Here is a 57,671-nt window from a genome sequence, read left to right as displayed (position 1 = left end):
GCGGTATGGACCATACAGGCTTTAGATCCTATTGCAATGATTATAGGGCTTAATGGAGTCATACTTTTGGCTTATGTATTGGCTATTCCAGCAAATGAGATTGTAATTCCTACCATATTGATGTTAACAGCGATGACATTGGGTGATCCCAATCTCGGGTCAGGTGCAGGTGTGATGTTTGAAGTCTCAGATGCGGAAATCGGAACTATACTACACAATGCCGGTTGGACTACACTGACAGGGATCAATTTGATGCTTTTTAGTTTACTACACAATCCGTGTAGTACGACTATTTATACCATTTACAAAGAAACAAAAAGCGCCAAATGGACTTTTGTTGCTTCGGTACTTCCTATAGTTTATGGAGTAATTGTATGTTTTACGATTACCCAAATCTGGAAGTTTCTATAATATTTTATCACAGTTTTTTTATCGTTTGAACGATAAATTGCGATAAAATATCGCTTCCTTGAACTGATCAAGTGCACCGACAGGCGTTTTCTTTGACGACGCTCTAGTAGAATGTATTGAACAATTTGGAGCATCGATACAGGAAATTCTTTGGATATATCTTGAGAATCTTTGCTATGTCAATAGTAGATAAATGGTGATTTATAATATTCTCATGGTTTTTTCGGAAGCTTGTTTTAGGGCAAAGGAAGGTCGGAACTTTTGTATATTTGTGTAAAAGTAATAAAATGTCAATAAAGAAAATACTGTTGCTCGTTGTCGTTGTTGCGGCATTAATTATAGGTGTGCTTCAAATCAGAAAAACTTATTTTTATAATGCTGATAAAACAGTAGGACAGGCCATTGATAGCTTAAATGGGGTAGTTGTTTATTATAATGGAGGAGTTGGTCATATAGGAAAACGAAATCTGACTGTTGATGACTATAATCTTGGATTAGAATATCAATGTGTAGAATTTGTAAAAAGATATTACTACGAGCGTTTTCAACATAAAATGCCGGATAGTTATGGCAATGCAAAAGATTTTTTTGACAACACTTTGGCAGATGGCATTGTAAATAAAAAACGTGATTTACTTCAATTTACCAATCCCAGTAGTTCAAAACCACAAGCAGAAGATTTACTAATTTATAGCCCGACTATTTGGAACCGATTTGGGCATGTGGCGATCATTGCGGAAGTCAGTACAGATTCCATTAAAATAGTCCAACAAAACCCTGGACCAAACGGTGCTTCTAGAGAAAAATATGCTTTAAAACAGTTTGATGGAAAGTGGCAAATAGATAATTCGAGAATTTATGGTTGGTTGCGTTTAAAACCAATGAAAGAGGAAATAGCTGATGCACTTTAAGGATTACATATAAAATAATCAACCGAAGTTTAATCCATTTAATAGGATGTGTTTACAAAATGATATAAAAAAAACGTTGGTTAATACCAACGTTTTTTATTTTCTTTTGAGCTTGCAGACTTTCTTGATTTGGTGCTGCTTTTAGCTGCTGGTTTTTTCTCTGCTTTTGCTTCTGTAGGTGCTGAGCTAGCTCTGCTTCCACTGCGATTTGCAGGTTTTTTCTTAGCATTCGCGGAGGTATGTGCCTCTTCTTTTAGTTCTTCATCCGTATAGGGGAAAGGATGGTTGTCTACCGTTTTTACGTGAACGTTAGTCAGTTTTAAAATATCTTTCCAATATGGTTTTTCATCAGCACTGCAAAAAGAAATAGCGATTCCTTCATGTCCAGCTCGACCAGTACGTCCTATTCGGTGTACATAAGTTTCCGGTACGTTTGGTAAGTCAAAATTGATCACATAAGGCAATTGATCAATATCAATTCCACGTGCCGCAATATCTGTTGCTACCAATACGGTAGTTTCTTTTGCTTTAAAACTTTCCAATACTCTTTGTCTAGCCGATTGAGATTTATCACCGTGTATTGCTTCTGCTTTTACACCATTTTTCTTCAAGGCTTTTACCACATTATCCGCACCGTGCTTCGTTCTACTGAAAACTAAAACACCCGATAGTTTTTCTTCACTAATTAAGTGATATAACAGCTTACGTTTGTTCAGTTTGCTAACAAAGTATATTTTTTGTTTAACCGTTTCTGCCGTAGAAGAAACGGGTGAAACCGTAACGTATTTTGGTGATTTTAAAAGCGTGTCTGCCAATTCTCTGATAGCCATTGGCATGGTAGCAGAAAAAAGTAAAGTTTGTCTGTTGTCAGGCGTTAATTTGACGATTTTTTTAACATCGTTGATAAAGCCCATGTCCAACATTTGATCTGCCTCATCTAAAACTAAAAAATGCAGGTTATCCAAGTCGATAAATCCTTGTTTGTTTAAGTCTAAAAGACGACCAGGTGTAGCAATTAGAATGTCAACTCCTTTTTTAAGTTGGTCGACTTGGTTTAATTGAGAAACTCCACCAAAAATAGTCAACTGAACCAGATTGGTGTATTTGCCATAGGCATCGAAGTTTTCTCCAATTTGAATGGCTAACTCACGAGTAGGGGTTACGATCAGAGCGCGAATTTTCTTTGCCTTTTTTGTCGAACCCACCATATGGTGTAAGTGGTTTAGAATCGGAATGGCAAATGCAGCCGTCTTTCCTGTTCCGGTTTGTGCACAACCAACCAAGTCTTCTCCATTTAAAATAATTGGAATAGCTTTTTCTTGTATAGGAGTAGGTGTGCTGTATCCTTGATCGATCAAGGCGCGTTGTAAACTTTTATTTAGAGATAATTCTTCGAATGTCATAAATATAATTGTAGGCTTTTTTATTAAAAGCATCATTGAATCTTGCAAAGATAGTTTATTTAGATTACAGCTGGGTTATCATCAGTAGTCTAATCAAGTAAAATCACTGTTTTAGTTGGAAACCGGGAAACGAAATAGGTTATACTATAATCGCCATTTTGAAATGTACGCAAATTTGAAATCAGATGTACATTTTTTCGTACTTATGCAATAACAATAAACCCTGTTTAAAAAGTCTTTAAACAGGGTTTATTGTTATTATGTGTTTAAATTAAAATTAGGTCTATCTCCTGCTAACAAGAGTCTGGTATTATCGATATTGTTTTCATATATATGAACATTCCCTAACATCAACGTAATTGACTTCAAAGGAAGCGATATTTGCCTACTTATTAAGTACAAGTGATAAGTATCCGCAGGCAGCCCCAAAGAAGCGTCAGAACTCCTCTGATAAGCTGAAAGCACAAGTTTACCATTATCTATCTGAAATTGTATTAGCGATAAACAAGGATGTTGATTACTTTCAATGTCATTTTTTCCTAAAAACAGCACATAATTTTTACTGTTCCTCTTTTCTTTATTTATCTTTTTAATCAAATCAGGCAACTGCTCAAAGTATGTAGGGTAACTATTTACTAGAATTGGACCACAGTAATCCCACCAAGCAATTCCAGCCTCTCTATATCTTTCTGTCATCCTTTCTCCTGATTGAAATAGGTCTAATTCTGTTTTTAACTTATTTCTGGCAATACCATGTCCCTCAAATATCTCTAATAGATCAATTGCTTTTAATTCTAACTTCTGATTAACTAAATATTTTATATTCCCTTTTTTATTTTCTTGAACCTTCCCTTTAGAAAGAACTTTTTGTAACATTACATGGTATTTATTCATTGCTTTATAATATTTATTGTTTGTATCTTTGTATTTCTCATGGATTATTTAAATAGCAAAGCCAGCATTAGAAGACTTATGTCCTCCAACGCTGGCTTTGGTGCTAAATTTAAAATCCGTGAGAAAGTTTTTAATTTGTTGGAGGACTTTTTAATCTTACTCCAAAAGATTTTATTATAGGGCTACAATGATTCCATTATTCACCCATATTTGTTTGTTTCCTGCAATAAAAGAACAGGATACACCAGTTTAACCATTATAGAAACTCCACCATTAGCGATATTCAGATTGGTCTTATTTCTAGGTTTTTAATTTTAAGTAACCCTCTGAATCCATATACATTGTACCTAAATCTATATCCTCGTTTCTAATAATATCTATTTCTTTTAAAACTTCTTGGAAGTTTATAGCAGGTCGAGCTACACCATTAACTTGAAATGCCCGAAAGTCGATTGCACCTGCAACCGGAATATCAGGACTATCTATACCAATTGATAGTCCATTTCTACTAGTATCAAGATACGCCACAACATTCTCGCCTGTTGAAACTTGAAAAGATTCTGTGATGATTCTAATTCTGTCAGCAATTACATCTATAAGCCGAATACCTGTAAATACGCCTTTCTTACAGTAAATACTTCCTTCTTTCCCATCTAAAATTAGGTTAGGATTTGTAGGGCTTGGATTTTGCGAAACCAAACGATTTTCTTTAAAGATGAATCCCGCCAAATTAGCCTCTTCAGCAACAATTAACTGAACAGCAAGTTGCTCTAGCGAATTGAGCTGAACATATTGGCTGGTTGGATTGATTTGTGCCACAACGTTATCATAACTGTCTTTTAATCTCCACCAAGTCTTAGTTAGACGGTGGTAGATATAATCGATTACATCATGATTATTTCTGTGCGTTTCTCCAGTTTTCCATTCCCGTTGAATAGGAATAGCTCCTGGTCTACCTTGAGTCCCTGATAAAACCTTCGTAATGGAAATAGATTCTTCATAAACGTTCCCATCAGTTGCCGTGACGACAACTCTAAAAGTTTCGACTTGATCAACCTGATTGTTTGCAACAATAAAGCTTTGATTTGTCCCACCTAAGGCTGCTCCTCTATACCATTGGTACGAACTGGCAACGATTCCATAATGTTGCGCAAGCAAAGTAATTGTTGCAGGGCTCGCTCCTTGAAACTGATTACCATTACTTTGTATTTTTACAAATTTCGCCAATTGGCGAAGTTTTATGCTCCTTTTTCCTCTTACCATTTTTCTTTTTTGTTTTATACTTCAGTAGCTTCAAAAAGTAGATCTATTTCACCACCGGCATCTGCAACTTGAGTTCCAGTGACTACATAACTTGCTCCGGTACCTTTAGGGCCTAACAGCGTACCATCAATTTTTATCTTCTGATAAGCATAGGACCAGTTGCCACTTGCTGGTGTAGTAGTTCCCCTAAACACTACCTTGGGAGAATATTTTATTTGCCCAGTCACTTCTAAATCGTCTTCGTGTCCAACGACACCATATTGCAATTCCAAAGTATCAGTTTCGTCTCTCACCGATATTATTGCAGTTTTAACTTTTAAAGCATTTTCAAAAATGTCGACAGAATAAGTATCATAAGTTGCAATATCATCCGCAGTTAATATAATTGTTTTTTGTGTTTTCCCTGGCAATAGCATTCTATTATCAGCTGTAGGATCATTGGCTAAATCTAATAACGGATCTAAAGTTGTTTTAAACCACTGATAAGTGATTCCTGCAGTCTGCGGAATTCCTCCTTTTTCCAAGATAGCTTCCAAAGTTACAGTTGGATATAATGCCGTTATTGCTGCACCACGACCATTTTGATCAACAATATAAGCAGTGTAGGTGTTAGCACTTATATTCTCTTTACTTATTGCAATAACCGCACTTACAGCCGTCGTATAACCACCAGTATAGGCATTCGCCGTAAATTCTATTGAGCTCGTTGTAAGTAAGGCAGACATGACATCTGCCTTTATTTTTAATGCAGGTACGGAGGTAGAACCAATACTATAAATGGTTTTTTCAAATCGATTGTCGGAATCTGAAATTTCAAGCCCATTAAACTTCCACTTAACCAAAGTCAATCCTGTATTCCCAACGGGAGTATTGCTCAAACTGGTCAATATTTGAGCATAAACAGTACGGTAGTTAGCAGGCTGTGCCCAACTACCTATTACGACATCATCTTGGTATTTTGCCACAAGGGGCTTATCTGCTATTAGCCCAGTGGTTAAACTATCGCCTTTTTTAGATAAAGAAATAGTTCTTTTTCCTCTTACTAATTCCATGAATCAATTTTTTTTAAAGCCAAAGCCGTTGTTATTTCTTTATATTCAGTTGTTTTCTTACCCGTATTCTGCTGCCAAATAGTTAGCAGATCACGTTTAAAAATGACAGTTCCATCATTTTTCTTGTAAGGGTGGTTTTGGGTAATTATCCCCAAGTCAACCGCTAATTTTTCATTCATGATTATACACATCATATTTTATAATTTTTGAGATAAATCTTCGAAGACCTCGTAGTCGAGCTCCTTATTTTGTGAATTGAGTTCTAAAAGTTTTGCCATCGGAATTTTTACTTTAAATCCTTTGTATAAGAAAGTTCCGTTTGTCTGCTTTAGCCAACCCACAGAAAAATGATCTGGTGCATTTTTTAAAATACCATCTGAGGTATTTAATACAATTTCATATTCTATCTCTGTTAGATCGGGATTGATAGATTCTGGCCCGATTAGTTGGGGTTCATAAATGGGATATTTTTTTAAAAGCAAATAGTCCCCCTTGTAGAGTATTGTCGGTTTGTCTGACGGACGATAATTAATTGGCAATTTTATGATTGTCTCGCTTTCTTGTTTTTTCTGATTAATCAATTTTTGAAGATCTGTTTTCGATGGAGACCACAATGGGGATAATACATTTCTAAAAGTTAATTTTTCAATAGTAGAGTATCCTGTTCTATCCATTGGATAAATAGAGAAGAACGCCCCCTTTAACATATCCAATTGAGGAGAAAAGAAAGCAGTAAAACTATTTTCTTTTTGAACGAAAGCAGTAATGTAATTAGATGCCCCATTATAATACAAAGCGAAATGACTTCCATTTAATATGCCTTTAAAATTACAATAACATAGAGTGCCTTTGGGTATGGTCTCGTCTAAATAATAATAAGCAGTAGGATAATTTTCATTATAGACTTTACGATAAGTATCGTTCAGTAGATTTCTAGGATTCTCGTTATATAATTTTCTAAATTCAATTACTTCAGGTTGTTCTTCGACCCAGGTATCTTGTAATTGATTTAAATACATAGAACAATCAGCAACTTCCACCTTAATGATATCACCAGTTTTTGAAATCGCGGAAGCTGGTACAAAAAGCTTATCCGTTTTACTGTTTAAGTATCCGTTTGAATCTGTAATCTCAACGTTGTTTTTCGACCAATAATAAGCAGCAGCTAGCTTTTCAGGGCCTCGAAATAAATCTGCCTGACAGATTAGTCCCTGATTATTGATTGTAGGGTATAGATTGTAGCCATAGGGCGCGCTCGTATTGAGTAAAGTCGCTGCAGTGGCAATAGGATTGGTAACCAAGACAAAACTATCTTGAAAGCTCGCTATTCGTTTACTAGTCGGCTCTAAGTATTTTGCAGTGAATGTTACCGTTACATTTTCCAAGTCGGAAATATTTTTAAACATCTTTAATTGGCCTTTCTCAATACCTTTTCCGATTTGAAACTCTCGGTTATTTTCCAAAACATCAATAAAGATGCCCCCCGATGAAATCCTCCACACAACATTGGTCAGATCAGCATTTACCAATCCATTTTTATAATTATGTGGATCATTGACACCGCATTCAACGAGAATGACAAGTGGATCAATTCGCCTATCCGGTTCGAAAAACAGATTATTGGTGTCATAGTTTTGGCGTACGGAACCGGCTAAAATCTTTGTGTTTTTATACGTGTTCAGTGGTTTGTAAACGATCTTTATTTTTTTTGTTCCCGTTCTCATATCTCAATTTTTACGGTTATAGTTTCATTATTAACGGTTGCTTGACAAGTAAAAGCCACGCTACCTAAATGTATATTTTGCGTAAAATCCTCTGCATTTAGCTCTAGAACTGCAGTGTTTTTATCAATTGCCCAAATTTCATCTGCGTCCTTATCTTCTTGAGTTGTACCTGATTCTCGATACCACTGCCATTTAACAACATCGTTTGTAAAATCTTTAAAATAACGCATTACAGTTGGCGTTAAGGATGTATTTAGGTTATCTGCATCTAATAATTCCCCTGCAGATGATTCAACAAAAAGACTTAAAGAATCAGTTCCCAAGACATCGGTTATTCTAGCAGGTATGTTATTAACTTTTTGAGTTGTTATAGCTAATTTATCAACCAGATGACCCATAACATATGTATCCTTCAAATACATCAGTTCTTTAATTACAAACCAATTTGGGAAACGCGAATCATCAGCAATTTCGAATGAAACATCGTGTTTGTTTTGCAAATTTTGTGTAAGGCCAATAATCCGCATTCGCCTATTAATACCTAACTCACTATCAATGATTCTAACGGAAACACCCACATCCAGCGTAATACCTTCACGCTCAAAATGTATTGGATCAGCAATAAGATTATATTGAACTTGTTCGGTTGCTCCTCGGTCTATTTCTGATTGGGCTTTCATTTTGAGTTTTTGTTCTGCTTCTAGGACATAACTTGCAGGCATTTGAATATCAGTTAAAACATATTTATCGAATACCGCTGGACTTAAATCTCCTGAAAGCAAAGGAAGGTTATTATCATCCGTATTGTTTTTAAGGACAAAGCGTTTGCTAGTCGAATCAAAAGATTTTAAATCAAATGTGTAACCTGCAAGTTGCCCTGTGTTGAATGTTACTTTTGCGCTTATTCCGGGTATTAGTATCGTTGTATTACCATCTTGATCTACTTCATTAATATCAAAATCGATATGACTATCCCAAAAAGAATCAGGAAACTCGTGATGAGTTCCAGTTACATAACCAACTCTAGTTGGATAAATGTCTTCGTAAACAACAGAATGTTCGATTAATCCAAATTTACTCGTGTTTTTTTCTAAATAAGGTACAGACATTTTTAGCCTACTTGATCCATAGTCAATAGGAAGGTTAGTGTTTCCTCCCGTAGCATATAATCTAGTATATATATTTGTTTCATCCTTTTTTTGACGAGTGATACTTCTTAGACCCTTGTTTCTCCCATATTGAAAAGTGAGATTAGTATTTTGATCTTTTTTACCAAAGTTGATTGTTTGTCCAACAATCCAATATTCTTTTTCAAACACCTCTGCCAACATACCTAGGGCCATTAAAAGATTTGTGGAAGAAAAGGTAAACAATTTCATCTCTGTCGAAACAACATCCCCTATATTCCAAAGTTGACCTACTCGTTGTGCATTTGCAATTACATGCTCAATAATCTCTTTGGCATTTGCATAAATAGAGTAGTCCGATTGAGTATATTTATTGTGTTCATCTAAGAACAACAACTGTGTTTTAGCAAGTTCGTACTTTATTGATTCAAAAACGCAAGTGTATCTATATTCAATAGTTGATATCTTTTCCACTGTCGGTGTTTGGTTTAATCTATAATTATTCTCATTAACAATTACATTGTCCCCAATTTCTAACAATTGATAGTATTGCAATGAAAAAGACATATTGACCAAGTCTTCTTGCATTAATTTAGTAACGACACTGCCTTCAGCTTGAATCGATACAACATGCGTTCCCCCTCGTTTTATAGTATAGATCATCTTACTTGAAGTGTTAAATCAAATTTCACAAATAGTTTTGGGACGTTTTTAAGTCTTTTTAAAGTTTTTTGAAATGAGTCAGATTTTTTATAAAACACTTCGTAAGTTCGATCATGGTCAAATATAAAAAGACGTTGCCATTCGGGTTTAGTTAATTCTTGGAAAAAAGCATTGTATTTTGCCCAAAAATCAGTAGGGCTCGAAGCAAGAATAGCACATTTTAGAGTAACTTCTTTATCTTTAAAGAATACTTGCCTTAAAGAATATTCCGTGCCGTTCTCTTCCGCCCAATCCCATTTCAAGCCTTCTTTCCGTTCAGGATAATTTAAAAGGGATGCTGTACCAGTTTGGATTATGAGCCCAAAATCGTTTTTTAAATTCTTAAAGTTTAAGGTATCCATGCGCCTGTTGCTCTTTGTAAAATAATATCGCGGGGTTGCCCGTCCAGTTTATCGTTTATTTTCTTCAACTGTGTAATTGCCATAGCTGTGTTTGAGGAAATTTCTCTTGTATTGTATTCTATTTTAATTTGCAGTTCGATTTGTTTACTTGCTGCTTCGAGCTGTTTTGCACCCGATGATTTTAAAATGGAATTCGTATCTATTTGTGTTAGTCTTAAGCCTCCAAACTGACCCGCAAGTAAATCGGCTTGTTTTTCTGTCATCCCTTTAATAGCTCCTTTTAAGGAATTTCCCTGATTCATAGAGCCAATGTCAATACCTGCTTGATTCAATATTTCAAGCTGTTCTTTAGATGAATTCACAATATTCATATACATGTCTTGAAAACGTTTTTTATCTTCTTCAGACAATATCCCATCCTTCATCATTTCGTTTAACTCATCTTGTAACTTTTGAATTTGTTCTGCCATAAGTTGTGTGGACAAACCAGAAAGAATTGCATTTCTTAAAAAGCCTTCTATGTCATCTGCAAAGTCTGCAAAGGTTTTTTTTCCAGATGCTAGACCTTGCTTTATTGAGTTTGCTAGTTCTGCTGGCGTTGTGCCAGTAATCAAATTTTTCATTTCAATTTCTAAAGCGCGCATAGCTTCTTCAATTGAGCCATATTCATCTTTTAACTTTTTTAGTTGTTCAAAAGCTTCTTTCAAACCTCCTTCAAAAGGATAAATATTATTGATTTTCATTAGTTTATCAAATATTTCATCCGTTAACATAGGCATTTCACTTAGATTATTGAAATCAAAGCCTAATAGTTCCCCTATATATGCACCACCTCCGACCTTTGCCAAATCACCCAGAACTGAATCTTGTAAGCTTCCAGTCAAAATAGGAGCAAAAAACACCTTTAAATAAGTATTATTTAGATCCTTAAGTACTCCTTGAGCATTTTGCTTCATCAGATTTAACTGTTCTTCTATTTGTCCTGTTCTGGATTGATAGAGGTCATTTATACTAGCTTCAATCAAGAGTTGATCTCTAAGTAGTTTATTATACTCTAATTGATTAGCATAAGCTTGTCTGGCTTGTCTAGCTCGTCTCTCTTGTTCTTTTTGTGATTGACGACCGATATCAGCTATCATTTTACCAACCATTGCTATTGCTGAGACAATGGCACCTACATAGTCACCACTCGCAATTTTGGAGAGAATGTTAGCAAAAGCAGATGCTAATTCCGCTGCCTGTACAATTGCCTCTCCTAATTCCGAATTAACATCTATAAGATTGTTTCCTAACCCTGCAGCGGAATTTGAAACTTCAATTATGTTATCAACTAATTTTGACGATTTTTCATCTGCTAATAAATCTGTTTTAGAATTAGCAATCTCTAAAAGCCTTAATAATTCAACAACCGCTTCATTACTTAACACTTTAGATTTTAGAATTTCTTTCTCTAGTCCTTTTTTTTCTTGTAACAGCGCTTTTTCCTTAATTCCTAAATCAGAGCTAGACTGTATTGCTTTTGCCTTCTGAATTTCATTTTCAATAAAAAGTTTTTGTTCCGCTGTAAGTAAATCCGCAGATAATCGATAATATTCTTCTAGAGATTCTATACGTACTTTCAGTTCTTTCTTAGTAACACCAATTAAGTCCTGCGTTAAATTTTTGAAAACTCGATTTTTTTGATAAGCCTCGTCTTTTAGTTGATTAATCGCACTGTTTTTTAAATATTCTAATTCTGCTAATTTGTTAGTTCTTACTTCTGCATCCTCAATTTTATTTAACTGCTTTTTATCAATTAGGTATTGCCTTTCAATTGCTTGTTTCTTTTCTTCAAATGTAATTGTCGCTTGATATGTATCTAGGTATTTTGAATCGTTATCTTTAGAGATTTCTAATTCTTGCTTTACGAGCATTTCTTTTAAAGCTTTAAGACGAGCTTCTTGTTCTGGAAAAGCAATTTCGTTAGTACTTGAATTTTCTATTTTTTCAATTTCAGACTTTAGTCGTGTTTTATAATCTTTAAAACCCTTCAAATCATTATCATATCGTTTCAATAATTCATCAGAACCAATTTGTGTTTTTAATTCTTCATAAGCTTTAAATAGCTCCTTTTCTAAATCTAGTTGCTTTAATAATTTATCCGTTCCATTATTATATAGTAAACTACTTTTTTCTTCGACTTCTAATTTTCCAATTCTTTCGATTTCTTTAGCATCTAATTTTGCTTTTACAGCTTGTTCTCGGAGTTTTTTAAAGCGATCTTCAATATCTGCTACTTCTTTGTCTATAGCAGTCATTCGTCCCTTTGAATATTCTCGCTCCGCTTGTGATATGGCTTCTAAAGCTTTTATTCTTTCTTGAAAAAGTTTATCTGCAGTTTTATCTTTTTTATCGTCTATTTTAATTTTAAGGCTATCAGCTAGTTTTGCAGCTTTTTCACTTATATCATTTGAGACTAGTAATAACTTGTCATTTTTCGCTTGCTCTGCTCGAAATTTCTTTACATTTTCTGTCACAATTGAAGAATATCCTTTTAAAGCATTGTCAACCTCTTGGTCGTTAGGTAATCCAATAATGCGAAGAACATCCTCTTGTGTTATTTCATAATTTGGATTTAAGTCCTTACCGAACATACCCCACATTCCGTCAAACATTTTATCGGAAAAATTCTGTAGGCTTTCGTACCATTTTATGTCGCCAGTGGAAAGAGCCATAATTTGCTCCAATAATTTTTTTTGCTTTTCTAGAGATAATATATAAGCTGCTTCTGCCTGAGATTTTAGTTGTAAATATTCTATGTATTTTGGAGCATTTTGAATTATCTTTTTCTCAAGTTCCGCATAATCCTTCATCGTCCCCAGAGTGTCAGAAAACTCTTTATTGAAGTCCTTTACAGCCTTTTTCTTTTGTTCTTCGGTCAGGGTTACATCTTTATTCTGCTTGACTAAAAGCTGAAGCTTTGCAATTTTTTCACCATACATTTCATTAGCTTTTTTGACTATGGATCTATTACGATCTAATTCATCACTAGTTAAACCAATGGCTTTTTTTACTGCATCCCAGTTAGCTATTAATTGACCTAACAGAACCAGTACGACACCAATACCGGTTGCTAATAAGGCTATTCTAAATGTTTTTAAAGCTCCTGTACTCTGTCCAACAGCAAGCGTATATATTTTATGAGCACCCGCTAACATTAGTGTGGCGATACTATCTTTTCGCTTCAGCTCCGTAGAAATCACTTGCAAAGATTGAAGCAAACTCATCGCAGAGGTGACTTTTAAGATTGTCTTTTCGATTTCTTTGTTTTCAGAGCCAAACAAAACGGCCGTACTTTTGGCTAAAGCATAACCCGCCGCAACTCCATTAGTTGCACGAATTAATGTGTCCAGGGAACTTGTTGCAGAAGCAGATGCTCCAATTTCACTATTTACCGTAGCAACTGCTGAGCGCAATATGGAAGCTTCTTGAGACATTGCTCGATACTGCTCGGTATTATCCTTTCCTTCCATTTTTAAGCGGGCCATCTGCTGAACAAGACCGTACAATTCAGCTTTCAATGCTTTGGACTTATCGCTTGTGTCTTGAAGCTTATTACCGAACTCATCAAACCCAGCTTTACCGGCTTGTGACAATTGACGAATACTCTGGTCTAAATTTTCAATGTTTTTATTTAGAATATTGATCTTCTCAACATCTGTTTCAGTGGCTAACTCACTTTTAAATCGAAATAAAGCATCTTTCATCTGATCGATACTATTACCAGTAGTGTCGTAGATTTTAGCTGTACGACCTAGTATCTCATTTGCTATAGAAATGTCTGTCTGTAAATTTTTAAAATCTTCAGATGCCTTATCCATGCCGGCCAATTTGGCTTCGACGAAATCAATCACTACTCCAAGTTGTTTCATCTCATCCGTAGCTTCATTTATGGTTGTTGACAATAATTCAAGTTCACCGTTACTTGCAAAGGTTGGTTTGAAAGTTTTATCAGAAATAGCATCGAGTATTTTTCCCGCTTCTTCTAGTTTTTGAACATCGAATACTTCAACCTTGTTTTTTGCCGAATCTATTAAATTGGCCATTTTAAGTTGAGCTTGTTCAAGACTATATGATAGTACACCTATTGAAGTAGGGTCTGTCGCTTCAGTCAACATTCCTTTTAAACCTGCAACTTCATTTGAATAGCTATTAAATGCCCTTTGTTGCGCTTTGGTTAAGTTAACCCCCTCCAACATGGCTTTATTGGCTTCCAATTGCTCGGTAACGTAGTTTTTAAAAGCGATCTCGCTGTTTTTTACAGCAGAATCCACGCCTTTCAATGAACCTTCAACGCGAGTAGCATCTTCTATTACTTGAGGAGAGTTGATAAGAAACTTAATTTCAATAGGATCTAAATCTGACATATTCTATTCGATATCGGACAACCAAGCTTCGAGCTCATCGTCGGAGTTAAATTTTGATTTTTTCTTTTCGGATAACTTAGGCGCATCTGCTAACATAAAGGTGAGGGTAGCAAATGGCATTTTAAGAATTGCATTTTTACTCCAGCCAGTTTTCTCGGCAATTGCATAAATGAATCCATAGACGCTATGGAAGCTTTCGCTTGTTAACTCGTCTTGTTTTGACTCAGGTTCATCGGCATCGTTATCCTTGTCGCCCCTGCTAACCTGATAGTATTTATAAAATCCTCAACCCCTCCATACACAATGATAAGTTGAAAAATGTAACTCATCTCTTGGGATGTAATTTCATTCCTTAAAAACCGAGCAACTAGCCCAACAAGCCACATTTTATACGATTTACTTAAAATAGCTATAGCAACAACGCGGCTCACCCCTTTACTGTGGTCCCTTACAAGCTCAAAGGATTCACTTAAAGTAAAATCTTTGTTATCTTTTATTTCCAATTTTAAATAAGCCAATGCAACTCTGAGTAGGGTATCCAAACTCAAAGCATGAATTCTAAAATGAATTTGTTTTTTTCCGAATATGCGTAAAAAAAGAGGTGCCGTGACAGACACTATTACACCTCTTTCTAACAATATATTCGCAGCTTTACTTTCTACTGCTTCTTTCATCCTATGGCGTTTTGTCACCGATTAACACGGCAGGTTTACCTGGACCAGGGCTCATTGGTTTGATGGTAACTTCAATTAACGAGAGACCATTTTTAACAAACTTAGAATTGAATTTAGCTAAAATCCTCGCTTTAGGAAATGAGAAATTCATACCCGTAGCAGTTGTGATTTCTACTGCTTGTATAATCTCTGGTGTATTGGTAGGCTCAGCCCATTTACCTTCTACTATAGTACCGCCTTTCAGTTTCTTTAAGGTTTCTGGAGAATAGTCAAAAGTGGAGAATTTCACTGATTTTGAGCCTTTTTGAGAAAAAGTTTCAATGGGATCATCTTCTTGATCACAGAACTCCTCAGTAATTTGTGCATCATCCTCAGTGAATTCACAAGAATCTTTATAGGTTCTGCAAAGTTCTGTTAGCGCAGTAGGCATAGTTCCATCAACTGATGGGTCTGCGGTCTTAACGGATTTAAGTCCGTATGTTCTTTTTTCTGACATTTTAAATAGTTTTTAAAAGATCTTTAATCTTCGTTTAAATTTTCAGTTTGTTCATCTGTCCCAGTTCCTACAGTAACCTCTTCTAGTAAGATTGTAGCTTCAACTTCAGTGTTTTTATCTTCTTTTTCTTTCTCTTGGATTTGCAGTTGAAGTTTAGTAATACCTAAGTTATGAGCCGGTTTCTTCCCAAAAAGTTTTTCGTACTTGGCAACGAGCTCTAATCTTTGATTTAAATCTGAGTCCGTGTCTGGAGTCTCTGCTTCCAGTTCTGTATTGACATTATTATCAATATAATGCTCAATATTTTTGTCGGATAAATACCTTGAGTGATCTTCTGCCCTTTGAAGGTCTTTAAAACCTTGGGCATCAGATGTAATAAACACTTCTGCTAAAGAGTGTGCTAGCATCATTACTTTTGCTTCGTTTCTGAATTTTTGTGCCATTTTAAAAATGAATTAAATTGTAATTAAATCCCACACCAATGTAGGGATGGGCTTGTATTGCTTTATCGTTTAATGTAAACCCATAACCCGCAGATATTCCAAACCCAAACCTTTTGGCAGGGCGTTCTTCGATTGTGAACGTATTTAAACTCTTTATTTTTACTCTTGAATCATCGGCAAACACATCGATATAATGTTGTTTTTTTCCAAGAAACCATTTCTTATCAGCGTATCTCACTACATTTAAAGAAATATCATACTTAAGCTCTAAATCTTGAGTCAGAGGATAGTATTGAATTTGCAACCATTTATCTTGATAAGTTACAGCATCAGCTGTGGGTGTCATTTTGATTTTCGCTTCAAGTTGGGCGTTTACTTTCGAGGCTTGAGTGATTTTATTTATCGAAAGTTTAAGTGCCTTTTCTAGCGAATCAGCGTAACTATTACTCAAAGCAAGGCGTCTTTCAAGGGCTGTATCCTTTATCAATTTGTCCTTAAAAACAGTATGCGGTATGCTGTCTCGGATGTATTGGGTAATAATCTGTGTTTTACCGCTTAGTTGGACAAGTTCTGCATAGCGCATATCTGCTTTTTTGTTCTCTTTATAAAGTGTAACAGCCATTACAATGCTTATTATACAAACAATAGCTAATACTGTAATTATCAAGTTTTTTTTCATTTCAATAGTTTTTTTACAAATTGTTCTGTCCTGCCTCTGTATAAGCTATCGAGATTCTGATTTTCATTTTCAAGGGCATTTGATTTTTGTTTGTAAAACAACATCGATTCATATAAATCTATGCGTTCGGAGCGTTCTTTTAAAATCAGCCGGTACAGTTCTTTCTTTTCGCTTTCACACTCCTTAACAGTATCTTCTCGCCGGTAAAAAACAGTTCCTAAAAGCGAGCCAAATACCAAAATCAAACCGATTAAAAATGCTATGAAAACCGCTTTTGGATAATTCTGTATGTCTTGAATTTTAAAAGGTTGCGGTAAGTCGGTTTTCATACTTGTTTTAAATATTTTGTTGCTTAAGCCATTCTTTTACTTCGAAACTGGGACATTCTTTTGTCCATTCGTTAGGGCTTATAACACCATCTCCATTGAGGTCTGGGCTCAAATCACGATGACCTACAATTATAGCAGTAGGGAACATTTCCTTAGCTCGAAGTACTTCCTGTCTCAGTACGCATTTTTGCTCTATTGTACGATTGTCGATTCCATTTTGTCCCCCAATCCAACTAATATGATAACTATTAGCATTATAACCTGCAACACCATTTGCGATTTGCTCTGGAGCAGCTAATTCAGTTACAGTTCCATCTGATGAAATGATACGATGGTAACCAGGATTATTCCACCCAAGAGAGCTCTTCCAAAAAACCTTGATACTTTCAACTGTTTGGGACTGTTTCGCTCCCGTGCAATGAATTACGATTCGATTTACTTTTCTCATCTGTTTTGTTTTTATTGTGCCGACTCACATCGGCACATATAATTAAACCAAACTTTGCATTAAGATTCCAACACCTTCGTAGCCTTTGCGTCGAGCTCTTCCTCCACATCTAACCAAGAAGGAATAGATGTCCCCATAATATGTTGGATCGCCAATACGTTCAAAAGCTTCGGTGGTTCCGATAGCTTTCTCGGTCATATTTTTGTTCCAAAACAAACAACCCTCTGAATCGGTATCGGCTTCAACAGCCCCAAACGCTTTAAATCCTTTGTCTGAGCCTAAAATATAAACACTAGAACGCTCCATTATACTCCAACCTTGAACCTTATAAATGATACCAGCTCTACGCTCTGCTTCTGAAGTAGCTTGCATATAAGTAGCTGTGATAGGGCTGTCAGCAGGAAACATTTGAGTGATCGCCTCTGCTGTTAACAAGGCAAACATATTCCCTTCAGTCCAAGCCTTTTTCTTTACAAAATCCTTTCTCATATATTGAAGATCTGTCAAGCTATATGCCTTACGTTTACCGGTACCCACGGCCGAGTCTACTTCAATTGCAGAACTAGTCAGAATGATATTAGCCTTTGGAAGTTCTTTGTTATCCCCAACTGGGCTTACTACCAAGTTAGTTAGCATACCTTCTGCAACCTCCTCAGATAGATTCGCTAAATCTTGATCTAAAACAGAACGACGTTTGTCGTAACTTAATTCCTTAGTTTCTGCATTTTTAATATGAACCGGATCGGATGTGTACTCATCAATTTTATAAAGAACTTCCGTGTCTTTACGTTGTTTTACCACTGCTGGTAAACTTTGCCTGTTCTTTACAACAGCAGATGGTTCTCCTGCTTGTGGTAAGTGAACAATACTACCATTGATAATGTTATCACTAGATACATCAGCGATATGATTTAGAAAACTATTGTCTTCTAAGAGTTTTTTCTCAATGGTCTCTGCCCAAATTTCTACTTCTATAGCCATTTTTTATTTATTAGGTTCTTTGTTAAACTTTTCTTTAAATCGTTGAACAAAATATTCAGGATGATTTAGTTTCATACTTTCTAATTTGTTGCCTTTATCTAATTCATCCCAGCTCATTTTATCAAATGCAGATAAAGTTGCCTGTTCTCCGAATAATTTGTCGGCAATTGGATTGCGTTTTGGCAATGCTTTTAAAAGCCCTGTAGCCTTTTCAAAACCACCTGATTTTGCTAAATCTTCAATAGCTTTTTTTCCTGCTTCATCCATGCGTCCATCGAGTTGAGCAGCACTCAATTCATTATCAAAATTGGCTTTTAGGGTTGCCGTTTCTTTCGACTTAAACTCTGCAACAGTTGCTTGAAGATTGTTTACTTCAATCGCTTTTGCGCTTAGTTTTCCTTCAAGGCTTTTGATTGCTTCTATAACTTCAGGCTCTTGAGCCGAATCTGATAGCTGTAGGTGTAATAACACTTTTTTCATTTGTATATTTGGTTTTTGAATTTGTGTGTTTTGTGCCGCAGAAAGGCACATCGCTTTAATGTCCGTCTCTGTAAAAGCCATTCCATCTTGTGCATAAAGCATCAATGTGTTTGCTGATGATGGTACGGCTACTATGGAAATTTCCTTTAGCTCGCATTTTACAAGTACCAACTCGCCATCTAAAAAGATTAAATCGTCTGCATTAAAGTCAAAACCTAACGAGCAAGCTTTTATCAGACCTTCATTTACTTTTCTAGCTACTTCTTTTCCGTCGATGTCTTCTGTATTGAAAATGACCTCTCCTAATAGTAAGCCATCTTCAAACCTCAAATTACTCCAAGCTCCCAATACGTCTTTAGGTGTATTTCTGTGATCATTTAAACAGATGGGATTTCTATTAAATCGATCGAGGTTTATTCCCGAATTAAGGATTCTAAAACCATAATTGTTTTGCATGGATTCATCATTGAGTACAAAGGTTTTATTCATCTGTTTTGCTATTAATTCGTATTATTTGATGCAAAGATTCTTCAAAATCAAAGCGTGTAAAAGTTGGTAAAACATCATACTCCTATTTTAACAGTATGATACCCTTGCCCAATAGGCGTCATACTTTACCAACTTTCTCAAGCACACTTTAAGAGTCATTTTTGTATAAAAAAATATGGCTAGGATGACTAAAGAGGAGCAGGAAAAAAAGCAAGAACACGCCAAATTGCTCTATACCAAAGAAAATATAACTTCATATAAGGAATTAGCGGAACGCGTTGGAGTCACTGAAAAAACAATTGCGAAGTGGGTGGAAACAGGTGGATGGAAAAAATTAAAACGAAATATCCTTTTGACTCGTGAAGAACAAATGGTCAATATGATGGATGAACTTTCAGAACTCAATGAGTTCATTAAAAATAAAAAAGAAGGTGAACGATACGCTGATCAAAAAGAAGCTCAAATCCGACGACAATTAGTAAAGGATATAAAGGATTTAGAAACCAAAGCAATGCTACCGGAGATAATTAATGCGCTAACACAATTCTTAGATTTTGTTCGTCGTGAGAACATTGACGACACGAAATTACTAGCGGGATATGTAGACTCATTTTTAAAAATAAAATTACGTAGCTAATGGCTTTTGTTAAAACAAAATCAAAGGAGGATAAAGTGGCCTTGGATTTTTGGGAAGAGTATTACAAATCACTTAAAAATACTGAAGTAGTAGATACTTCTGAACCCGAAGAAGAAAAGCTTTCCAGAATTAAAAGACTTGAAGCTGATCCCGAAGCTTGGTTTAAATATTACTTTGAAAAGTATTGTTCGGCAGAACCTATGCCATTTCACAAACGATCAACCAAGAGGGTATTAAACAATGCTGAATGGTATGAAGTACGCCCTTGGTCTCGTGAAATGTCGAAATCAGGGCGAACCATGCTTGAAATGATGTATTTGCATTGCACAGGTCAGAAGAGGTTTACGTTTATGATTTCAGCAAATAAAGACTCTGCGGAGCGCTTATTGAAACCTTACAAGCTTGCCTACGAAAAAAATCAAAGATTGCGACATGATTACGGAGATCAAGTTAATTATGGAAGCTGGGCCAGTGATCAATTCACAACTAAATCGGGTTCCTATTTTATTGCCGTTGGTGCAGGCCAAGCACCTCGTGGTGCAAGAAACGAAGAGCTACGTCCTGATAGTATTATTATGGATGATTTTGATACTGATGAAGAGTGCCGCAACCCAGACTTAATTGATAAAAAGTGGGACTGGTTTGAACAAGCAGTTTATGGAACTCGTTCTATTTCAAATCCGATGTTAGTGATTTTTAATGGAAACATCATTGCCGAGAATTGTTGTATTAAAAAAGCAATGAAGGTTGCTGATTTTTTCGAGATCATAAATATTCGAGATAAAAATGGCAAGAGTACTTGGCCAACTAAGAACACTGAGGCAAATATTGATAGAGTACTTTCTAAAATATCAAAGGCATCAGCTCAAAAGGAATATTTCAACAATCCAATTGTTTTAGGTAAAGTTTTCGAAAAGCTTCATTACGGAAAAATGCGCCCTTTAAAGGATTATAAGTTTTTAGTGGCATATACAGACCCCTCATACAAGAAAAATGGAGATACCAAAGCAACGGCTCTTGTTGGAAAGTGGAAAGATGAATACCATGTTTTACGCATGTATTGCGGACATGTAAAAACTTCCACAATGCTTGATTGGCAATATGACATTCTGAGTTGGGTAAACGACCGGGTAGCAGTGTACTTCTGGATAGAATGGCCTTGGATAGATGATATGTTGAAAGAAGAAATCAAACTAGCAAATAAACGACACAGCATAACACTTTCTTTAAAACCTGATGAGCGATCAAAACCAGATAAATTCTATCGGATTGAATCAAATCTAGAGCCTCTAAATGAGAATCTTAAACTGATTTTTAATGAAGAAATCAAAGAAAACGATTATATGAAGGAATCTGAATTTCAATTTAAAGCACTTTCACCAAAATCAAGAGCTCATGATGATGCCCCAGATGCTGTCGAAGGTGGGGTTTGGAAAGTAAATAATAAAGTAAAAGAAAATGTAGGTCCCCCTTCCATTATTCTACCATTTGAAAATAAAAAGAGGTATTAGCGTTAAACCTTGCTCCGAAATTATCTTTAATAATATGGGACGCAAATAAAATAACCAGTTATGTATTTAGAAATCGAAGAATTAAAAACACATGCGTATGACGAAGAAATCAGCGCAATCATTAGAGAGGACGAAACCATTGCACACGCTTGTATAGATATCGCAATTGAGTTCTCAAGTAGCAAACTAATGAAACATTACAAAGTGGACGAAGTGTTTTCACAACAAGGGAAAAGTCGCAACCCATTAGTTTTAAAGATAGTTAAAGACATCGCAATTTGGGAACTCATCGGACTTTCTAATCCAAGTATTGATTACCCAGACAAAAAATTCAGATACGAACAAGCAGTCGACTGGTTAACGGCGGTATACAAGGGAATGCCGGCCAACTTACCACGATTAGAGGACAATTCAAACCAAGCATCTTCTTTTAGTTATCACTCAAATCCTAAACGGTCAAATCATTTCTAATGGCAAAATTGAAACATAAAAAAACAACACCTATTAAAGTGTCACAAACTTTAATAATAAAACCGCCACAACGCACTACTGTTGGTATAGAACGTTGGCGATCGGCCATGACACAAGCAGATAAAGGGAGAAGAGCAACATTAGTTGACCTATATAATGATCTGTTAATTGACACTGTTTTATCCAATGCTGTTGAAAAAAGAATCATGGCAATCACGAATTCCGATATCGTTTTTCAAATCAATGGAAATCAAATTGAACCCATGATGGATCTTATTGATACTCCAGAGTTTGAAAATCTTTTAGAAGAGATTATGAAAACAAAGTTTTATGGTAAATCCATCATAGAATTAGATTTTTCTAATGGTTTTAAGAGTACCTCTATCGATAGACGACATATCAATACAGAATCAAAACAGATATTGATCAACATGTTTGACGTTACAGGTATCACTTATGAAAATGACGATTTTATTCTAAATCTAGGAAAAGATACCGATTTGGGAATTTTCTTAAAAACCGCGCCACACGCTATTTTTAAACGAAATGGCTTTTCAGATTTTGCCCAGTTTTGTGAATTGTTTGGCATACCACAGTTAGTAGGTTTATACGACCCTGATGATGATACTGGTCGTCAAGAGATGGAAACCGCATTTAAACAAAGGGGGTCTGCAGGCTCTGTTGTTATGAGTAAAAATGGAGATATCAAAAGTATCGGTGAAAATGCCTCTGGAAATGTTGATATACACGATCGGTTTTTAAATAAGTGTGATGAACAAATACTAATCGGTGTATTAGGACAAACGATGACTACTAAAGATGGTTCTAGTTATTCACAAGGTAAAGTTCATGCAGATGTGGAGAATGATATTAATAAGTCTGATCGACGATTTGTACAACGCATATTAAACAAAGAACTCTTACCACGACTAGAAAAGCGCGGATATCCTGTAACAGGTGGTTGGTTTAGTTTTGCCGAAGAAGGTGATAATTTGACCAAATTGGAACAACTCGACATAGCAGAAAGAGTCGATGCGAAAATACCTATTGATAAAAAGTATTGGTTAGAGAATTTTGGGCTTCCAAAAGGAGAAGACGAAGTATTATCTGATAAAAAAGACATTCAACCAGAACTTGAAAACAAAGAAAAAGAAACCAAAACGGAAGTCGAAAAAACCAACAAAACAACTGCTTTAAAATTATCGTTTTTTGATCAGTTAAAAGATTTTTTCGCAAACGCTCCTCGTTAGAAATCAATCTACACGAGGAGCTAGATTGGCAAGCTCTCAAATTTGAATATAACAAATGTTGTTCACATCATACCTTAAGCGCCACAGATAATGGCGTAACTGATTGGGCAGATTTATTGGCGGCACAATGGATGGATGTTGTAAAGTCGGTTTATAAAATAAAAGAAATGCCACAAGATAACGTGTATCATCCCATTGTAGAAAAGCAAGGTAAAGAATTTAGTTCGAGGATTAATCAGGAATTTGGGGCAATTGATTTTGATACTCCGGATTATTATATGCGTGAAGTTTTAAAGAAGAATTCGTGGCAATTTTCAGTAGCTAAAAATTACAATGACTTAACCAGGTTAAATAATCTATTACTTCGCGAGGATGGTAGTTTAAGACCGTGGAATGAATTTAAAAGTGAAGCTAAAAAAGTAGTTGGAGACTCCATGAAATATCTTAAAACAGAATATGACACTGTTGTATCGGCTGCACAAATGAGTCGGCTATGGGTAGAAATACAAAGAGATAAAGAGATATTCCCTTTTATTCAATTTGTGATTGTCAACGATGGTAGAACCAGCGAAATATGTCAGCCGCTCTATAATGTGATTGTGTCAGTAGACGATCCAATATTAATGAATTATTTTCCACCAAATCACTTCAACTGCCGAACGACAGTTAAAAAATTACGATACGGTGTACCTAGTGATAATTATGAACTTCCAGAAATCCCTGATGCTTTTAAAACGAATGTAGGGGTTTCAGGTGAGATTTTTACAAAAGAAAATAGGTACATCGCTAATACTCCAGATAAAGTTTTAAAATTGGGGAGCAAGTTGTATTATGATCACGAAAGAACAAATCGATACAATAATATTCCATTTGAGGTTACAAAAATAGGGAAAGGTATTTTAGAGATTTTCACCAAAGGGAAACAAAATAAGTCTGAATTTAGACCTAATACTGAAACTCTAACTGTTCTTGTACGACGAGGCGAGCAATACAGAATGTTACCTGTTTTAAATGATGGTGCCACTAATCCGGATGCCTATAATATAAAAACAAATCAATTTGTAGATATTAAGGTAGCGCAGGGAACCAATGGAAAGAATATCGTACAAAGCGCGATGAAAGAAGCTAGTAAACAAAATGTTCAAGAGTTAATTATAAGACTCAAAAAACAACCTGATAGTTATAGAAAAATGTATGAAGCTTTACGATATACCGTGAGTAGTAACCGAGCTAAAAACATTAAAGTTATCATTGTCGTTTTTCCTGATAATTCAGTAAAAGAATATAATATCGGTAAAATTCGTAGAAAATAAAGAAGGCTCAAACTTGAATAAACAAATTTGAGCCTCTAGGGGTGCGGGCAATAGCAACACGAAGTTGCGTCCCTCACCAGTGGTACAAATATACAAAAAAATAAATGCAATTTAAAAAGAGTTTATAATGGCAAAATCAGCAGCGGAACAATTCACTAAACTACAGGAAAAACTCGCAAGTAGTTTAAGGACTTTACCCGCAATAATTGGGGAGGAGGTGGTTAATTTCTCCTTGCTAAGTTTTGAACAGGAAGCTTGGAGTGGAAATAATCAAGAAGTTTGGCCTAAACGTAAGAATCCAAATAAATGGGGTAAACCAGATGAAACCGATCGGGCTTTACTCGTTAAATCAGGTAAGTTAAAACGTAGCATTCGTGTAACAAGGATAGTGAACAACACTGTGTGGGTCGGTGCAGGAGGAGTTGATATTCCATATGCTAGAGTACATAATTATGGATTTAGAGGCCGAGTAGATCAGAATGTACGAGAACATACCAGAACTAATAAGAAGACAGGAGGGAAAATTAATGTAAAAGCCTTTGAACGAGTTATCAACCAGAACATTCCTAAAAGGCAATTTATTGGAGCAGAAGCAGACTCGCCTTATCTCAAAGCGAGACTGCGTCGAATGAGTGCTGCAGAAATAAGAAAAATATTTAAATAAACATTATGGAAGATTTATATCTTATGCTCGTTGAGCTTTTAAACGAAATTCCAGAACTGCGATATGTAGACTTAGATACCGGTCAGATTTTAGAGGAGCAACCACCTTTAGCTTATCCCGCCGCACTAATCGAGATTGATATGTCTAGTTGTGAAGATATTCAAGATAATATTCAACAAGTTATTGGCTATTTCTCTGTGCGTTTAGTAGCAAAGGGATTAAGTGAAACCAATGGACTTGCTCCTGAAGGAGTGAGAAGAAAAAGTTTAGAATGGTTGAGATTACAAGAAAAGGTATATAAAAAACTACAAGGTTATGGCACTGATAGCTTTTACCCTTTTAGCAGGAAAAGTGGTAAGAATGAAAATCTTAGAAAAGGTCTAAAGGTATTTGCCCTCCGTTTTGACACCTCTTGGCATGATTATACTGCCAACTCATAAATGGGTATGAATCTTTTAACTCGGATACAGAAGCTTTCTTTAGTTCTAAAGAGGTTATTAACTCACTGTTTTCTGCCAATAAATCGGCAATTCGCGCTTGAGATAAAAAGAACTCTTCTTCCAATAGTGCCAGAACTGCAGAGAACTTTAGATTCATAAGGGTAGAATAAAAGTAAAATCGACAAACTAAAATATAATTTCGTTTGTTGATTAGTCGCTCATTGCGACCTCGCTTATTTATATGTACCGGCGGTTCTAACATCACCCAAAAATAAGAAACCCCAACCTGTTTTGCAAGTTGGGGTTTCACTATAAGGATTAAACTTTACCAATCCTCAGATGTATTTATTTCACTTTTTAATAAATTCAAAAATCCGACAGCAAAATCATTTAAATCAGTCTCTGCCATTTTTGATTTTACAATTCCTTTTTTATTGTAAATCGATAAATTAGCGCCATTCAGATCCGTTTTTACATGTGAAATATGTAATATTTGCTTTTCGCCATTTGAAAAAGTTACAAGCTCAACAATAGGAGCATTTATCCTTATTTTACCATCCTTAAATGACATTACAAAAGTATAGTTATTATTAAAAGCGTGAAGGTTATTTCTCCTTATTAGCTTTGATGAACGTGCATTTATGGTTATAGCATCATATTCAACTTTACTTATAACGTCTTTGGCAGATTTGAAGTTTTTATTAGCAAAAACCAACACGTCTTTAAAAAGCTCTTCTTTTGATTTACCAGGGTATTCTAGAATAATGTAATCAATTTCTTTATTTTCGGAATTTACAAAACCATCTGCTGTCAATTCAAATTGTTGCGAGTAACTGTAGTTACAAATGATTAAAAGTAAAAAAAGTATAAATTTTTTCATGAAATTTTATTTTTGTAAATATATTGAATTCTTTTCGTAAGAATTATGGCTTTCCTCAAATAAAAAAGGAGTCAGCTATACAGCTAACTCCTTTACAATCTAAGATCAAAAAACAATTAAGTCGTTTTTTTAATGATTAAAATACAGTCTGATAGAATATAAATTATGTGATTTATTCTATTTTTAAATATCATTTATTAATAATTTGAGTTGGCTAAAAATTCCACTGCTTTGAATATATCTGAGGCATAAAATTGTCCAGCACAATTATCAGAATATTTGCTAAGAGATTTAGGTCGAGCAATATAGATATTATATTCTCCGGAATTCTCCGGATATTCTAATAATTGGATATATTCATTTTTGAATTTAAATTCAGATAGAATCTTAATTCTTTCGGGTGTATATATTTTTTCCATGGTTATCCCACTTTCGTTCAGTACGGATCGACGGGGGATATATTTTTCAATAAACTCATCCCATTTGTATAAATCAAGATTTACTAAATCTAAATCTGATTCAATATTTTCATCAAACACAAGAATTGTCTCCGCATTTGATTTGCTAATTGCTACTTTATGCATTTTTAAGTTGTTTTAGAAAGACAAATATATTTATTACTATTTATGTTTCGATACAGAAATCCACAAAAAAAAGGAGTTAGCAATATTGCTAACTCCTTTTTTTAATATTCATCCTCAAAATATTTTTGATTGATATAAGTCGCTAAATGTGCCTGAGCTTCTTTGCTTTTAGCAATTCGTTGTTTATACTTTGGAATATGAATAAAACATTTTACTTTATCTGCTTCTTTAAGTTTCTCAAACGCACGTTCAGCGAAAACCTTTTTCACCTTATTGTCATAAAGTTCCCAAATAGCATTAAAACTTAAATCGGGTTCACCTTTTATTATCTCAAAATGGTGTTTTAGTTTTTTTGTCCATTCTTTGACCTGTTCTTCGATGTATGGGAAGTTTCCTTGCCTGAACAACCAATTTATTTGTTTCTCGGACAATGTACCTTCCAACGATTTAAACTCGTTTAAAAACCCATTTAAATCGTATTTAAAAACCCAAACGTTGGTCGTGTTTTTACTTCTGATTGTATAAGTGGTTAATTGATTCATTTTTCAATGGATTTAATTTAGACATTGAGCTTCTACCCATGATTGCACAACATGCGGAACAACACTGTTTCCGATAAATTTTTTCTGATCGCTTTGGTTGCCAAAGAGTTTATAATTCAGTGGAAATCCTTGTATTAATTTTAATTCAAGGACCTTCAACATTCGCATTTTAATGTCCGAAATACCATACAGTGCCATGAATTCTTTTATTTTAATCATGGTTTCACTGTCTCCTTCGTAAATTTCAATTGATACATTTGGGTCTTGACTATAATTCACTAAATACAATGGTGCTTTGTCTTGTCTAGCAATAATAACTGGGCAAGGTTGATTGGTGTGCATTGTGTGTCCTCCGTGACTTGGATTGAGTATAAATGGCGCGCTGACTAAGGCGTGTTTGTCTGAAGTCATAATTGTGCCGGCCGGTTGATCAATACTTTGATGATTATGCTTTCCAGAGTATTGCTTATCTAGCCAATTACATTGAACTTTTGTAAAACGATCTTTTGTTGTTAATGTTCCTGCCGGTTCTTCAATTGAAGAGACATTATTTCCCGTGCCATAGTATTTGGTCAAAAATGATACATTAACTACAGATTGATTACATGCAGTTGTAAGAGTTCCTAGTGGATTATCAATCGATGTGACTTTTCCTGCTGGTCTTCCGCTGAAATATTTTGCAATAAAAGCTTTTTCTCCTCCTGCAACATGCTTAATTAATCCTGCATATATTCTTTGAAGTGTTCCTTCTACAAGCGGTTTCTTTCGTTTAAAAATAGACTGGCCTTCATCTTCAAAGTCTAAAACTTCTTTGACTGCTTTCCATTTTTTTAAACTGGAGTTAAACAAATCAGTAATTGTCGACGGTAGTTTTGAATGAGTTGGTTCTGGCCAAGTTATCGGCAACCCACTTTTAGCGAAACATCCGAAAAGGCGATTTCGAGAAGTGTAAGCTCCGAAATTAGCACTGTTGAGTTCCTTCCATTCATCGCGATAACCGAAAGAATTTATGTGATTTCTCCAACGCAACCAATCTTGACCGGACTTCATGCTAATGGGCTTGCCTTTTTTATCTAAAGGTCCCCAACTCATGAATTCAACTACATTTTCGATTTGAACATAATCAGGATCAATTGCAGTTATATATCGATCTAAATGCTCTGCTAACGTTCTGCTATCTGCATCACGAGCTTGTCCTCCTTTTGCTTTGGAAAAATTGGTGCATTCTAATGATGCCCAAAGGATGATTTTTGCATTTGGATATGCTTTTCTATAAGCCCTTAAAATTTCTATTAAAGGTCCTAAATTCAATATTCGGATATCTTCTTCAAAGTGATAAACTTCTGGGTGATTTTCCCAGTGTGATTTTATCGCTTTGTGATCGTGATTTACACAAACTGCTATTAAAGCAATTGGATCCCCTTTTTTGTTCTTTGCGTTTGCAAATCCCGTGGTTGTTCCGCCAGCTCCACAAAAAAGATCAATCACAATAAATTCTATGGATTCTGGTTTTTCTACTTTTTGAACTGCAAAACGTTTTTGAAAAGATAGAAATGTATTTGTCATGTTAATTTCTGGTTTAACTCGCTAATTATTAAATTAACTACGATTTGATTGTAGTGGTTATCAAGCATTACGCACAATTCATTTAAAATGATTTCTAGTGCCCAAGCTTCATGAAATTTTAAACTCATATTAACTTTTTTATTTAAATCAAAAAGAGAGTTTTTTTTAATAAGCCCTTTGGCTTTAACTTCGAACTTTTCAGCTAGATCAAAACCAATTGATCGATAAATCTTTTGTTTTGGATTACTGGTGTTTTCCAAACAATAGAGTTCTTGTAATAGGTTACTAACTACGATCAAAGTTTCTTTATTAAGTTTTAAGTCAATTTTCATTATATGATCTTTATAAGATATTTTAAATCACCTGCTAATTTGCAGATATTATGTTTCAACTACAGGCTTTGTAAGCTCTAATCCACAACAAGAACACACTACAACTGTTACTTCGATAGTACAGATACTTTCGAGTATTTTAATATGCTGGCTTGAATGTTTACATTTTTCTATCATTTTTTGATTCTACAATTAGTAATACTATAATTAAGCTGAGTACGACACTGCTAAAGAACTTTATAAGGTTATATAGGCTTATTTCCATGTTTTTTTAGTCATCTCTTCTAAAGCTTTTATGATTTTTGAAAGTTCAAAAACATTCATTTTATTAAGTGGTTTTTGTACTGGACTTTTAATGCTTTTCAAAAACTCTGAAAGTCGGTTTGTATCTGGAACGTTTCGTCCTTTGATTTCAATTGTCCAATTCAGTTGATACATTAATGATAATATACATTTATGCTTGGAGTCATTGTTGTTGAATAAACCCCAATTATCGCCCTTGTATAGCTTATCTCCTTGTTGGGCAAGTATTTGATTAGCTTGCTCAAAAGAAAGGTCGTTAAGGCTAGTTTTGGAGTTGTCACCAGTTGCCCATTGTACCCATTCTTCTTTGATATCTTCTTTGAACTGGCTATTTCTACGAATAGCCAGTTTTTGTTCTTTAGTTGCTTTCATAAGCTTCAATTTTTTCAACCAAATATTTAAATCTCAATATATCTCCTTGGTTTGTAAAACTCAATTTTATTCCTATTTTCAATTGACCTAATATTACTTTGCTATTCAACCATAGCCCTCGAGTTGTGGGAGAGCAATCAACTACTTTTCCTTTTTCGTCTATAATCCAGTATAGACAGTCCTGTCCTTTATCTTCAAATATGATTTTTGTCTTCTTCATAGATTAGTTTATAAACTTGAAAAATTTAATAATATGTTTTGCCATTTACCCCCTTCATCTTTGTATTTGAACTCATAACCAAATCCTTTTAAATGGTTCGAATAAGACTCTTTAATTAGTCTTAAACCTTCTTTCCAACGTGGGTCATCAAACTTGTCTTCGTGAGAGTATAAATCCATTACTCTTGAGTATTCAAGCTCTCCTTTTTCATTTCGTTGTAAGAAGCTTAAAAGGATTTCGTACATTTTAACATCTCGTTTCTTTATGGTGTCACCTAAGAAATCACGAATCAATTCAATTGCTTTTTGTGAGCGTTCGTCCCACGCCGGTTCTGTATCTCGTCGACGAGTAATCCTTTTGGTGTCGTCTGCGTTTGAAATTGTAAAACCGCCTTTTGAATTACTTCTAATTTTGCCATATTCAGCAAGCTTTAAAGCCTGCTCATCCATCATTTTGTGAATGTCTTTTTTAAATTCTGAAAGTATGTCGAACAAATCCAATGCGTTTTTTACAGCTGTGTCAGTCTGTGTATTTCGTTGAGTCTCGTACAACTCTTTTTCTTTTTCAAGCTTCTTTTTTTCTTTTTCTTTTTTATCTTTCAAAAGAGCTTCTAATTCCATTGTACTCAATTCATGAGCGGGTTTTGCTTCTGTATTCATAACTATTTATTTTTTATTTGTTGGTTAATGATTTTTCCGATCTCATTTTCATAATATCGAATGGGTTGTTGGCCAGTTTCAGTTTCGTAATACAAAACCCGGTCGTGATCATATCTCCATATAGGAGATTTCCATTGTAAAGTTTCTATTAGAATAACAACTTTCTGTATGCGTTCAGTCATTACTAGGCTTTTTTCGAGTAAAATCAAATGACATAAGTGTCGTTCGTAAATACTAAGAAAATTGTATAGACAATCTAAAGCCAATACATCCTTAATTAAAAATTTATATTCCATAATCACTTAATTTTCGTTCTAACTCTATTTTGTCTTTAAGGATAATCGCATAATCAGGATGCCCTTCGTTTTTGGTTAACCAGTTGGTTAACTCGTTAATTTTTACTTTTAGATCGGCTTTAGTCATAGCTAGTTGAAATTGGTTAATATTCGTTCTGTTGCGTTCAATTTTGGCAGTAATGCAGACGGATAATTTTTGAATATCGCATTAGTTACTTCTGCGTAGAATTCGTTTTTATCCTCTTTACTTACTGATTCGAAGCTATTTATTTCACTTTCAAACTGCTTCTCTAGAGCGTTATAGTGAACTTTAAAATAGTTCTGCAGACCTTTCGATGTCAATGCCATCTGTAAGGCTTTAGGTGCTGAAACATAAAGCATACACCAATTAATGAATGTTTTTAAGACTATTTCATCATAGTACAATTGGCTTATTTCAAGGAGTTGGTGTGTTTTCATCTTGGTTGTCTTTTTTTCGTCCGTGTAAATCCTCATATCCTTTTTGCCAAACCACGTATTGAGTACTATGTGGTCCGTATTTCCTTCCTTTATTAGTAGCTAAATAACCGCTAACTAAAACCTTTTGTGTGGCGTCGTACATGATTTTCATTTCTAACTCCGACTTAGGCCACTGCCCATTGGCATGTGCTGTGAATATTATTGTCTTGTTTTTAAATTCTCGGGTAAACTTTAAATAGTCCGAGAAAGTATATTCTAAAAAGAAGTAAACCGCAGAATCAATAACTACTACCTGAGGACTATTCCGCTTTCTTAATCTTTCACTAAGCTCTTCGAGGTTGTCATCAACAATGGAAAAATTCTTTTTAACATCTTGCATCTGAAACAGACGCAATCTATCTTGTAAATTTTCATCATCAACAGCCTCTTCTAAGGTGACCAATAAGGTTTTTTCTGTTTCTGAAAATTCTTTAGCCAACTGCATCACAAAGGAACTTTTACCACTCGAACTCAATCCCCAAACTAGCCAACGTCCTTTTTTTTGTGGATGATCAAACACATCGTAGAATCTTCCTTTAAAAACTATTCTTTCAATTTTGGTCGCTAATATATTCGCGACTGTCAAGGCTCTTTTTCTTTTCATGAGGCTATCAATTTTGGCATTCCGAGAATAGTTCTTACAAAATCCTCTGTCAATGGTTGATTAGTTCTGTCAGCTTCTCGCATTGCAGGCACTAATACATCGTGTAGCTCCCCATAATTATCACATTCTTGTTTTAAGAATAGACGCAGTTTTTTGTCCTCAATGTTTTCAAGGAACATTTTAAAACTTCTATCAATATTTGGAAGTTCTCTAATACCGAATTTTATACGGCGGTAAAATTGGGGAATCCCATCACGGTTCTTTTTTCGTAGCTTATCAAGCTTGTCAGTAAGTTGGTTGGTACCGATTAACACAATGCCACAAATATTTTGTAAGGCATCATATAACTCTTTCATAGAACATAGTGCTGGTTGTTTCATATATTCACTTTCATCAAAAATTAAGAGCGGTTTTCGGCCTTCTAATCGCAATTGCTTTAACTTCTTTGCAATCTCTCCGATTTTCTTTGACTTGGTTTTTGGAGTAGCAATTTTTAAGACGTCGATGATCTTATCTAATAAATCGCCTATAGTATCCAAAGAGCCTACAACTATTTTAAAAGTATCAACTGGGTTTGCTTGCATAAATATGTCGGATATGTAAGATTTACCGCATCCCGTTTCTCCAATAATTATATTTGTCAACCCATTTTCTTTAGCATCTTCTAACGTTGAAAACATTCTATACATTTGCGGTGTTTCAACCATTGACCAATATTGCTTAACCAGTTTAAATCCAATAAATTCTGCAAGCGTTAAATACCATTTATCTTTGATATCAGTTTTCCCGACAGTTGTGTCACCATTTCTAATGGAAGAAATATAACTTTCGTTTACTCCAGATCGCTTTACAATTTCATTCGCAGAAATATTATACTGAGCGATATATTTATTTAAAGCTTCGGTGATTTCTAGTTTTTGCTTTGCTGTTATCATAATTCTAGGTATTTTGAGAGGTTAACTTTTTGTTTTAAATATTGATCTTGAGAATCTGACCAAGTCGCTTCTTGTTCCTTATGTTGCTTTTTCTCTTGGCTGATTAAAATCTTTTGAGCCGATTGAATTCTTTGCGCTGATTTCTGATCTTTATGTTGTCCCTTCGAATCAGGTATCATAAACTTTCTTAAAGTATCCAATTGAGGGTTGCCATCAAATAATCCCTCAAGTGTCTCATGTCGAGTAATACTTCTATTGATTATTTCTTCATTCATTCTCTTATTATAATCGTATACCAATTGGCGTTGACTTGAATCGGTCTTTTCTTGATCATACAGGGCCATAGGCTGAATGTGTTTCTCTGTGAGAATAAATTCTAATGTCCCAAGTTCTTTCTTGAATTTCCCATTGGAACTTTCAGCATTACTTACCAATATTTCACTTAGATTATCAGGGTCATATCGTATCATCCAGTCTTCATGCATATGCTTTCGAAATGTCAAATCAAAGGTGTCGTAGTATCTTTCAATACCATTTATCTTAGGAGTTAATCCTGAACCATCAAACTTGTTAGTGAAACCAGTAACAGCTCCAAATGCTCGTAGAAAATTATTAATCGTCATTTCCATTTTGTCTTCTTGAGGGAATTCAATAAAGCTTTGAACATAAGCTTCGACTCTTGAGGCTCTTTCATTTTCAATCGCCATTTCAATTTGACGAATACAACCTTTTTCATCGGGAAAGGAATGTCTAATTTTAGTTAAAAAATCTCCATTGACTTGGTTCTCTGTTTTCGAGGTTACATTATGTCCAGACCAGTTAGGAGTTAATGTGGCTTGGAAATTTCTCTCATTAAACTTGTCAAAGAAGTTCTCAATTACTTTAGCCTTTGAATTTTTAACCTTCGCAGGTGTGAAATACCGAGCTACTGCTTCATAGGTTGGTTGTAAGTTCTTCTTTTGGTAATGATCCGTTTGTAATTGATATGGCTTAAAACGTGTTCCAAATAATTCTTTGGTATGGTTTAACGCGTTTTTTAAAGCTTGTCTTATTAAAGCAGGGCTTTCGTTGGTTCCTATTGCATAACCGATGATATAGTTATTAAAAGGGTCTAATACCATTACTACGTTTAATCTGTTGGTGTAAGTTGTAACACTATTGCCGTTCTTATCAAGAGTTGTGGTTTGATAAAGTAACTCAGCATCCCAACCGTCCATGGTCCAGTACAACATTGCAGCACTTGGTTTACTTCTCTTAATTTGCATGTGCTTTTGATGCATTAAGTTAGTTTCGCCATGTTGACCCGCAAAAACAAACAAGTCAAATTCTTTTCGTTTGAGAGCAACTACTCCAACTTCGATAGTTTTCCATTTCAAGTTCTTTGCTACTGTATTGTATAAATCAGAAATTTGTTCGTTATTCAAATTTTGATGTTTGTTCAGTAATTCCTCTAGCAAGGCCAATTGTTCTTTCTCTTTTACTTTAGCTGCATTCTTTTTACCATACTTACCTGAAATCACTGAGAGATATCCTTCATTGATGTACCTTGTGACCTTGCGCCTTAAACTGTCTTTAGTCGTTGGTAAATCGTGTTTGACGTCTTGATAACTATTTACATCGTTGCTCAAACTTTCCCAAATATCAATACTCCCAGTTGTTCCTAATGCTCTCACGTAGGCTTTTCTATTGTTTTTAACAGTTATAACTGTATTCAAAACAGAGGCATTGTAAGTGTACAATTCGATTACTTCCGGATCTAATTTTTTATTGTCATCGTCTCCGAAACGGTGTGCACAAAAGAAATCAAAAGCCTTACGGTCTGATAAATAATGTTTAGCAAAAAAAGATTGTTTAATTTCTTCTTTGGGTTTTCCAAACTTGAATACCAAGGCATCGCGCCATTCTTGCACTAAAGAATTAAACTCAATCAAAGCATCAAAACCTAACGATGCACGACGAAGTTCCCGCTCGCAACAGGTATCACTTTTTAAGCGTTTGTATAAAGCGTTATATCTGATTAAACAAAGGCTTTCTTTATGTGCTTTGTTTTCATCCGAAACTAAAAACTTCAACTTCACACCGAGAGTTTCGTTTTGATATTCAAAAGGTATTTCTAATTGTGCCATACTAATTTTATAACTAATTATTGCTTTTGTACTATTCGACGTCTTCGTTTATAGATATTTGAACCTTATTCGATTCATTTAGTAGTAGTTCTTTTGATCGTTGTCTAATCGCTTGAGCTGTTTGGCTATTATTAAAATACCGTAACGCAGCGTAGACTGTTTGACGAGATACAGCAAACTCATTTGCTAATTTTTCTCTATCCGATGGATGTAATAAAATTTGTTTCATACGGGATTCCTTATTTTTCACATTTCAAAATAAACTATCTTTACACCTGTAAATACTTGCTGTTATTTTGTTTTACAAATATATAGAGTAATTCTCTAATAAAACAAATATATATAGAGTAATTCTCTATAAAATTTATATATCACTGATTATGAGTATAAAAGAAAGGATAAAAGAGCTTGCGGAATACCACAATATTACTATTTCAGCATTTGAAAAATCAATCAATGCATCAAATGGATATGTTAACAGCATTTCAAAAAGCATTGGATTAGATAAAATAACAAAAATATTAGAGGTTTACTCTAATTTGGATTTAGAGTGGTTAATTACAGGCAATGGGTCCATGTTTAAGGATAATCCTAATTCATTAACTACAGAGTCAGTACATTCCTCTAGAAAAACAGCAGATGCAGTTTATGATTTACAACGAGTTCCATTGTTCAATTTAGAAGCAACATTAGGCTTAGTTCCCCTAATGAGTAATGGGAACGATGATGCAATCATCGACTATTTGACAATTCCAAATTTACCGTCTTGTGACGGAGCTATATATGCTACAGGCGATAGTATGTATCCACTATTGAAAAGTGGGGATATCATTGCTTTTAAAAGGGTGGACACAACTAATTTGTTTTTTGGTGAGATGTATATTCTAAGTATATTTTTAGATGAGAGCAACACATATAAGACAGTGAAATTTGTACAAAAATCAGAATTAGGGGATGATTATATAAAATTAGTTTCTCAAAATCAACATCACTCGTCAAGAGACATTAGATTAAATCAAATAGCCGCAATTGGACTTGTGCGCGCGTCAATACGTATTCACGGATAGACTATTGCCTGTTTATCAATAACTTACGCGGTCTGTAAATAAGTAAACATTGTATTAAAGGGGGGGATATCTATTGAATTACTATTTGTTCAATGAAATATTGGTTATTAAGGGGTTTGTTTCGAGTTGTTTTCATGTATTCAAGAGGCAACCCATGAGGCAACCCATTGGGCAACCCATAAACAATATTCTACGTTTTATTTATATTTTAAAAACTATTTAAATGGCTTTTAATTACTTATTTTTCGGAAGAATATAAAGACTATTATTAAAACACAAAGAGCCGTAAAACACTTGTTTTACGGCTCTTTAGAAGTAGAAAGTAGATCTTTGCAGTAATAATTTATTTAAGCCTATTAAATAGTAATTAATACTTATGTAATCGGTAGTAATATGATACTTATTAGAAGTTAATAGTACATTTCATTTATTTTATCTTTCGACCTTACTTTATATTAAACCCTTGATTTCATTGACGTTTTCGACCTTTTTATCATATTTATTTATTGTACATTTCATTGTAGGGGGGATAATACGTTGTCGGTTATATCGAGTTTAAAAAAAAACACCGAATAAGTTCGGTGTTTTTTATCATTTATTCAGCATCTCCGATTAAGATCTCGAGGATGGTGATTGCGGCTTCACTGATTTTGGTACCAGGACCAAAAACGGCTACTGCACCCGTATCAAAGAGAAATTGGTAGTCTTGTGCAGGGATTACTCCTCCAACAATTACCATAATATCATCTCTTCCATAGTTTTTTAATTCTTGAATGACTTGCGGAACCAAAGTTTTATGTCCTGCAGCAAGCGATGATACACCTAAAATGTGTACATCATTTTCTACAGCTTGTTTAGCAGCTTCAGCTGGGGTTTGGAAAAGCGGACCTATATCCACATCAAATCCTACATCCGCATAACCTGTAGCTACCACCTTGGCACCGCGGTCATGACCATCCTGACCCATTTTGGCAATCATGATACGCGGTCGTCGACCTTCAATTTTAGCAAACTTATCGGCCAATTCTTTTGCTTTGGCAAAACTGGCATCATTTTTTATTTCTTTACTATACACACCACTAAAAGATTTTATTTGTGCCTTAAATCTACCAAAAACTTCTTCAAGAGCATCACTAATTTCTCCTAAAGTTGCACGATGTGTAGCGGCCTCAACTGCAAGCTCCAATAAGTTGCCTTGCCCGGATTGGGCACTTGCCGTTAATTGTGCTAAACACGTTTTTACTTTGTCGTTATCACGAGTGGCTTTGATATGAGCCAAACGCTCTAATTGTTGCTTACGTACCGTTTCGTTATCTACCTCTAAGATATGAAGTGGATCTTCTTTTTCCAAGCGGTATTTGTTCACACCAACTATAGTATCTTGTCCGCTGTCAATACGGGCTTGTTTTCTAGCAGCAGCTTCTTCGATACGCAATTTCGGAATTCCCGCTTCAATCGCTTTGGTCATGCCTCCTAACTCTTCAACCTCTTCGATCAATGCCCAAGCTTTGTGCGCAATCTCATGGGTCAAGTGTTCTACGTAAAAACTCCCCGCCCAAGGGTCAACAGTTTTGGTTATTTTGGTTTCCTCTTGTAAAAAGATCTGTGTATTTCTCGCTATACGTGCTGAGAAGTCCGTAGGAAGAGCAATGGCCTCATCAAGGGCATTGGTGTGTAGCGATTGGGTTCCTCCAAAAGCCGCCGCCGCTGCTTCGATACACGTACGAGCTACATTGTTAAACGGATCTTGTTCGGTTAAACTCCAACCAGAGGTTTGACAATGTGTTCGTAAGGCCAATGATTTGTCGCTGCTAGGTTTGAATTGCATCAATAATTTTGACCACAACATTCTGCCTGCACGCATTTTTGCAATTTCCATAAAATGATTCATCCCAATCGCCCAAAAGAAAGAGAGACGCGGTGCAAATTCATCGATTTTCATTCCTGCGGCCAAGCCCGTGCGAATATAATCCAAACCATCAGCTAAAGTATAGGCTAACTCAATGTCTGCTGTAGCTCCAGCTTCTTGCATATGGTATCCGGAAATGGAAATGGAATTGAATTTCGGCATATTTTTACTCGTATACTCGAATATATCGGCTATAATCTTCATCGAAGGTGTAGGCGGATAGATATACGTATTACGTACCATAAATTCCTTTAATATATCGTTTTGAATCGTACCGGATAACAATTTTGGATCAACTCCTTGCTCAATAGCGGCTACTATATAAAAAGCCATAATTGGCAATACAGCACCATTCATGGTCATAGATACCGACATCTCATCGAGCGGGATTTGATCAAAGAGAATTTTCATGTCTTCAACACTATCAATGGCCACTCCGGCTTTACCGACGTCACCTACCACGCGATCATGATCAGAATCATAGCCACGGTGTGTTGCTAAGTCAAATGCTACGGATAAACCTTTCTGTCCTGCAGCTAAATTTCTTCTATAGAAAGCATTGCTTTCTTCTGCGGTAGAAAATCCAGCATACTGACGAACGGTCCAAGGTCGGCGCACATACATCGTAGCGTATGGGCCTCTTAAGTTGGGTGCAAAACCAGCTGCAAAACCGATGTGCTCCAAACTTTCAATGTCTTCTGGTGTATACTTTTCTTTAACTTGTATACCTTCTGCAGTAGTAAATTCTGAAGAGACAGATGCTCCAGGAGTTAAAACTTCCAGTTTTAAATGTTGTAAATTCTTTCTCATAGTTCTAATCCTTATTGAGCGTTGTTTTTTCTGCTTCCAATCGTTGTTGTTCCACTTTTTCAGCCAATCGTCTTTCGATAATAGGAACTATAAGTGTTTTACGAGGATTGGATTTTACAAAAGGAAACAGCTCTAAGTCATGAGCCATTTTATCTTGTGGATTAGGGTATTTATTGGTACCCAATAATACTTCTTTTCCACTGTCAAAAAGTTCTTGTTCTTTTTGAGCACTTTCATTTATTTTTCGCTGAATGGTACCTTCTATCAATTGCGTGATTAACCCGCCATTTGATTCAATATCCTTGAATAATTCTAACGCTTTTTCCGCCAATTGATGCGTAAGGCTTTCTATATAATAAGAGCCTTCAGCCGGATTGTCCACAATGTCGAAGTAACTTTCCTGTTTCAAAATCAACAATTGATTTCGTGCGATACGATCGCCAAACTCATTGTCTTTGTGATAGAGGGCATCATAAGGTAAGTTGGTCACGATGTCCGCGCCCCCTAATATAGCGCTCATACATTCCGTTGTTGTGCGCAACATATTGACATTATAGTCATAAATCGTCTTATTCCTTTTTGTCGGAGTAGCCAAGATTTTAAAACTAAAATCGTCGCTATACTCTTTACCAACTAATTCCAAAAGCCACCTCAAAGCTCTTAACTTTGCGATTTCAAAGAAATAGTTTGTTCCAACGGACACTTCCACTAATAAAGGTTGCTTGGTTGGTTGTATGCGATTCCAATATTCATTGGCATGTGCTAAGGTATACGCAATTTGCTGCACCATATTAGCGCCTGCATTTTGGTATGGACTGCTATCAATACTTAAAAATTTGATTTTTAAATCGGCCTTTTGTAGTCGGTTTAAAATTTTAAAATCAGTTTCCAGATTGGCATACCAATTTCCATCTTGCGTCAAGCGAGCTATCGGATCAACCTGAACCCAAATATTAGCTTGGCGCTCGACAGCGATTCGATTGATTTTATTGATATACTCTTCGTCCAAAAAACGCAAAGCAATAAAGATCTCAACGGTTTCTAGAGGTAGCGCATCCAGTAATAATTCAGGAGCTATATTTTTGTCTTCAATGGTAAAACGGATTACTTCCGCTCCACGCTCTAAGGTTTTTAAAGCACGACTTACCGATTTTTCAACATCGAAGACAAAAATGTCTTGAAGTATATTGAATTTTGATATCGCGGTCGGTATTGGATGTGACACTTGGGCGTCGTCTCCATGATAAAAAGGACGCACTTTTATTCCTTCTAAACTTTCCCAAACTAAAGTGTCGTTATAATCGGCACCTTTAAGTTCGTATTGAATCAGATTTTTCCATTCTTTAGAAGAAACTTTATCAAAATCTTCAAATAATTTTTTAGTCATAAGGGTTGATTTAGGGCGTATTAACAGGGGTTAAACTGTCAAACTCTATGATGTAAATATCTTCATTATCTCGCTTCATATAATATTGCTCCCGAGCATATTTTTCGGTGGCTTCGCCATTCTTTAGTCTTTTTACTGCCTTTTGGTCGCGAAGTATTTCATCTTGAAAATAGGCTTTATTATCTTCGAGATCCTTGGTAATCTTGTTGAGGACCCGATGCTCTAAAAAGGAATAGTTATCAATAAATAACATCCAAATAATAAAAAAAAGCCCGACGAGTAAAAACCGATTCCGCAGCAATGCTGGGAATTGGAATTTTCTTTTCTTTTTTTCGATTTCCTCATCCATAATGTTAGGATATTTTTTGGTTGATCACAGTTCTAACCATATCAATGGCAACAGTATTGTAAGTATCGTAGGGAATAATGATATCTGCAAAGGCCTTAGAGGGTTCGATGAACTGCTCGTGCATAGGCTTTAGCGTTGTTTGATAACGGTTTAAGACTTCTTCCATATCTCGACCTCGATCAGCAATATCTCGTTTTAATCGACGGATCAAGCGTTCGTCTGAATCGGTATGTACAAAAATCTTGATATCAAAGATATCTCTTAATTCCGGATTAGCTAATATAAGAATTCCTTCAACAATCATAACCTTTCTCGGATGTGTAAGAATATAGTCATCCGTTCTGTTGTGTTTGACAAACGAATAAACGGGTTGGTTTATGCTATTCCCAGCCTTTAACTCTTTTAAATGTTCGGTCAAGAGATTGAAATCAATCGATCTGGGGTGATCAAAATTAATTAAAGCACGTTCATCAAAATTCAAATTATCTGTCGCTTTATAATATGAGTCTTGTGAAATAATGCCCACTTCTGCTCCAGGTAACTCATTCATTATCTGATGGACTACGGTTGTTTTTCCACTCCCTGTTCCTCCTGCAATTCCTATAATTAACATCGTCGTTTTGTTTTTGCAAAAATAGGAATTAATCTACGAGCTTGGAAGGTTTTTCTTCTAAAAAACACCCCAATAGCACCTTGGTAAGCGTTTTATTGGAGCCGTATCCGTTTGACGTTTTATTAGCAGGTATAAAATCGGTTGCAGCTAGCGAATCTTATGTATTGAAATAAATGGAGTAAAATTTATTGTAAAACGGAGTTGAGACGTTTTTAATGGAATATGTTAAAAATTATTAAAGCTTATTTTTATCGATTCTAAATAACTTTAATTAGTTATATTTGGGTTTTAATGTTAGGGAATAGTTGTTGCTATTTCCTATGTAAAGGCAAACATACTTTATGGCAAAGAAAACAGATTTAACACCTCGGGTTTTTTATCTAAAAGATAGAACTTACATTACACCAAATTACATTCGAATTACCTTAGAAAACGATTTTGTTAGTGATTACAAAGATTCTACGATTGGTGTTAACAATAAAATATTCGTAGCACCTGAAGGTACAACTAAGGTTTATCTACCGGAATTGGATCCGGATAAGATGGAGTGGAAGCCTATGCCTGCAGCATTGACGCCGCATCGTAGAACATATACACATCGTGGGATTGATTTAGAAAAGAATGAAATTTACATTGATTTTGTTGCTCATGGTGATGATGGACCCGCTTCTGCTTGGGCTATTCATGCTCCTCTAGGCTCTGAACTGGGAGTGGTTATGAGAAAAGAGCCGCATGAGTTATATAAACAAGCAGCTTGGTACTTGTTAGCGGGTGACGCAACAGCTATTCCCGTATTAGGTGCAATCCTAGAAGATTTGCCTGCAACGGCACGAGGATTCGCCCTTATAGAGGTGGAAACCAAAGCAGATATACAAGATATAAGTACGTTGTCTCAAGTCCAAATAAAATGGCTTATTAATCCGACACCGGGTCAAAACAGTCAATTGGCTGTAGAAGCGGAGAAGTTAGTACGTGATTTACAAGAGGACTCCAAGTTTGCTTATATCGCATCGGAGTTTAGTTCGGTAAAACAAATTCGTTCGTTATTGAGAAAAGAGTTGCAGTGGACATCGGATGAGCTTCATGCGTATTCCTATTGGAAATATGGGAAGTCGGAAACCAGTTCAGAACCAGATCGCCGGGCAGAACGCGAAGAAATTTAAGTCGATTTTGTCGGCAGTAATATTTTGATTGGAGTGGAATTTTGATGTTAGGCATTGTTTTTGCTACTATATATTAATAAAAATAATTGCTATGAAAAAAATAATTTTTACCGGTTTAGTGGCTTTCTCTTTTTTGGTAGTTTCGTGTAATTCTACTAAAAAAGACTCAGAAAATTTAGAAACGAATACCACGACTGAAGCGCCAATTAGCGACGGTCATAATGCTGAAAATTCGTTGGATATTGCAGGTGTTTATAAAGGTGTACTTCCTTGCGCAGATTGTGAAGGTATTCAGACTACAATAGAACTGAATGAAGACAATACTTACAAATTGACTAGTTTGTATCAGACCGATAAGAAAGGCAATAACGAATTTGTAGAAAATGGGAAATGGTCTATCGCTGTCAACACATTGACATTAGAAAACGCAGTGAAAAATGGTGAACCTCATATGAAATATTTTGTAGGCGAAAATACCTTGACTCAACTGGACTTAGATGGTAATAAGATTGAAGGAGCTTTAGCTGAGCACTACATTTTAAGAAAATAATTTTATATACTAAACGTAAAAAAGCCTTATTTAATAAGGCTTTTTTTATTTGTAAATACCTAAATAACAGTTAATTATTTGTTTTAGTTGATTTGTATTCGTATATTGATAAAAGCGCTTATTATTGGAGTTAAGCTACACTAAGTACGTTAATTATTAATAGTCTAATATATGGTTTTTAAGAAAATTCTAGCCGCTGGAAGCGGTGTATTGGGGTCACAAATCGCATATCAAATTGCGTTTCATGGATATACCGTTCATATTTATGATATCAATCAGAAATCAATTGCTTATGCAAAGGAACGATTGACTAAATTAAAAGATAATTACAAACAGGATTTGAATGCGACACAGCAAGAAGTAGATCTTGCCTACAATCGAATTGTCTTTTTTACCGATTTGGAAAATGCCGTAGAAGATGTTGATTTAGTAATTGAATCCGTACCAGAAGATCCTGAAATAAAAAAGGAGTTTTACAAGCAATTAAAAGCTGTTGCTCCTGAGAAAACAATATTTGCTACCAATACTTCTACCTTGTTGCCCAGTTCATTTGCGACAGCAACGGGTAGGCCTAAAAAGTTTTTAGCACTGCACTTCGCTAATGAAATTTGGAAACACAATACGGCCGAAATTATGGGACATCCAGGTACCGATCCAGAAGTCTTTAAAGAGGTAGTTTCCTTTGCGAAGAGCATTGGTATGGTAACTTTAGAACTCCATAAAGAACAGTCGGGTTATCTGTTGAATTCCCTGCTTGTTCCGCTACTCGATGCCGCAATGGATTTACTTGTAAAAGAAGTTGCAGATATCGAAAGTATAGACAAAGCTTGGGTCATTGGTACTGGAGCCACAGTTGGACCTGGAGCTATATTTGATACGGTTGGACTCAATACGGTTTACAACATCAATAAAATCAAGGCAGAACAAACTAAGGATCCTTGGGATGAAAAAGTGGTTGCCTATATCAAGGAAAACTTTATTGATACAGGCAGATTAGGTGTTGCGGAAGGACAAGGTTTCTATAAATACCCAAATCCTGCCTATATGGATCCGGATTTCTATAAAAAATAATCCTTGTTCAATCTCAAACATTTTTAGGGTGTTTGATCGCTGAACGATTAATGTAAAAACAAAAAAGAGGTACTCCTTTGAGTGCCTCTTTTTTGTTTTTACAATCTTATTTAATCAGGGACTTGGTTTTGTGTTTTCGTACCATAAGTAACCAGCTTATAAAGGTTATAACGGATATAACCAGCCAAAGTAAATCTATAAATAACAAATCGTTATAGCCTTTGATATAACTAATCCATAACCAATTGTCGGTCATTATTCCATTGGCAATCGGAACCAAAAAACCGAACACACTTCCGAGCAGTAAGGTATCGCGTGTGGTGATATAATTATTTTTTCTGACAATTAAATAGAGAGAAAGCAGCAACCAACCTATAAAGTAAAAGCGATAAATAAAATCTTGCCCCGCCGGATGGTAAACTTTTACTGCTATAAAAATTAAGGCAGTCATCGGATACATACTCAAACATACTGCAAGATAAATATTGACCAACCATTCATTAAAAATGCGTTTCTTAACGGGTATGTTTTTGCGATCTCGTGCAATCAACCAAATCATTACACCTGAAATGATGACAAAACAACTGGCTATTCCGACTAAAAAGTACATGATTTTTAAAGCATAACCGCCGTAATTTCCGAAATGAAGTTTATACAATAAACTTTTGACAACATCGCTATAAGTCGCATCGTCCATTGGCTTCTTTTCTTCAAGAATTTTGCCGGTGTTTACTTGGTAAACAACCTTGCCATTGCCGGTTAATTTAGTTGAATTATTTACTTGACCTTCAACGGTTACTGTCATACTTTGATCACCGTAATTCTGAAGAGATACGCGAGTTACTTTGGAGTTGCTCCAGTTTGCCTCTGTCTTTTCTAAAAAAGTTACGATGTTAAATTCATTCCCTAAGGGAGTATTTTCAAATGGATAGGCTTTGGGGTCGGTATAACCCATATCGGCAAACATTGCGTCGCGATTACCTTCATATAAAAATTGGGTCACAGGAGCGGTAAACACGATATTAATCATAAAATAAGCACCAGTAACAGCAAAAATAAATTGATAGGGCAGTCCTATGATTCCAAGTGCGGTATGTGCATCTGTCCACAGTGTCTTAAGCTTTGACCAGGGGCGAAAAATGTAAAAATTAGAAACAATTTTATTCCAATGTAATAGTACTCCAGTGATAATAGCAAATAGAAAGATAAAAGAAACAAATCCCGCTAAGTGATAACCGTAAGGATAAGGTATTTGAGCAAAGAAATGCAAACGATATAAAAACTCTCCCAAGGAGTAGGAATCCATATAGGTTGAGGTTTTATTGGTTTGGTTATCCAAAATAAAAAAAGTGCTGTCGCCTCTGCGTCTTCCCTTTTTTTCTTTCTTTTGCTGATCTGCATTAGCAGCTGAAATCGTATCCTTTTTAGGACCAAATTGAACGCCAATTTTGTTGTTTTTTTCAGGCAAGTAAAAACTGATATCTCGCGAAAATAGATCTTGCTCCCGGTTTAAGGAATCTAATATAGATTGAAAGCGGATGTCCTGAGTTGAATTTTTGACTTCTAATGTATTTGCTTCCCAATTGTTGATTTCACTTTTAAAAAATGAAAAAGATCCAGCAAAGAATATCACGTACAACAAAGCACTTATGAAAATACCGCTGATGGTGTGTGTATGGAAGAAAATATTATAATTTCTATTGTTCATGTGGGGGAATGAAGGTTAAAAAAAAATTTTATAAGCAAAAGGGGTGAAAAAAATCAGGCTAATTAAAAGGTAAATACCCCATATTTTCCAGCCGTTTTTTGCCAAAAATGCAATGACGAATAAAGATGCCCAAATGATAAAACCACTGAAGGCCATCGTGATTAATAAATTTTGACGATCTACCCACAGCCCTAGAAAAAGATGCAAAGTGGCCGTTACTAAATAACCGCCAAGTAGACCTGCGGTGAGTTTTAGAAATTTTTGCAACGGAGTAGACAAATATTTGGTGTTGGCTGGCATTAGTTAAAAATTAAAAATTCGGAAACGATTAAAATAGAGGTCATAAAGACCAGATGAGGTCCCTTTACAATTTTAAGAGGGCTGAAAATAACCACTAAACTTGCGATTGCTGTCAACAATACTATAAAGCTAAAAGTACCCGCCTGATAGCTATCGATCACTATTAAGATTAATAGACTAGCTATCAGAAAAAAGAGAGCAATTAATTGAGTCGCTTTTTTATTTTTTTGCAACCAAATTTCGATTTGGTAATCTCGATGTAAAGAGGCTTTTTTCGATGTATTGTAGAGACTGTAAAATCCTAAAAAACAACATAGCGCTGAAAGAGTATACATAATGTTTAAAATAGTTTTACTGACTAACCGTTAAATTGTTTGGTGTGCGATTGATGTAATAGGTAGCACAGTTCCAAATAAATTCATAGGGAACTTGATTAAATGCTCCAGGACTTTTATCGATATAGGTCACTTCAACAGTGTAGGATGTGGACCAGGGTAGGGTTAAGGTTATTTCTCCGGATTCATTAGTTTCAGCTTCCTTATTCCAGCCGTCTTTAAAAAAGAATACTACTTTGTTTTTGCTTAGCGGTTTATTTTTAAATAAAACCTTTAGTGTAATTTGTTGACCGTTCTTATCTAGTTCTACAATCTCCAATCCATCGGCATTAGTTTGAAATGATTTGGCGTTGGAATTTCCGATGCTGATTTTGGCTGTAGCATGATATTGGGGTTTATAAATGCCAAAATTATATTGAGAGCCATCGACAACATCCATTACTTTATTGTCAAGGTAAATCAGGTAATCTCCAATCTTAGTTGGTGTGAAAGCAGCTTGATAATGATCGCCATTTGCTTGAACTTTAAGCTCCTTCTTGCTCCCATCAGGGCTAATAAGCCAAAGTTCAAAGTTTTTTACCTTTAAAAAAGCCTCATTATTCACTTGCTCTGTCTCGCCATACGCAAACTCACCATACTTAACTTTAATAGTCTGCAGCTGGTTAAGCTTACCATGTTGTTCTGTTTCAATCCAGAGATAATGGGAAAAGGCTTGGGTAATGGGGGTCAATAATAAAAATAGAAGTGCGAGTTTTTTCATAATATAAGCGGGTAAATAACCCATGAATTAAATGTTTGAAATTCTTAAAAATTACCTTATAAATATTTAGTCTAAATAAAAACAAATATATGGCATAAATATTTAGAGCTACACAATTTTTTTTAATAATTTTTTAAGACTTGTAATGAGTTTGAAAACAAGGAGTTGTGTTTTTGTTTTTTTGTAATTCGTATAGGTCGCTACTGTTGGCTGTGATGGTGTACGCGTAAAAAAAGTAAGACGTTAGATATAATCTTAAAAAGATCTGATCTAAAGATGGTAGATTTTATAGGTAATCAATTGCTCCTTGTCGTCATCGAGATTGCTGCTCGGTAGGCGATTTAAAAAAGGGCAAAAAAATATATTTTATAATTATTTTATGAGTTTTGTTGTATTAATTAGATAATTAAATATATTTGCGACATCAAAAAGAGAACATGATGAACACTTGGATTATAAAAAAGGGAAAGAAGCAATACTTACGTCGAACGTCGTGAGCTGCTTTCTTATTTGTTGAATCCAACATAAAAATATAAAAGGCCTGTCTTCACGACAGGCCTTTTTTTTGTTTAAAAACTATTGAAAAACTAAAATAAAACGATGAAAGTATTAAAATTCGGAGGAACCTCAGTGGGAAATCCAGAGCGAATGAAAAGTTTATTATCTCTTATTCAGTTGCAAAAGGCAGAAAAAACCATAGTTGTCTTATCTGCTGTTGCTGGGACGACGAATCATCTAGTCGCAATTAGTGATGCCTATCACAAGGGCGAAAAAGAGGAGGCTTTAACGTTGATTGCAAATTTGTATGACTCTTATGTGGTATTTATAGAGGAATTATTTTCTACTCCTGAGGGCTTACAAAATGGAGCGGATTTGATCAATCACCATTTTGACTTGCTAAAGGGATTCGCTCAGGAGTTATTTACGACGGTAGAAGAGCGAATTATCTTGGCACAAGGAGAGTTGCTTTCAACGACTTTATTTCAATTTTATCTAAAAGAGATTGGTGTACAATCGGTTTTATTGCCTGCATTAAGCTTTATGCGTGTTGATGATGAACACGAACCGATCATGGATCGAATTCATCATGATTTAAGTAATTTGCTCGACAATCATCCATTTGCTGAAATATTTATTACTCAGGGATTCATTTGTCGCAATGCTTTCGGTGAGATCGACAACTTGCGTCGCGGTGGATCCGATTATACGGCATCCTTAATTGGTGGAGCCTTACGAGCAGAGGAAGTTCAGATTTGGACGGATATAGATGGTTTTCACAACAACGATCCTCGATATGTAAACAATACGTCACCTATTGAAAATTTAAGTTTTGAAGAGGCCGCCGAGCTCGCCTATTTTGGAGCAAAAATTTTACATCCACAAAGTGTTTTTCCAGCGCAGCGCTATAAAGTTCCTGTTAGACTTTTGGATACCTTATTGCCAGAAGCAAAAGGTACCTTGATTAGCGATAGTGATGAAAATAAAGGTAAGATTATTGCCATCGCAGCAAAAGACGGCATTATTGCTATTCGAATTCACTCGACTCGAATGTTATTGGCATACGGGTTTTTAAGAAGGGTTTTTGAGGTTTTTGAACGTTATAAAACACCGATTGACATGATTACGACCTCCGAAGTTGCGGTATCTGTAACTATAGACAACAGTACTCATTTGGAAAGTATAGTTGCGGATCTTGCCGACTTTGGTGATGTTGAGGTCGATGAAAATCAGAGTATTGTTTGTGTGGTTGGCGATTTCGGTCCAGCTACTCATGGACATGCCACACGAGTTGTCGAAGCCGTAAAACATATTCCTGTACGTATGATCTCTTATGGAGGAAGCGAACACAATATTTCGTTGTTGGTACATACAGAAAATAAAATAGAAGTATTGCGATCGCTTCAAAATAGATTGTTTTAATATAAAGTATTCAATAGATATGTTAACATCAACCATGGTTTTAGATTCTGAAAATCTAGAAACTCCTTTGTACTATTATGATTTAACTTTATTAAAAGAAACTTTAATAGAAGTGGTACAATCAGCCAAAGCTTATGACTTTCACGTTCATTACGCTTTAAAGGCTAATAATAATCCAAGAATATTGCAGTTGGTACAGTCCATGGGACTTGGCGCGGACTGTGTCAGTGGCAATGAAATTGATCTCGCGATTGAAACGGGATTTGATTCTCAACAAATTGTATTCGCAGGTGTAGGGAAAACCGATAAGGAAATAAGAACGGCATTAAAACATCAAATTTTAGCCTTTAATGTTGAATCAGTTCAGGAGCTGGAGGTCATTGCGCAATTAGCGGCAGAAATGAAAACCGTTGCACGCATAGCCTTGCGGATTAATCCTAATGTAGATGCACATACGCATCACTATATCACTACAGGGCTCGACGAAAATAAATTCGGAATCTTAACACACGAATTACCGCTGTGTATCGACTTAATCAGAGACAACGAACTGCTACAATTAACAGGGCTTCATTTTCATATCGGTTCTCAAATTACGGACCTAAACGTTTTTAAGAGTTTATGTATTAAGGTAAATGAATGGAATGAATGGTTTATCAATAGAGGTTATGAAGTGCCGATTCTAAACGTCGGTGGTGGTTTAGGTATCGACTATCATCAGCCAGATGAAGCCGCTATTCCCGATTTTAAATCCTTTTTTGCTATATTCGATGAGTTTTTAATTCGAAAATCACACCAACAAGTGCATTTTGAATTGGGACGATCCATAGTGGGGCAATGTGGATCTTTAATCAGCAGAGTCCTATATATTAAAAATGGTATAAAAAAGAATTTCGCTATACTAGATGCAGGCATGACCGAATTATTGCGTCCATCACTATATCAAGCCTATCATAAAATTGAATATCTGGGAAATGATCATGATCACAAACAACAAACCCACTACGATGTTGTAGGACCTATATGTGAAAGTAGCGATTGTTTTGGTAAAGAAGTTTCTTTGCCAGAACTCCATAGAGGCGATTTGATAGCAATTCGTTCTACTGGTGCCTATGGTGAAGTGATGGCATTACGTTATAATCTGAGAGAGAACATAAGTTTTCTTTATAAAGAATAGAGAGTACTTATACAGCAAAGGCCTGTTGTCCACGGATAACAGGCTTTTTTTTATGATGGTTATGTATGGGGATTGACGATAAAATTTTGTTAATCTCTTTAGATTGTTTGTCATTCAATTGTGCGCAATGTAAATTTATACAGTTATAATACAACTATGGATAATTTAAAATTAAAAAACCAACTGTGTTTTCCAATATATGCTTTGTCAAGGCAGGTAACTTTATTGTATAAACCATTTTTAGAGGAACTCAACTTGACCTATACTCAATATTTAGTGTTATTGGTTTTATGGGAGAAAGATTCGATTTGTGTTCGGGATTTAGGTGAAAAGCTTTGGTTAGATAGCGGAACACTAACTCCTTTGCTAAAGCGAATGCAAGAAAAAAAACTGATTACACGCAATCGTTCCACAGAAGATGAGCGTCGGGTCGATATTGCACTAACACAAGTGGGTATAGATTTGGAAAAGTCTGCCAGCCGTATTCCTGAAAAGATCAATCAGCTGTTTGAATTAGACAACGAGCAAGCCAATCGCTTAAAAGTGGAATTAAAAGATCTTTTGGAAATTACCCGTAAAAAATGTACGAATAAAGATCATTTATGATGGTGATGTCTACCTTCACTGCAAGTAATGAAAATAGTTTTAAAAGCGATAGATTAATAATAATACAATAAACGATATGGAATTATTAAATGCATTAAAATGGCGTTATGCTACAAAGAAATTCGATCCGACTCAAAAAGTTTCGGAAGAATCGATTAAACAATTATTGGAGGTTGCTCATATAGCTCCCACTTCATCTGGATTGCAACCATTCAAAGTTTTGGTGATTACAAATCAAGAATTAAAAGAGTCTTTAGTAGCTCATTCGATGAATCAACAACAAATTGCAGATTGTTCACACCTGTTGGTTTTTGCTGCATGGGATCGATATACTGAGGAGCGCATCGATGGGATTTTTAATAAAACCACTTCAGAGCGTGGGTTGCCAGAATCTGCTATGTCTGAATATGGTACCCGATTAAAAAACCTATATTTGAATCAATCTGCTGAAGAAAACTTTGTGCATACATCAAAACAAACGTATATTGCTTTCGGAATAGTTTTAGCTGCTGCTGCTGAATTAAAGATCGATGCCACACCGATGGAAGGATTTGATAACGCAGCATATGATCAAATCTTGAATTTAAACGAAAGAGGATTGAAATCAGTTACGATTATGCCTTTGGGCTATCGTGATGCTGATAACGATTGGTTGGTCAACATGAAGAAAGTTCGCCATGCTCTAGAAGATTTTATTATCGAAATAAAATAAAAAATAAGCTTTAGAAGAATATAAAGGTATGGAGTTCAAAAAAATCACAACAGCTGGTAGTGGTGTCTTAGGCGCACAGGTCACTTTTCACACTGCCTTTCAAGGTTATCAAGTTTCTTTGTATGACTTAAATGAAGAAGTGTTGGAGAAAGCAAAAAAACGCTTTCAGGATTTGAAAGAGATCTATAAAAGGGAACTTAAGGCGACACAAAAAGCAGTAGACGACGCTTATTTGAGAATTGAATATTTTACAGATTTAAAACAAGCAGTTCGAGACGCTGATTTATTAATAGAATCCATACCTGAAGATCCAAAAATAAAACGGGAGTTTTATCAGCAACTAGCACTTGTAGCTCCTGTAAAAACAATTTTTGTAACCAATTCATCCACATTAGTGCCCAGTCTTTTTGCCGAGGACACCGGACGCCCAAAACAATTTCTTGCCCTGCATTTTGCCAATGAAATATGGAAACACAATACAGCAGAAATTATGGGACATGAACTTACGGATTTGGCTGTTTTTGACCGTATAGTGGAATTTGCTGTTTCGTTAAATATGGTGCCCATTGAGTTGCATAAAGAACAGTCGGGATATATATTAGATAGTTTATTGATTCCCTTGTTGAATGCAACCATGAATTTATTGGTCAATAAAGTGGCGGATCCTCAAGCTATAGATAAAGCATGGGTCATCGGCTCAGGAGCAACCTTAGGGCCTTGCGCTATATTGGATTTAGTTGGTTTAAATACCGTTTACAATATTCATAAAATAGGAGCAGAGCGTACTAGGAATCCCAATGAGTTAAAAAAAATGAACTACTTAAAAGAAAATTTCATCGATAAAGGAAAGTTGGGAAAAGTATCTGGTCAGGGTTTTTATACCTATCCCAATCCCGAATTCGAAAACCCAGATTTTTATAAGTCCAAATGATCGAGTTTCGAGAAAACCTCAAATTAAAATTGACGAAAACAAGGACTATCGAAGAATATAAAGCTCCCTTTAGGGGAGCTTTATCTAAATCCCTAAGTGTTTAAAATATAATTGTTTACTGATTGGGGGAAATTTGAAGGTGTTTTTTCCATGAGATAAACGACTATTCTTTTTAAAAATCAAAAATAGTTGTCTATTTTTGAGCATAACCAATTTGTAACCGAGGGCCTCCCTTAAAATTAAATAAAGAAGTATGAAATTAGGAGATATTGACGTAGTAGGTGAAATTATTGACTTAAATTTTCAATTGTTGAGAACTCAAATTCTATTAGAGGAATTAATGAAGCATAATGCAGAGCATTTAAAATTACCTAGTCAAGAAGCGATGGTTGAAATCAATGAGTTTACATTGAAATCAATTCAAAAGAAATTTCCAAACATGAATATTGGAAAAAAAGGTGAAGAACCTACGGAAGAATAAATAAAAAAAGACTGTCTATTAAGAGAGTCTTTTTTTTATAGGTTTTTTTGTAGTTGGGTATTCCATGATATAGGTAGATCGATAAAGTCCGTTGGCTAGTGCTGTTGATTCTAAAAATATCATACCTGATTTTTCGGCAACCCTTACTGACCCAATGTTGTTGGAGTACATTCGTGCAACGACCGTTTTTGTTTCTAATGTTTTGAAGCAATAGTTGAGCAGTCCAATGCAAATTTCTGTTCCATAACCTTGGTTCCAAAAGGCACTTGATAAGATATACCCAATTTCCAATCGTTCTCTATTATTAAATGAATCGTATATTCCAGCTTGTCCAATGAAAGCGCCACTTCGTTTTTCGTATACAGCGTAGATGCCAATTCCCGAGGAGTAATCTTTAAGTTGAATTGACAATTTTTGATCCAATTGTTCTTTATTCCAAGATGCCGGATTATTGGGTATGTATTTCATGGTTATCGGGTCGTTATAGATTTGCAGTAATTCACCACTGGTTTTTTCATCAAATGGTTGGAATTCTAATTGGACGGTTTCAAATAACATACTTAAGTGTTTAAAAATCGATTTTGTAATATAAAGTAACGGAATTATTTTTTGGTACTTCTTGATATTTCTGAAAGCCTAATTTTTCTAGTACATATTGCGAAGCTTTGTTATTGTGGTCAACTCGGCCAATTAAGTTCGGAATCAACATGACATGTTCCGCAATATGCAGCCAGTAACGAGCGGTTTCTGTCGCATATCCACGATTCCAATGTTTTTTAAAAAACCGAAAACCAATGTCGTATTCGTCCGTTTCTTCTGTGTATTTAATTCCGCACCAACCGACAAATTGCTGTGTAGTTTTATCAATTACGGCACAGCGGCCTACCCCATACAAATTATATTGATCATACTGCCTTAGGAAATCGCTTGCTTGATTTACCGTTTCAAATCGACTATCTCCGGTATATTGAATGACTTCAGGATCTGAATTGAGAAGATAGAAATCGTTTGCATCTGCAGTTGTCAAGCACCGAAAATAAAAGCGATCGGTTTCGAGTATAGGTGGTAGCCATTCCATTTTTATCATAACGTTATGCTGTGCTTTCTGAAGAAAACCCAAGCGCTGATACAACCTTAAAGCAGGATTTACTTGCAGTACACTCAAATGAACTGTCAAGTTTTTTAAGGTAGCTTGCCGTATTATATTTAGAATTAGCTGACTTCCGATTCCTAATTTCTGGAATTCTGGTAGTATTTGAATTTGGATAATTTCTAATATGGAGTCCTCTAATCGGGTTTTTAATAAACCGATTGGTTTTTGATGAAGTAGGATGATCTCGGCATATTCAAAAGCATAGTGGATTCTATCCAGATGACCGCTCTCAGAATGGTCCAGTTGGGATTCGCGTAAATAGGTAGACATGGTGTCTTTTCTGAGATGCAGTAAAAACGACAAATCATTATTTGTGGCGGGTCTTCGGCTTATTTTCGACATAAAAGCATTCAACTAAATTAAACTCCTGAATCTGTAAATTTAAATGAAATAGTTTAGGGTTTTGTAGAAACGAATTAATTAAAAAATGCGGTAATTTGTGCGATTAAAATAAAATAGATCTAGAAATGATTGGGAGTATACATTATTTACAAAACAACACAGTTGTGGTGATTTCGGGCGATGAAGAAATCACTTATGTTTTTGCTAGTTTTGGAGAGCGTTTTGTTGCTCGCCTTTTAGATATCTTGATTGTTGTGATTTCTTCGATATGTATTCCATTGATTGGGAGTTGGTTGTATTTTGCCTTACAGCAAAGTGGGCCATTACAGGCAACAGTTGGACAGCGTACAATGGATATTAAGGTATTAAGCATGGATGGACAAAAAATTAATTTTGGACAAGCTACCGGTCGATATTTCGGAAATTACCTAAATATAATGACTTTCTGTGTTGGTTATTTTTTGTTTTTCACCAACGATAAATCTCAGTGTTTACATGATATTGTTTCTCAATGTATCGTTGTCAGAGAGGTTAGCAGAAAAAAGATAACCGTAGTCGAGGAGTACAAAATAGTGGTAAATGAGAGACAATAAGTTATTCTAAGTTTATTGCAATCCAGCTGATTTTAAAAATAAAAAAGTCCTTAGAAATATCTAAGGACTTTTTTTATAAATATTTACGAGCAGAATGAGGCGCTCCAATCTTGATGGCCTCGATTTAATCTGCATCTATAACTTTCTTTAATTTCATCAACAACAAATTGACCTTTATCGTTTTTAAGAACGCGCATGATGACCTTTTTATCTTTTACCGAATCATCGGATAGATTTTCTTCGACCAGCTGCACCAATGTTTTCCCATTGCCAGAAGATAATTTCGTAATGGTGTATTTGTAATTGGATTCAGCTTGTTTGTCTTTTGGGCTGTACGCTTGCATGATTTCTTCCTCAGCAGAAAATTTCTTTGCGATTATTAGGGCGTTTATATCCTTTATTTTATCATCATCGATAATTTTAAATTCTTCTTCAACTTCTTTAGGAATAGTCGAATTGGAAGTGTCCTCTGTAGACTCAGAAGTAATTAAAACATCTGTTTGGGTTTTCTTGTTTTGACATCCTGTTAGAATAATCAAACCAAGGAGACTAATAGCGAAAAAAGAATTTTTCATAAACACTTTATTTGAATGAATAAAAGATTAGACCGTTTTAAATCATAATAAATATATGAAAATTAAATTAAAATGCAAAATTTCTTTCTATTTTATAAATATTGTGGTTTTTATAATACTTATTAATAAGTTTGATGGGATTATCTTAAAATCGATGGGGTTCTTGTGTTATTAGGGGTAAAGACAATGGGGTGATATGGTTTTCCTAATGAATGGAAGTGTAGTCTTTAAATTTTAATAATTATTATTTTGGAAATGAGGCTTTTATTGATTAATTTTATTATTGGAGCAATGGTGATGGGTACTGGATAAAAAAGGACTAGATAAAATGAGTGATTTAAAAAAATATAATACAGTTACAGGCGAACTGATTAGTTATCGTGTATATGGAGATGAAGGTGGTTTTCCTATATTAGTACATCATGGATTGTTAGGAAGTTCCTTATTGCCGGATTCGTGGTCGCAGAAAGCAAAAGAGATTGGAGTTCGATTGATTGCTATAGATCGGCCAGGTTATGGAGAGACAACAATGACTTCAGGTTTAAAGAACATTGCTGACTGGGGGGCTTTCATAAGTTCTTTGCTGGATTTTTTAAAGGTAGAATCATTTGGTACGATTGCTGTTTCAGCGGGCGCTCCTTACGCTTGGGCTGAGGCGTGGTATTTTAAAGGTCGTTTAAGGAAATTGTGGTTGCTTAGTGCTGTTTCAAATGTTTCAGATTCGAATATACTTGATTTCTATCCCGAAGACGAAAAATTGAGTTACGAGCGTTTTAAAGAACGAAATGTTGAACAAATTGCTCAGGATTACTACGATTCGCTTAAGCAACTTCAAAGGCAGTACGTACAAAGTGAGGGAGTAAGCCGTAGAATTGAAGCCGCTTTGTCTAATAATTGTGTAGGTATAGCTCGAGAGGCTAAGATGCAAGTTTCTCCTTGGGGATTTGGTCTTGATGCCATTTCTACTCCTATGGAGTTTTGGCATTCTCCTAAAGATGATATGGTTCCGATAGAAGCTGTAGAAGCTATGATTTCTGGATTAAAAGATGCAAAATTACATTTACAAGAGAAAAAAAGCCATTTTCCAAGTGTTACGACGGTAGATGAGGTTTTTCAAAGTATTAAAAGAATGTTTTAATGAACTCATACGTTCATTAGATCATTGAGATTGTAATAAGTTATTGGTGTGGTCGTGATTCGTTAGTCGAAAATCGAGATTCGTCGGCTATCGTTAATTTCTCACTCCTCATATATAGATACTTTTTATAAACTTGAACCCTCTAGTCACTCTTTGCTAGTTCGTGATTCGTTAGTCGAAAATCGAGATTCGTCGGCTATCGTTAATTTCTCACTCCTCATATATAGGTTGCTTTTCATAAACTTGAACCCTCTAGTCACTCTTTGCTAGTTCGTTATTCGTTAGTTGAAAATCGAGATTCGTCGGCTATCGTTAATTTCTCACTCCTCATATATAGGTTGCTTTTCATAAACTTGAACCCTCTAGTTGCTCTTTGCTAATTCGTGATTCGTGATGCGTTAATCGGGATTCGTCGGTTAGTGTGAATTTCTTACTTCTCATATATAGGAGGCTTTTCATAAACGATAACCTTCGACTCCCGATTTTCGATTTTCGATTCACGACCATACTGATCACTAGAACAATTGGCTTTTCACAAACGATC

General features: G+C 35.3%; 64 protein-coding genes (1 of these 64 running past the window's edge). 21 read left to right on the top strand and 43 right to left on the bottom strand.

The genetic code is table 11. From position 1 onward, the window contains the following. On the top strand, positions 1-411 hold the end of the coding sequence (gene feoB, locus L1275_RS15175; RefSeq protein ID WP_253475311.1) for a ferrous iron transport protein B. It extends 1,767 nt beyond the left edge of the window; 411 of the gene's 2,178 nt are visible here — the last part of the coding sequence; its start codon lies off the left edge, out of view; the stop codon is at positions 409-411. Positions 412-698: 287 nt separating this feature from the next. Then, a complete protein-coding gene (locus L1275_RS15170) occupies positions 699-1,322 on the top strand; it encodes a CHAP domain-containing protein (RefSeq protein ID WP_253475308.1) in 624 nt (207 codons plus the stop codon). An 80-nt stretch (positions 1,323-1,402) separates the two neighbouring features. Here L1275_RS15170 and L1275_RS15165 read toward each other — a convergent pair whose 3' ends face one another. The 17 genes from L1275_RS15165 to L1275_RS15085 form a co-directional block, all read right to left on the bottom strand. Then, positions 1,403-2,725 (bottom strand): DEAD/DEAH box helicase, encoded by a 1,323-nt coding sequence (locus tag L1275_RS15165; RefSeq protein WP_253475305.1) that lies wholly within the window; start codon positions 2,723-2,725, stop codon positions 1,403-1,405. A 258-nt stretch (positions 2,726-2,983) separates the two neighbouring features. Further along, positions 2,984-3,601 carry a thymidylate synthase gene (locus tag L1275_RS15160; RefSeq protein ID WP_253475302.1) on the bottom strand — a complete coding sequence of 206 codons (618 nt, stop codon included), beginning with the start codon at positions 3,599-3,601 and terminating at the stop codon, positions 2,984-2,986. Positions 3,602-3,919: 318 nt separating this feature from the next. Further along, positions 3,920-4,846: a hypothetical protein gene (locus L1275_RS15155; protein WP_253475299.1), complete on the bottom strand. Its 927-nt coding sequence runs from the start codon at positions 4,844-4,846 to the stop codon at positions 3,920-3,922. A 50-nt stretch (positions 4,847-4,896) separates the two neighbouring features. Beyond that, a complete protein-coding gene (locus L1275_RS15150) occupies positions 4,897-5,934 on the bottom strand; it encodes a hypothetical protein (RefSeq protein WP_253475296.1) in 1,038 nt (345 codons plus the stop codon). Next, a complete protein-coding gene (locus L1275_RS15145; RefSeq protein ID WP_253475293.1) occupies positions 5,925-6,113 on the bottom strand; it encodes a hypothetical protein in 189 nt (62 codons plus the stop codon). The genes L1275_RS15150 and L1275_RS15145 overlap by 10 nt, the downstream gene beginning before the upstream one ends. Before the next feature lie 18 nt (positions 6,114-6,131). Further along, positions 6,132-7,658, bottom strand: a complete 1,527-nt coding sequence (locus L1275_RS15140) for a hypothetical protein (RefSeq protein ID WP_253475290.1) — start codon at positions 7,656-7,658, stop codon at positions 6,132-6,134. After that, a complete protein-coding gene (locus tag L1275_RS15135; protein ID WP_253475287.1) occupies positions 7,655-9,448 on the bottom strand; it encodes a phage tail protein in 1,794 nt (597 codons plus the stop codon). Before L1275_RS15135 ends, L1275_RS15140 begins: the two co-directional genes overlap by 4 nt. After that, the gene (locus L1275_RS15130) at positions 9,445-9,849 is read right to left on the bottom strand and encodes a hypothetical protein (RefSeq protein WP_253475285.1); all 405 of its coding nucleotides are present in this window, start codon (positions 9,847-9,849) and stop codon (positions 9,445-9,447) included. The genes L1275_RS15135 and L1275_RS15130 overlap by 4 nt, the downstream gene beginning before the upstream one ends. Continuing rightward, entirely contained in the window at positions 9,837-14,255 is a 4,419-nt protein-coding gene (locus L1275_RS15125; protein ID WP_253475283.1) for a hypothetical protein, read from the bottom strand. The genes L1275_RS15130 and L1275_RS15125 overlap by 13 nt, the downstream gene beginning before the upstream one ends. 203 nt (positions 14,256-14,458) lie before the next feature. Continuing rightward, complete coding sequence (locus L1275_RS15120) at positions 14,459-14,929, bottom strand: hypothetical protein (protein ID WP_253475281.1); 471 nt, start codon at positions 14,927-14,929, stop codon at positions 14,459-14,461. Position 14,930: 1 nt separating this feature from the next. Continuing rightward, positions 14,931-15,425 carry a hypothetical protein gene (locus L1275_RS15115; RefSeq protein WP_253475279.1) on the bottom strand — a complete coding sequence of 165 codons (495 nt, stop codon included), beginning with the start codon at positions 15,423-15,425 and terminating at the stop codon, positions 14,931-14,933. Positions 15,426-15,448: 23 nt separating this feature from the next. Further along, a complete protein-coding gene (locus L1275_RS15110; RefSeq protein WP_253475277.1) occupies positions 15,449-15,868 on the bottom strand; it encodes a hypothetical protein in 420 nt (139 codons plus the stop codon). Position 15,869: 1 nt separating this feature from the next. Then, positions 15,870-16,547: a DUF6808 domain-containing protein gene (locus tag L1275_RS15105; protein WP_253475275.1), complete on the bottom strand. Its 678-nt coding sequence runs from the start codon at positions 16,545-16,547 to the stop codon at positions 15,870-15,872. Beyond that, positions 16,544-16,876, bottom strand: coding sequence for a hypothetical protein (locus L1275_RS15100; protein ID WP_253475273.1), 333 nt, complete (start codon positions 16,874-16,876; stop codon positions 16,544-16,546). The genes L1275_RS15105 and L1275_RS15100 overlap by 4 nt, the downstream gene beginning before the upstream one ends. A 7-nt stretch (positions 16,877-16,883) precedes the next feature. After that, positions 16,884-17,324 (bottom strand): N-acetylmuramoyl-L-alanine amidase, encoded by a 441-nt coding sequence (locus tag L1275_RS15095; protein ID WP_253475271.1) that lies wholly within the window; start codon positions 17,322-17,324, stop codon positions 16,884-16,886. A gap of 42 nt (positions 17,325-17,366) precedes the next feature. Further along, positions 17,367-18,305 (bottom strand): hypothetical protein, encoded by a 939-nt coding sequence (locus L1275_RS15090; RefSeq protein ID WP_253475268.1) that lies wholly within the window; start codon positions 18,303-18,305, stop codon positions 17,367-17,369. 3 nt (positions 18,306-18,308) lie between these two features. Next, positions 18,309-19,274 carry an HK97 family phage prohead protease gene (locus L1275_RS15085; protein ID WP_253475265.1) on the bottom strand — a complete coding sequence of 322 codons (966 nt, stop codon included), beginning with the start codon at positions 19,272-19,274 and terminating at the stop codon, positions 18,309-18,311. Between the two features lie 184 nt (positions 19,275-19,458). Between L1275_RS15085 and L1275_RS15080 the strand changes: the two genes are divergently transcribed. The 7 genes from L1275_RS15080 to L1275_RS15050 all read left to right on the top strand — a co-directional run bounded on the left by L1275_RS15080 (position 19,459) and on the right by L1275_RS15050 (position 25,560). Beyond that, positions 19,459-19,911, top strand: a complete 453-nt coding sequence (locus L1275_RS15080; RefSeq protein WP_253475262.1) for a transcriptional regulator — start codon at positions 19,459-19,461, stop codon at positions 19,909-19,911. Continuing rightward, positions 19,911-21,422 (top strand): hypothetical protein, encoded by a 1,512-nt coding sequence (locus L1275_RS15075; protein WP_253475260.1) that lies wholly within the window; start codon positions 19,911-19,913, stop codon positions 21,420-21,422. Before L1275_RS15080 ends, L1275_RS15075 begins: the two co-directional genes overlap by 1 nt. Positions 21,423-21,482: 60 nt before the next feature. Then, a complete protein-coding gene (locus L1275_RS15070; protein WP_253475257.1) occupies positions 21,483-21,893 on the top strand; it encodes a DUF1320 domain-containing protein in 411 nt (136 codons plus the stop codon). Then, positions 21,893-23,143, top strand: coding sequence for a DUF935 family protein (locus tag L1275_RS15065; protein ID WP_253475254.1), 1,251 nt, complete (start codon positions 21,893-21,895; stop codon positions 23,141-23,143). The genes L1275_RS15070 and L1275_RS15065 overlap by 1 nt, the downstream gene beginning before the upstream one ends. Positions 23,144-23,310: 167 nt before the next feature. Continuing rightward, positions 23,311-24,456, top strand: a complete 1,146-nt coding sequence (locus L1275_RS15060) for a phage minor head protein (protein ID WP_253475251.1) — start codon at positions 23,311-23,313, stop codon at positions 24,454-24,456. A 127-nt stretch (positions 24,457-24,583) separates the two neighbouring features. Then, positions 24,584-25,120 (top strand): phage virion morphogenesis protein, encoded by a 537-nt coding sequence (locus L1275_RS15055; RefSeq protein ID WP_253475248.1) that lies wholly within the window; start codon positions 24,584-24,586, stop codon positions 25,118-25,120. Positions 25,121-25,143: 23 nt separating this feature from the next. Beyond that, on the top strand, positions 25,144-25,560 hold the full coding sequence (locus tag L1275_RS15050) for a hypothetical protein (RefSeq protein ID WP_253475245.1): 417 nt from the start codon (positions 25,144-25,146) through the stop codon (positions 25,558-25,560). Positions 25,561-25,885: 325 nt separating this feature from the next. On the opposite strand, the gene L1275_RS15045 is transcribed toward L1275_RS15050, so the two are convergent. From L1275_RS15045 to L1275_RS14975, 15 genes are all read right to left on the bottom strand, one after another. Continuing rightward, a complete protein-coding gene (locus L1275_RS15045) occupies positions 25,886-26,440 on the bottom strand; it encodes a DUF4468 domain-containing protein (RefSeq protein WP_253475242.1) in 555 nt (184 codons plus the stop codon). 197 nt (positions 26,441-26,637) lie between these two features. Next, positions 26,638-27,024: a hypothetical protein gene (locus L1275_RS15040; protein ID WP_253475240.1), complete on the bottom strand. Its 387-nt coding sequence runs from the start codon at positions 27,022-27,024 to the stop codon at positions 26,638-26,640. A 101-nt stretch (positions 27,025-27,125) separates the two neighbouring features. Next, complete coding sequence (locus L1275_RS15035; RefSeq protein ID WP_253475238.1) at positions 27,126-27,566, bottom strand: hypothetical protein; 441 nt, start codon at positions 27,564-27,566, stop codon at positions 27,126-27,128. A gap of 12 nt (positions 27,567-27,578) precedes the next feature. Further along, positions 27,579-29,132: a DNA cytosine methyltransferase gene (locus tag L1275_RS15030; RefSeq protein ID WP_253475236.1), complete on the bottom strand. Its 1,554-nt coding sequence runs from the start codon at positions 29,130-29,132 to the stop codon at positions 27,579-27,581. Next, entirely contained in the window at positions 29,129-29,464 is a 336-nt protein-coding gene (locus L1275_RS15025) for a hypothetical protein (RefSeq protein WP_253475234.1), read from the bottom strand. The genes L1275_RS15030 and L1275_RS15025 overlap by 4 nt, the downstream gene beginning before the upstream one ends. 255 nt (positions 29,465-29,719) lie before the next feature. Then, the gene (locus L1275_RS15020) at positions 29,720-30,139 is read right to left on the bottom strand and encodes a hypothetical protein (RefSeq protein ID WP_253475232.1); all 420 of its coding nucleotides are present in this window, start codon (positions 30,137-30,139) and stop codon (positions 29,720-29,722) included. Continuing rightward, the gene (locus tag L1275_RS15015; protein WP_253475230.1) at positions 30,126-30,359 is read right to left on the bottom strand and encodes a hypothetical protein; all 234 of its coding nucleotides are present in this window, start codon (positions 30,357-30,359) and stop codon (positions 30,126-30,128) included. The genes L1275_RS15020 and L1275_RS15015 overlap by 14 nt, the downstream gene beginning before the upstream one ends. 8 nt (positions 30,360-30,367) lie before the next feature. Further along, complete coding sequence (locus tag L1275_RS15010) at positions 30,368-31,018, bottom strand: DUF3164 family protein (protein WP_253475228.1); 651 nt, start codon at positions 31,016-31,018, stop codon at positions 30,368-30,370. Between the two features lie 2 nt (positions 31,019-31,020). Beyond that, a complete protein-coding gene (locus L1275_RS15005) occupies positions 31,021-31,314 on the bottom strand; it encodes a hypothetical protein (protein ID WP_253475226.1) in 294 nt (97 codons plus the stop codon). Continuing rightward, positions 31,304-31,441, bottom strand: a complete 138-nt coding sequence (locus tag L1275_RS15000; protein WP_253475223.1) for a hypothetical protein — start codon at positions 31,439-31,441, stop codon at positions 31,304-31,306. Before L1275_RS15000 ends, L1275_RS15005 begins: the two co-directional genes overlap by 11 nt. A 2-nt stretch (positions 31,442-31,443) precedes the next feature. Next, positions 31,444-31,773 (bottom strand): hypothetical protein, encoded by a 330-nt coding sequence (locus L1275_RS14995; RefSeq protein ID WP_253475220.1) that lies wholly within the window; start codon positions 31,771-31,773, stop codon positions 31,444-31,446. Continuing rightward, a complete protein-coding gene (locus L1275_RS14990; protein ID WP_253475217.1) occupies positions 31,751-32,416 on the bottom strand; it encodes a bifunctional adenosylcobinamide kinase/adenosylcobinamide-phosphate guanylyltransferase in 666 nt (221 codons plus the stop codon). Before L1275_RS14990 ends, L1275_RS14995 begins: the two co-directional genes overlap by 23 nt. Next, positions 32,413-33,351, bottom strand: coding sequence for an AAA family ATPase (locus L1275_RS14985; RefSeq protein ID WP_253475214.1), 939 nt, complete (start codon positions 33,349-33,351; stop codon positions 32,413-32,415). The genes L1275_RS14990 and L1275_RS14985 overlap by 4 nt, the downstream gene beginning before the upstream one ends. Beyond that, a complete protein-coding gene (locus tag L1275_RS14980) occupies positions 33,348-35,477 on the bottom strand; it encodes a hypothetical protein (protein WP_253475211.1) in 2,130 nt (709 codons plus the stop codon). The genes L1275_RS14985 and L1275_RS14980 overlap by 4 nt, the downstream gene beginning before the upstream one ends. 31 nt (positions 35,478-35,508) lie before the next feature. After that, entirely contained in the window at positions 35,509-35,706 is a 198-nt protein-coding gene (locus L1275_RS14975; protein ID WP_253475208.1) for a hypothetical protein, read from the bottom strand. A 151-nt stretch (positions 35,707-35,857) separates the two neighbouring features. Here L1275_RS14975 and L1275_RS14970 point away from each other — a divergent pair, with 151 nt between their 5' ends. Beyond that, entirely contained in the window at positions 35,858-36,544 is a 687-nt protein-coding gene (locus L1275_RS14970; protein ID WP_253475205.1) for a helix-turn-helix transcriptional regulator, read from the top strand. Between the two features lie 595 nt (positions 36,545-37,139). Here the strand turns inward: L1275_RS14970 and scpA are convergent. From scpA to udk, 4 genes are read right to left on the bottom strand one after another with little or no spacing between them, the layout of a single operon-like run. Then, positions 37,140-39,263, bottom strand: a complete 2,124-nt coding sequence (scpA, locus tag L1275_RS14965; RefSeq protein ID WP_253475202.1) for a methylmalonyl-CoA mutase — start codon at positions 39,261-39,263, stop codon at positions 37,140-37,142. Positions 39,264-39,267: 4 nt separating this feature from the next. Then, positions 39,268-40,650 carry a methylmalonyl-CoA mutase subunit beta gene (locus L1275_RS14960; RefSeq protein WP_253475200.1) on the bottom strand — a complete coding sequence of 461 codons (1,383 nt, stop codon included), beginning with the start codon at positions 40,648-40,650 and terminating at the stop codon, positions 39,268-39,270. A gap of 10 nt (positions 40,651-40,660) precedes the next feature. Next, positions 40,661-40,999 carry a septum formation initiator family protein gene (locus L1275_RS14955; RefSeq protein WP_253475197.1) on the bottom strand — a complete coding sequence of 113 codons (339 nt, stop codon included), beginning with the start codon at positions 40,997-40,999 and terminating at the stop codon, positions 40,661-40,663. Positions 41,000-41,003: 4 nt separating this feature from the next. Continuing rightward, positions 41,004-41,612, bottom strand: a complete 609-nt coding sequence (gene udk / locus L1275_RS14950) for a uridine kinase (RefSeq protein ID WP_253475194.1) — start codon at positions 41,610-41,612, stop codon at positions 41,004-41,006. 341 nt (positions 41,613-41,953) lie between these two features. Between udk and L1275_RS14945 the strand changes: the two genes are divergently transcribed. From L1275_RS14945 to L1275_RS14935, 3 genes are all read left to right on the top strand, one after another. Continuing rightward, entirely contained in the window at positions 41,954-42,775 is an 822-nt protein-coding gene (locus L1275_RS14945; protein WP_253475191.1) for a siderophore-interacting protein, read from the top strand. A 91-nt stretch (positions 42,776-42,866) separates the two neighbouring features. Continuing rightward, the gene (locus L1275_RS14940; protein ID WP_253475188.1) at positions 42,867-43,325 is read left to right on the top strand and encodes a copper resistance protein NlpE; all 459 of its coding nucleotides are present in this window, start codon (positions 42,867-42,869) and stop codon (positions 43,323-43,325) included. A 171-nt stretch (positions 43,326-43,496) separates the two neighbouring features. Next, on the top strand, positions 43,497-44,396 hold the full coding sequence (locus L1275_RS14935) for a 3-hydroxyacyl-CoA dehydrogenase (RefSeq protein ID WP_253475186.1): 900 nt from the start codon (positions 43,497-43,499) through the stop codon (positions 44,394-44,396). 106 nt (positions 44,397-44,502) lie between these two features. On the opposite strand, the gene L1275_RS14930 is transcribed toward L1275_RS14935, so the two are convergent. From L1275_RS14930 to L1275_RS14920, 3 genes are all read right to left on the bottom strand, one after another. Then, positions 44,503-46,104: a PepSY domain-containing protein gene (locus L1275_RS14930; RefSeq protein WP_253475183.1), complete on the bottom strand. Its 1,602-nt coding sequence runs from the start codon at positions 46,102-46,104 to the stop codon at positions 44,503-44,505. Positions 46,105-46,119: 15 nt separating this feature from the next. After that, positions 46,120-46,371, bottom strand: a complete 252-nt coding sequence (locus tag L1275_RS14925; RefSeq protein ID WP_371923500.1) for a hypothetical protein — start codon at positions 46,369-46,371, stop codon at positions 46,120-46,122. A gap of 384 nt (positions 46,372-46,755) precedes the next feature. Next, positions 46,756-47,499 carry a DUF4198 domain-containing protein gene (locus L1275_RS14920; RefSeq protein ID WP_253475177.1) on the bottom strand — a complete coding sequence of 248 codons (744 nt, stop codon included), beginning with the start codon at positions 47,497-47,499 and terminating at the stop codon, positions 46,756-46,758. A gap of 600 nt (positions 47,500-48,099) precedes the next feature. On the opposite strand from L1275_RS14920, the gene L1275_RS14915 reads away from it, so the two are divergent. The 6 genes from L1275_RS14915 (at position 48,100) to L1275_RS14890 (ending at position 53,326) form a co-directional block, all read left to right on the top strand. After that, entirely contained in the window at positions 48,100-49,419 is a 1,320-nt protein-coding gene (locus tag L1275_RS14915; protein ID WP_253475174.1) for an aspartate kinase, read from the top strand. A gap of 19 nt (positions 49,420-49,438) precedes the next feature. Next, complete coding sequence (lysA, locus tag L1275_RS14910) at positions 49,439-50,596, top strand: diaminopimelate decarboxylase (RefSeq protein ID WP_253475171.1); 1,158 nt, start codon at positions 49,439-49,441, stop codon at positions 50,594-50,596. A gap of 156 nt (positions 50,597-50,752) precedes the next feature. After that, positions 50,753-51,202 carry a MarR family winged helix-turn-helix transcriptional regulator gene (locus L1275_RS14905; protein WP_253475168.1) on the top strand — a complete coding sequence of 150 codons (450 nt, stop codon included), beginning with the start codon at positions 50,753-50,755 and terminating at the stop codon, positions 51,200-51,202. A gap of 76 nt (positions 51,203-51,278) precedes the next feature. Continuing rightward, positions 51,279-51,914 carry an NAD(P)H-dependent oxidoreductase gene (locus tag L1275_RS14900; RefSeq protein ID WP_253475165.1) on the top strand — a complete coding sequence of 212 codons (636 nt, stop codon included), beginning with the start codon at positions 51,279-51,281 and terminating at the stop codon, positions 51,912-51,914. A 28-nt stretch (positions 51,915-51,942) separates the two neighbouring features. Further along, a complete protein-coding gene (locus tag L1275_RS14895; protein ID WP_253475162.1) occupies positions 51,943-52,845 on the top strand; it encodes a 3-hydroxyacyl-CoA dehydrogenase in 903 nt (300 codons plus the stop codon). Between the two features lie 253 nt (positions 52,846-53,098). Further along, positions 53,099-53,326 carry a hypothetical protein gene (locus L1275_RS14890; RefSeq protein ID WP_253475159.1) on the top strand — a complete coding sequence of 76 codons (228 nt, stop codon included), beginning with the start codon at positions 53,099-53,101 and terminating at the stop codon, positions 53,324-53,326. Positions 53,327-53,344: 18 nt separating this feature from the next. On the opposite strand, the gene L1275_RS14885 is transcribed toward L1275_RS14890, so the two are convergent. Further along, entirely contained in the window at positions 53,345-53,884 is a 540-nt protein-coding gene (locus L1275_RS14885) for a GNAT family N-acetyltransferase (RefSeq protein WP_253475156.1), read from the bottom strand. A gap of 10 nt (positions 53,885-53,894) precedes the next feature. Beyond that, positions 53,895-54,821, bottom strand: a complete 927-nt coding sequence (locus L1275_RS14880; RefSeq protein ID WP_253475152.1) for a GNAT family N-acetyltransferase — start codon at positions 54,819-54,821, stop codon at positions 53,895-53,897. A gap of 125 nt (positions 54,822-54,946) precedes the next feature. On the opposite strand from L1275_RS14880, the gene L1275_RS14875 reads away from it, so the two are divergent. Then, entirely contained in the window at positions 54,947-55,414 is a 468-nt protein-coding gene (locus L1275_RS14875; RefSeq protein ID WP_253475150.1) for an RDD family protein, read from the top strand. An 83-nt stretch (positions 55,415-55,497) separates the two neighbouring features. Here L1275_RS14875 and L1275_RS14870 read toward each other — a convergent pair whose 3' ends face one another. After that, positions 55,498-55,989 (bottom strand): hypothetical protein, encoded by a 492-nt coding sequence (locus L1275_RS14870; protein WP_253475147.1) that lies wholly within the window; start codon positions 55,987-55,989, stop codon positions 55,498-55,500. 328 nt (positions 55,990-56,317) lie between these two features. Between L1275_RS14870 and L1275_RS14865 the strand changes: the two genes are divergently transcribed. Continuing rightward, positions 56,318-57,127: an alpha/beta fold hydrolase gene (locus L1275_RS14865; RefSeq protein ID WP_253475143.1), complete on the top strand. Its 810-nt coding sequence runs from the start codon at positions 56,318-56,320 to the stop codon at positions 57,125-57,127. Positions 57,128-57,472: 345 nt separating this feature from the next. Here L1275_RS14865 and L1275_RS14860 read toward each other — a convergent pair. Continuing rightward, positions 57,473-57,671, bottom strand: a 199-nt coding sequence (locus L1275_RS14860) for a hypothetical protein (protein WP_253475140.1), incomplete at its 5' end; no start/stop codon positions are given.

It is taken from the genome of Flavobacterium sp. HSC-61S13 (genome assembly GCF_024171535.1).
Taxonomy (GTDB): Bacteria; Bacteroidota; Bacteroidia; order Flavobacteriales; family Flavobacteriaceae; genus Flavobacterium.
This window is presented reverse-complemented; position numbering and strand designations above follow the sequence as displayed.

Bases quoted from the DNA above. Each gene is read 5' to 3' on its own strand.
- L1275_RS15170 (WP_253475308.1), top strand. From the start codon at position 699: ATGTCAATAAAGAAAATACTGTTGCTCGTTGTCGTTGTTGCGGCATTA.
- L1275_RS15165 (WP_253475305.1), bottom strand. From the start codon at position 2,725: ATGACATTCGAAGAATTATCTCTAAATAAAAGTTTACAACGCGCCTTG.
- L1275_RS15160 (WP_253475302.1), bottom strand. From the start codon at position 3,601: ATGTTACAAAAAGTTCTTTCTAAAGGGAAGGTTCAAGAAAATAAAAAA.
- L1275_RS15150 (WP_253475296.1), bottom strand. From the start codon at position 5,934: ATGGAATTAGTAAGAGGAAAAAGAACTATTTCTTTATCTAAAAAAGGC.
- L1275_RS15145 (WP_253475293.1), bottom strand. From the start codon at position 6,113: ATGAATGAAAAATTAGCGGTTGACTTGGGGATAATTACCCAAAACCAC.
- L1275_RS15140 (WP_253475290.1), bottom strand. From the start codon at position 7,658: ATGAGAACGGGAACAAAAAAAATAAAGATCGTTTACAAACCACTGAAC.
- L1275_RS15135 (WP_253475287.1), bottom strand. From the start codon at position 9,448: ATGATCTATACTATAAAACGAGGGGGAACGCATGTTGTATCGATTCAA.
- L1275_RS15130 (WP_253475285.1), bottom strand. From the start codon at position 9,849: ATGGATACCTTAAACTTTAAGAATTTAAAAAACGATTTTGGGCTCATA.
- L1275_RS15125 (WP_253475283.1), bottom strand. From the start codon at position 14,255: ATGTCAGATTTAGATCCTATTGAAATTAAGTTTCTTATCAACTCTCCT.
- L1275_RS15120 (WP_253475281.1), bottom strand. From the start codon at position 14,929: ATGAAAGAAGCAGTAGAAAGTAAAGCTGCGAATATATTGTTAGAAAGA.
- L1275_RS15115 (WP_253475279.1), bottom strand. From the start codon at position 15,425: ATGTCAGAAAAAAGAACATACGGACTTAAATCCGTTAAGACCGCAGAC.
- L1275_RS15110 (WP_253475277.1), bottom strand. From the start codon at position 15,868: ATGGCACAAAAATTCAGAAACGAAGCAAAAGTAATGATGCTAGCACAC.
- L1275_RS15105 (WP_253475275.1), bottom strand. From the start codon at position 16,547: ATGAAAAAAAACTTGATAATTACAGTATTAGCTATTGTTTGTATAATA.
- L1275_RS15100 (WP_253475273.1), bottom strand. From the start codon at position 16,876: ATGAAAACCGACTTACCGCAACCTTTTAAAATTCAAGACATACAGAAT.
- L1275_RS15095 (WP_253475271.1), bottom strand. From the start codon at position 17,324: ATGAGAAAAGTAAATCGAATCGTAATTCATTGCACGGGAGCGAAACAG.
- L1275_RS15090 (WP_253475268.1), bottom strand. From the start codon at position 18,305: ATGGCTATAGAAGTAGAAATTTGGGCAGAGACCATTGAGAAAAAACTC.
- L1275_RS15085 (WP_253475265.1), bottom strand. From the start codon at position 19,274: ATGAATAAAACCTTTGTACTCAATGATGAATCCATGCAAAACAATTAT.
- L1275_RS15080 (WP_253475262.1), top strand. From the start codon at position 19,459: ATGACTAAAGAGGAGCAGGAAAAAAAGCAAGAACACGCCAAATTGCTC.
- L1275_RS15075 (WP_253475260.1), top strand. From the start codon at position 19,911: ATGGCTTTTGTTAAAACAAAATCAAAGGAGGATAAAGTGGCCTTGGAT.
- L1275_RS15070 (WP_253475257.1), top strand. From the start codon at position 21,483: ATGTATTTAGAAATCGAAGAATTAAAAACACATGCGTATGACGAAGAA.
- L1275_RS15065 (WP_253475254.1), top strand. From the start codon at position 21,893: ATGGCAAAATTGAAACATAAAAAAACAACACCTATTAAAGTGTCACAA.
- L1275_RS15060 (WP_253475251.1), top strand. From the start codon at position 23,311: ATGCCACAAGATAACGTGTATCATCCCATTGTAGAAAAGCAAGGTAAA.
- L1275_RS15055 (WP_253475248.1), top strand. From the start codon at position 24,584: ATGGCAAAATCAGCAGCGGAACAATTCACTAAACTACAGGAAAAACTC.
- L1275_RS15050 (WP_253475245.1), top strand. From the start codon at position 25,144: ATGCTCGTTGAGCTTTTAAACGAAATTCCAGAACTGCGATATGTAGAC.
- L1275_RS15045 (WP_253475242.1), bottom strand. From the start codon at position 26,440: ATGAAAAAATTTATACTTTTTTTACTTTTAATCATTTGTAACTACAGT.
- L1275_RS15040 (WP_253475240.1), bottom strand. From the start codon at position 27,024: ATGCATAAAGTAGCAATTAGCAAATCAAATGCGGAGACAATTCTTGTG.
- L1275_RS15035 (WP_253475238.1), bottom strand. From the start codon at position 27,566: ATGAATCAATTAACCACTTATACAATCAGAAGTAAAAACACGACCAAC.
- L1275_RS15030 (WP_253475236.1), bottom strand. From the start codon at position 29,132: ATGACAAATACATTTCTATCTTTTCAAAAACGTTTTGCAGTTCAAAAA.
- L1275_RS15025 (WP_253475234.1), bottom strand. From the start codon at position 29,464: ATGAAAATTGACTTAAAACTTAATAAAGAAACTTTGATCGTAGTTAGT.
- L1275_RS15020 (WP_253475232.1), bottom strand. From the start codon at position 30,139: ATGAAAGCAACTAAAGAACAAAAACTGGCTATTCGTAGAAATAGCCAG.
- L1275_RS15015 (WP_253475230.1), bottom strand. From the start codon at position 30,359: ATGAAGAAGACAAAAATCATATTTGAAGATAAAGGACAGGACTGTCTA.
- L1275_RS15010 (WP_253475228.1), bottom strand. From the start codon at position 31,018: ATGAATACAGAAGCAAAACCCGCTCATGAATTGAGTACAATGGAATTA.
- L1275_RS15005 (WP_253475226.1), bottom strand. From the start codon at position 31,314: ATGGAATATAAATTTTTAATTAAGGATGTATTGGCTTTAGATTGTCTA.
- L1275_RS15000 (WP_253475223.1), bottom strand. From the start codon at position 31,441: ATGACTAAAGCCGATCTAAAAGTAAAAATTAACGAGTTAACCAACTGG.
- L1275_RS14995 (WP_253475220.1), bottom strand. From the start codon at position 31,773: ATGAAAACACACCAACTCCTTGAAATAAGCCAATTGTACTATGATGAA.
- L1275_RS14990 (WP_253475217.1), bottom strand. From the start codon at position 32,416: ATGAAAAGAAAAAGAGCCTTGACAGTCGCGAATATATTAGCGACCAAA.
- L1275_RS14985 (WP_253475214.1), bottom strand. From the start codon at position 33,351: ATGATAACAGCAAAGCAAAAACTAGAAATCACCGAAGCTTTAAATAAA.
- L1275_RS14980 (WP_253475211.1), bottom strand. From the start codon at position 35,477: ATGGCACAATTAGAAATACCTTTTGAATATCAAAACGAAACTCTCGGT.
- L1275_RS14975 (WP_253475208.1), bottom strand. From the start codon at position 35,706: ATGAAACAAATTTTATTACATCCATCGGATAGAGAAAAATTAGCAAAT.
- L1275_RS14970 (WP_253475205.1), top strand. From the start codon at position 35,858: ATGAGTATAAAAGAAAGGATAAAAGAGCTTGCGGAATACCACAATATT.
- scpA (WP_253475202.1), bottom strand. From the start codon at position 39,263: ATGAGAAAGAATTTACAACATTTAAAACTGGAAGTTTTAACTCCTGGA.
- L1275_RS14960 (WP_253475200.1), bottom strand. From the start codon at position 40,650: ATGACTAAAAAATTATTTGAAGATTTTGATAAAGTTTCTTCTAAAGAA.
- L1275_RS14955 (WP_253475197.1), bottom strand. From the start codon at position 40,999: ATGGATGAGGAAATCGAAAAAAAGAAAAGAAAATTCCAATTCCCAGCA.
- udk (WP_253475194.1), bottom strand. From the start codon at position 41,612: ATGTTAATTATAGGAATTGCAGGAGGAACAGGGAGTGGAAAAACAACC.
- L1275_RS14945 (WP_253475191.1), top strand. From the start codon at position 41,954: ATGGCAAAGAAAACAGATTTAACACCTCGGGTTTTTTATCTAAAAGAT.
- L1275_RS14940 (WP_253475188.1), top strand. From the start codon at position 42,867: ATGAAAAAAATAATTTTTACCGGTTTAGTGGCTTTCTCTTTTTTGGTA.
- L1275_RS14935 (WP_253475186.1), top strand. From the start codon at position 43,497: ATGGTTTTTAAGAAAATTCTAGCCGCTGGAAGCGGTGTATTGGGGTCA.
- L1275_RS14930 (WP_253475183.1), bottom strand. From the start codon at position 46,104: ATGAACAATAGAAATTATAATATTTTCTTCCATACACACACCATCAGC.
- L1275_RS14920 (WP_253475177.1), bottom strand. From the start codon at position 47,499: ATGAAAAAACTCGCACTTCTATTTTTATTATTGACCCCCATTACCCAA.
- L1275_RS14915 (WP_253475174.1), top strand. From the start codon at position 48,100: ATGAAAGTATTAAAATTCGGAGGAACCTCAGTGGGAAATCCAGAGCGA.
- lysA (WP_253475171.1), top strand. From the start codon at position 49,439: ATGTTAACATCAACCATGGTTTTAGATTCTGAAAATCTAGAAACTCCT.
- L1275_RS14905 (WP_253475168.1), top strand. From the start codon at position 50,753: ATGGATAATTTAAAATTAAAAAACCAACTGTGTTTTCCAATATATGCT.
- L1275_RS14900 (WP_253475165.1), top strand. From the start codon at position 51,279: ATGGAATTATTAAATGCATTAAAATGGCGTTATGCTACAAAGAAATTC.
- L1275_RS14895 (WP_253475162.1), top strand. From the start codon at position 51,943: ATGGAGTTCAAAAAAATCACAACAGCTGGTAGTGGTGTCTTAGGCGCA.
- L1275_RS14890 (WP_253475159.1), top strand. From the start codon at position 53,099: ATGAAATTAGGAGATATTGACGTAGTAGGTGAAATTATTGACTTAAAT.
- L1275_RS14885 (WP_253475156.1), bottom strand. From the start codon at position 53,884: ATGTTATTTGAAACCGTCCAATTAGAATTCCAACCATTTGATGAAAAA.
- L1275_RS14880 (WP_253475152.1), bottom strand. From the start codon at position 54,821: ATGTCGAAAATAAGCCGAAGACCCGCCACAAATAATGATTTGTCGTTT.
- L1275_RS14875 (WP_253475150.1), top strand. From the start codon at position 54,947: ATGATTGGGAGTATACATTATTTACAAAACAACACAGTTGTGGTGATT.
- L1275_RS14870 (WP_253475147.1), bottom strand. From the start codon at position 55,989: ATGAAAAATTCTTTTTTCGCTATTAGTCTCCTTGGTTTGATTATTCTA.
- L1275_RS14865 (WP_253475143.1), top strand. From the start codon at position 56,318: ATGAGTGATTTAAAAAAATATAATACAGTTACAGGCGAACTGATTAGT.